This is a genomic window from Streptomyces sp. NPDC003284, from assembly GCF_053589675.1.
In genome coordinates, this window is sequence record NZ_JBSFSI010000012.1 from 1 (window position 1) to 56,665 (window position 56,665).

Consider the following 56,665-nt stretch of genomic DNA (forward strand, 5'->3'; position numbering starts at 1 on the left):
GCGCCGCTGGTGTCGCTGAACGACGGTGCGGGTGCGCGGATCCAGGAGGGTGTCTCGGCGCTGGCCGGGTACGGCGGGATCTTCCAGCGGAACACGAAGGCGTCGGGTGTCATCCCGCAGATCTCGGTGATGCTGGGCCCGTGCGCGGGCGGTGCGGCCTACAGCCCGGCGCTGACGGACTTCGTTTTCATGGTCCGTGAGACCTCGCAGATGTTCATCACCGGTCCGGACGTCGTCAAGGCGGTCACCGGCGAGGAGATCACGCAGAACGGGCTCGGTGGCGCGGATGTGCACGCCGAGACGTCGGGTGTGTGCCACTTCGCCTACGACGACGAGGAGACCTGCATCGCGGAGGTCCGCTACCTCCTCTCCCTCCTCCCGCAGAACAACCGCGAGAACCCGCCGCGGGCCGAGTCCTCCGACCCGGTCGAGCGCCGCTCCGACCTCCTCCTCGACCTGGTCCCGGCCGACGGCAACCGGCCGTACGACATGACGAAGGTCATCGAGGAGATCGTCGACGACGGCGAGTACCTGGAGGTCCACGAGCGCTGGGCGCGGAACATCATCTGCGCGCTCGCCCGGATGGACGGTCAGGTCATCGGCATCGTCGCCAACCAGCCCCAGGTGCTGGCCGGTGTGCTGGACATCGAGGCCAGTGAAAAAGCTGCGCGCTTCGTCCAGATGTGTGACGCTTTTAACATTCCGATCGTCACCCTGCTGGACGTTCCGGGCTTCCTGCCGGGTGTCGACCAGGAGCACGGCGGGATCATCCGGCACGGCGCGAAGCTGCTGTACGCCTACTGCAACGCCACGGTGCCGCGGATCTCGCTGATCCTGCGTAAGGCGTACGGAGGTGCGTACATCGTGATGGACTCCCAGTCGATCGGCGCCGACCTGACGTACGCCTGGCCGACCAACGAGATCGCGGTGATGGGCGCCGAGGGCGCGGCCAACGTCATCTTCCGCCGCCAGATCGCCGACGCGCCCGACCCCGAGGCCATGCGCGCACGCATGGTCAAGGAGTACAAGGCCGAGCTGATGCACCCGTACTACGCCGCCGAGCGCGGTCTCGTCGACGACGTCATCGACCCGGCCGAGACCCGGGAAGTGCTGGCCAAGTCCCTCGCGATGCTGCACACCAAGCACGCCGACCTGCCCTCCCGCAAGCACGGCAACCCGCCGCAGTAGGCGCGGCAACCGCCGTAACCCGGCGGACGCACCGCGGTCACCCCGCGGACCCCTCAGCCACGGAGACTGACACCCATGGACATGCCTGACATCCGCGTCGAGAAGGGCCACGCCGAGCCCGAGGAAGTCGCCGCCCTGACGGCCATACTCCTGGCCCGCGCGGCGGCCCGCCCCGCGGACACCTCCCTGACCCGGCACGACCGGCACAAGGCCCGCTGGCGGCGCCTGGAGCGCGAGAACGGCTTCCACGCCCCGCACAGCTGGCGCGGCTAGGACCGGCCGCCGGGCCGCCGGACAGCCGGACGGCCCGAACCCGCCGAAGATCGCCGAAGGGCCCCTCTCCTGTGCGGAGAGGGGCCCTTCGGCATGTCCGGGGCGGGCTACCGCAGGCGGGCCATCAGCGCGTGCTCGACCAGCGTGATCAGCGCCGACTTGGCGTCCGCGCGGTGACGGGCGTCGGTGGTGATGATCGGGGTGTCGGGACCGATCTGAAGGGCCTCGCGGACCTCGTCCGGGTTGTAGGGCTGCTGGCCGTCGAAGCCGTTGAGGGCGATGACGAACGGCAGTCCGCTGTTCTCGAAGTAGTCGACCGCCGGGAAGCAGTCGGCGAGCCTGCGGGTGTCGACCAGGACGACCGCGCCGATGGCGCCGCGCACCAGGTCGTCCCACATGAACCAGAACCGGTCCTGGCCGGGCGTGCCGAACAGGTAGAGGATCAGGTCCTGGTCCAGGGTGATGCGGCCGAAGTCCATGGCCACCGTCGTGGTGGTCTTGTCCCCGGTGTGGGTGAGGTCGTCGATGCCCGCCGACGCGGATGTCATGACGGCCTCTGTGCGCAGCGGGTTGATCTCCGAAACGGCGCCGACGAACGTGGTCTTGCCCACGCCGAAGCCGCCCGCCACCACGATCTTCGCGGAAGTGGTGGAGCGACTTGGAGAAACCGGCCCTCCGCTAGAGCTTGCGAAGTCCACTGAGCACCCTTTCGAGCAGTGTCACGTCTGGCTGGCCGCCGGCGTTCTCGTCGCCGCCGGGCTGATGGATGGCGACCAGGCCCGCCTCCGCCAAGTCGGCGACGAGAATCCTGGCCACGCCGAGAGGGATCGTCAGGAGGGCCGAGATCTCGGCCACCGACTTGATCTCGCGGCACAGATGGCAGATCCGCTGATGCTCGGGCAACTGGCCCTGCATCTGGTGCGGTTGCGCGGTGGTGTGCACCAGGGCCTCGATGGCGAGCTGGTAACGCGGCCTGGTGCGGCCGCCCGTCATGGCGTACGGGCGGACCAGAGGGTTGTTCTGCGACGCCGGTGCGGGCATCGGCTCGGGGGAGTACCGCTGCGGCTGCACCGGCTGGATGCGCGGCGCCGGCGGCTGGTCGTACGGCGAAGGGCCGGGGCCCTGCGGGGCGTAGGGCTGCCGGTGCTGCGGAGCGGAGGGGTAGGCGTACGGGTCGACCGGGCCGTTGCCGTGTCCCTGGGCGGGACCGTACGACCAGTTGCCCGAAGCCGAACCACCTGGGTGTGTTGCCACTCTTACTCCTCCTCCGACTGCGCCGGGCACCCCACAGAGGGGAAGCCGCGTCCCGAAACCTTACGGCCCCGGGACACCGATACGCACCGTACGTCCTTCAGTTGAGAAGGCTTCCCTGGAGCTCCGCACGGAGATCCGGGGTGAGGACCGTGCCCGCGCGGTCCACGAGAAGTGCCATTTCGTACCCGACGAGACCGATGTCCGCTTCCGGGTGGGCGAGGACGGCAAGGGACGATCCGTCGGAGATGGACATGATGAAGAGGAATCCCCGCTCCATCTCCACAACCGTCTGGTTCACGCTGCCGCCCTCGAAGATGCGCGAGGCACCGGCGGTCAGCGAGGTCAGACCGGAGGCGACGGCCGCGAGCTGGTCGGCACGGTCGCGGGGAAAGCCTTCGGACATCGCCAGAAGGAGTCCGTCGGCGGAGACCACCACGGTGTGGGACACCCCGGGGGTGTTGTCCACGAAGTTGGTGATCAACCAGTTCAGGTTCTGTGCCGCCTGGCTCATCGGGCTCACACTAACGCTCCTGGTTGTAGGTGCTGTCAGGACCACTGTGTTCATTCCTTGTGGCCTGGCCGTTCTTTTCACTGCCCGCGCTGCGTCCCCGCTGCACGCCCTGGCGCAGGTTGCTCAACCTGCCCCGGACGTCCTCGGGGGCGCGGGAGACCTGTGGGCCGCCCTGCGGGGTCGATTCCGCGGTGCCCTCGACCAGGTTGGCCTTGGGCACCCGCCGCGGCAGACCGGAGGAGGTGACCCCGCCCGCCTTGGGCTTCTTGAGCTGCGATGCCTGCTGCCACCGCTCGTCGTTCGCCGAACGCCAGCCGCTGCCACCGCCGTTGCCGTTGCTGTTGCCGTTGTTCTCCGCGTCCGGGGCCGGTGCCTGGGGCACGGGTCCCGAGCCGTTCACGGTGCCCGCGGTGGAACCGCGGCGCGGCAGTCCGGCGTCCGTCAGTGCGTGTCCCGCCCCCGCGTCCGGCTCCGGCAGGCCGAAGCCCGTGGACTCGGCCCCGGGCGCCTCGGCGGTCCGCGCGGCGTCCGGCTCCGCCTGTGGAGCGTACTGCTCCGGATAGCTGTTCGGGTAGCCGTCCGGCTGCGGCCAGTCGTCCTGGTAGGGCTGCTGCGGGTACGCCTGCTGCTCCTGGTACCCGGCGTACGCGTCGGCCGGGTAGCCGCCGTTCTGCGCCGGGGCGCCGTCGGGCGCGTAGTACGCCTGCTGCTCGTACGGCTGCTGCTGGTCGTACCCCTGCTGCTCGTACGTCTGCTGCCCGTACGGCTGCTGGTCCGGGGCGTACGCGGCGGGCTGGTCGTAGCCGGGCTGCTGCTGCGGGTACGGCGCCGGGCCGGTGCCGTACGGCTGCTGCTGCCCGGTGGACTCCTCCGGGTGGGCGGCGGGCGCCCCGGCGGTCGCCGGACCCTCCTGCGGCGGGGACTCCAGGGTGGCGCGGCGCTCCTCGCGCTTGAGCGAGCGGCCGACCGGGTCCAGTTCCCGGATGTCGTCGGGGACCTCGGCGTAGCGGCTGTCGTCGAAGCCGAGTTCGGCGGCCGTGCGCAGCGACGGCCGGCCGTCCGCGCCCTGGCCCTGCTGTCCCTGGAACTGCTGCTCGGGGATGATCTGCGGAACGGTGAACTCGTCGCCGCCCACGCCCTGTTCGGCGCTGCCGCCATGGGTGATGGCGTCCGGGAGCATGACCAGCGAGGTGGTGCCCGCCTGCTCGCCCGAGGGGCGCAGCTGGACCCGGACACCGTGCCGGTCCGCGAGCCGGCCGACCACGAACAGGCCCATGCGCTGGGAGATCGCGACGTCCACGGTGGGCGGGTTGGCGAGCTTGTGGTTGATGTCCGCGAAGTCCTCGGCGGTCAGGCCGATGCCCTTGTCGTGGATCTCCACCATGATCCGGCCGTCGGGCAGCCGGGTCGCGGTGACCCGGACCTTGGTCTGCGGCGAGGAGAAGGTGGTGGCGTTCTCCAGCAGCTCGGCCAGCAGGTGCACCAGGTCGGTGACCGCGCGGCCGTGGATCTCGGCCTCGGGGACGCCGGACATCTCGATGCGCTCGTACTGCTCCACCTCGGAGGAGGCGGCCCGCAGCACGTCGACCAGCGGGACCGGCTGGTCCCAGCGGCGGCCGGGCTCCTCGCCCGCGAGGACCAGCAGGTTCTCGCCGTTGCGGCGCATCCGGGTCGCCAGGTGGTCCAGCCGGAAGAGGTTCTCCAGCTGGTCCGGGTCGGCCTCGTTGTTCTCCAGGTCGGTGATCAGGGTCAGCTGGCCCTCGATCAGCGACTGGTTGCGGCGCGAGAGGTTGGTGAAGATCGCGTTGATGTTGCCCCGCAGCAGGGCCTGCTCGGCGGCGAGCCGGACCGCCTCGCGGTGCACCTGGTCGAAGGCGCGGGCGACCTCGCCGATCTCGTCGGTGGACGTGATCGGGATGGGCGCGACCCGGGTGTCGACCCGGCCCGGGTCGGTGCGCGAGAGCTGGTCGACCAGCATCGGCAGGCGCTGCTCGGCGATGCCGAAGGCCGCGTTGCGCAGCCGTCGCATCGACCGGCTCATCTGGCGGGCCACCAGACCGGCCAGCAGGAAGGCGGCGAGCAGCGCGACCACGACGACGGCGCCGGTGACGAACGCCGACCGCTTGGCGTCGGCGGCGATGCCGGACGCCTCGTCCACCGCGTTGTCGGCCATGTCCGACTCGATCTTGCGGTACGCGTCGAACTTGAGGGTGTTCACGGCCCACCAGTTCTGCGCGGTGATGCCCTTGCCCGCCAGCGCCTGGCGCTCGGACGCCTCGGTGCCCTTCAGCGTGGCGAGGGCCGTGACCATCTTCTGCGGGTCGGACGGCGGGGCCACGTAGTCGGGGTCCTTGGTCTTGGACTCCTCGGCCAGCGCCGCGGCCTTGGACCGGACCTCCTGGTTCTGCGCGTCGAGCTTGTCCGCGTCCGCCTGGGTGCCGCCGCCGAGGTACTCCTTGAGGGCGATGTTCTCCAGGTAGGCGTAGGAGGACAGGGCGATGCGCTGGCTGGCCAGGTTGCCGCCGTCCGGGCCGGGCGCGATCAGCAGGTGCATCCCGATGGAACGTTCCAGCGACAGCGCGGCCTGCGTCAGCGACATCGCGTAGACCGTGCGGCCGTAGGAGGTGATGTTGCCGGTGCCCAGGCCCAGCTCGTTGGCGAACTCCATCAGCGGGTGCGCGACCTGGACGTAGCCCTCCTCGGTCTGCACGCCGTTGAGCTTGGAGGTGTATGCGGCGGCGCGCAGCGACTCCAGCTGCGGCTCGGCCTCCCGGAACAGCTTCAGACGGCGCTCCAGACCGGCCTTGTGCGGCATGCTCTTCGCGGCCTGGTCGAAGGCGTCCGCCGCCCGGTCGGTGAGGCCGCGGGCCTGCACGACGGCCGTGTCCTTCTGGCCCTTGCCCTGGAGCAGCGGAGCGGCGGTGGTGTCCCGCTCGTTGTACAGGGCGTTGGCGTAGGTGAGGGAGGCCCGCACCAGGCGCGCGGTGTGCTCGGCGTCCTGGGCGTCCTGCCAGGTGTCGATCGAGCTCTTGACCTGGAAACCGCCCATGACCAGGCCGACCAGCACGGGGATGAGCAGGATCGCGTTCAGCCGGGCGGGCACCCGCCAGTTGCGGGGGGAGAGGCGGCCTCCGGCCGGCGCGGGTGCGGCGGCCGGCTCGGCCGCGGGCACATGCGTGGGCGCCGCGCCGCGCGGCGGCGGGGTGAAGTTGCCCCGGGCCGACGGCTCAGGACCGTTCTTGCTTCGCCTCACTCGACCAACAACCTCTCGGCGGTCGGCACCTACGTTGTGCCGCAGTGTCTCAGAGCCCTGTCCGCCGTGGACGGACATCACGACCACTCGGTACGGCTCAGCGCGTCCTCGCTGAGCGGTACGTCGTCGGTCATGGGGCAGTTCAGGCATTCCAGCACGCCGACATGCGCTCTTCCAAACAGTGGAAAGCACCGATTGAGAGTGATGTAAGTCCCAGATAAAACGGTCATAAAGAACGAGCCGCGCCAAAAAGCGGGGATCTCGTGCGCACAGCGACACCGAATGTGCGCGACGCGTTGCGTCACCACCCGATTCTTCTGCCGAAACGTTATGAACGCCGAGGCCGGCCGTGTCCCACGACACAGCCGGCTCCGGTACGTCTACGGCAACTGCCGTATGGCCTTGCCTACTTGGATGCTAGGCGAAAGCTGTCCCCGGTGTCACCGCAACCGGGCCATCAGCGCGTGCTCGACCAGCGTGATCAGCGTCGACTTGGCGTCGGTGCGGTGCCGGGCGTCGGTGGTGATGATCGGCGCGTCCGGGCCGATCTGGAGCGCCTCGCGGACCTCGTCCGGCGTGTACGGCTGCTGGCCGTCGAAGCCGTTGAGGGCGATGACGAACGGCAGCCCGCTGTTCTCGAAGTAGTCGACCGCCGGGAAGCAGTCGGCCAGACGCCGGGTGTCCACCAGCACCACCGCGCCGATGGCACCCCTGACCAGGTCGTCCCACATGAACCAGAACCGGTCCTGGCCGGGGGTGCCGAACAGGTACAGGATCAGGTCCTGGTCGAGCGTGATGCGGCCGAAGTCCATGGCCACCGTCGTGGTGGTCTTGTCCCCGGTGTGCGTGAGGTCGTCGATGCCCGCCGACGCGGACGTCATCACGGCCTCGGTACGCAGCGGGTTGATCTCCGAGACGGCACCGACGAAGGTCGTCTTGCCGACGCCGAAGCCGCCCGCCACCACGATCTTCGCGGAGGTGGTCGCCCGGCCGCCGTCAGAGCTTGCGAAGTCCACTGAGCACCCTTTCGAGCAGCGTCACATCCGGTGCGCCACCGTTGTTCTCGTCGCCGCCCGGCTGGTGGATGGCCACCAGCCCGGCTTCGGCCAGGTCCGCGACGAGGATCCGCGCGACGCCCAGCGGCATCGCCAGGAGCGCCGACACCTCGGCCACGGATTTCACCTCGCGGCACAGATGGCAGATCCGCTGGTGCTCCGGGAGCAGTCCCATCAGCGCTGCCGGGTCGGCCGTGGTGCTGATCAGCGCCTCGATGGCGAGCTGGTAGCGCGGCCGGGTCCGGCCGCCGGTCATCGCGTACGGACGAACCAGCGGCTGGTCGCCCTCGTCCCCGTACGGCTCGGCGTACGGATCATGATGGGCGGTGGGCGGGGTCATGAATCCTCCGGGCGGGACAGCAAGTCGGTCGGGCGAGCCGTCGGACGAGGCCGGTGGGGGGATTGTGTCGGCCGGACGGTGATGTGGTGACGCGGGTGGTGCCGGGGCCGGTCAGTGGAGCAGACTGCCCTGTAGTTCAGCGCGCAGGTCGGGCGTGAGGACGGCCCCCGCGCGGTCGACGAGCAGCGCCATCTCGTAGCCGACGAGGCCGATGTCGCACTCCGGGTGGGCCAGTACCGCGAGGGACGACCCGTCCGAGACGGACATGAGGAACAGGAAGCCGCGCTCCATCTCCACGACCGTCTGCGCCACGCTGCCGCCCTCGAAGATGCGCGAGGCACCGGCGGTCAGCGAGGTCAGACCGGAGGCGACGGCCGCGAGCTGGTCCGCGCGGTCCCGCGGAAAGCCTTCGGACATGGCCAGAAGGAGTCCGTCCGCGGACACCACGACGGTGTGGGACACCCCCGGGGTGTTGTCCACGAAGTTGGTGATCAACCAGTTGAGGTTCTGTGCCGCCTGGCTCATCGGGCTCAACTAACGCTCCTGCTGGTGAGTGGGGCTCGGGAAGCTGCCCGTCTGGCCGGTGCCGGCCTGACGACCCTGTGCGATGCCCCGACGGAGATTGGTCAGCCGGCCGCGTACGTCGTCGGGCGCACGCGAGACCTGCGGACCGCTCTGGTGCTGTTGCTGCTGAGCCGTGCCCGGGACGAGGTTCGCCCTGGGCACCCGGCGCGGCAGGCCGGAGGTGGTGACGCCGCCCGCCGCCGGCTGCCGGACGCGCTCGGCCTGCCGGACGAGTTCGTCGTTCGGCGAGGTGCGCCAGGCGGAGGTGGCGGGACGCTGGGGGCTGGCGGGAGCCGGGGCGGTGGGGGGCGCTTCCGGGGCCTGGGGCTGCTGGGGCTGCTGGGGCTGCTGGGGCGCGGCCTGCTGGCCCGCCTGCTGCTGCCGCTCACCGCGGAACCAGTTGGTCTCCAGGGTGTCGAACAGCGGCGTCCTGCCGTCGCCGGGACCCGAGGCCGGGGGCAGCGCCCACTCGTCGCCGGGCGCGCGGCCCGCCTCGGGCTGCTGCGGGGCCGGCGGACGCGGGGCGCCGAAGTCGGCGGGACCGGACGGCTGGGGCCGCTCGAACTGGCCGGTGGACGACGGGTCCTGACGGACCGGCAGCGCGTGCCCGCCCGTGGCGGAACCGTCGTGACCGGGCTGCGCGAACTGCCCCGTGGAGCCGTTGTCGTAGCCCTGCGGGGCGTGGAACTGGCCGGTGGAGCCGTTGTCGTAGCCCTGCGGGGCGGCGAACTGCCCCGTGGAGCCGTCGTCGTAGTGCTGCGGAGCGGCGAACTGGCCGGTGGAGCCGTTGTCGTAGCCCTGCGGGGCCGCGAACTGGCCGGTGTCCGCCGGGTTGCCCTGGCCGAAGCCGGGGCCGCCCTGCTGTACGGGGTTCTGCGGGGTCTGCGCCGGGCCGAAGATGTCCGAGCGGACGAACGCGCCCGGGTTCTGCCCGCCCTGGGCACCTTGGTCCGGGAACTGACCCGCGGACCGGCCGCCGTCGGCGTCCTGGCGCGGCGCCTCGAAGCCGGGGCGGCCGTAGGCGCCCGTGTCCGCCGGGCCGGGGCCCTGGCGGCTGTCGGGTCCGGGCAGCACCGGCATCTCGGCCGTGGCGGCCGGACCCCGGTGGTCCTCGATCCGCGGCATGCGGGAGGTCTGCGCCTGCTCCGCCTCGTCGTGGCCGCGCGGGGTGTCGGGCGCGCCGGGACCGGCGTTCTCGCTGCCCCAGCTCGGGGTGCGCGGCTGCGGGTTGCCGCCCGGCAGCTCCGCGCGCGGACCACCGCGCGACGGCAGCTGCGGCTGCCTGCCCTGCTCGCCGCCGTTCGGGCGGCGCGGCGGCAGCGCGCCGCGTCCGCCGCCGAAGGCGTCCGGCCGCTCACCGCCGAAGGCGTCCTGCCGGTTGCCGCTCTGCTGTCCCTCGCCGAAGCCCTGGCGGTTGCCGCCCTGACGGCCGTCGTCGAAGCCCTGCGGAGCGCCGGTGCGGGTGTCGTCGCCGAAGCCGCCCTGCCGGTTCCCCGGCTGCTGTCCGTCGCCGAAGCCCTGGCGGCCGCCGCCGAAGACGTCCTGCCGGGCGCCGCCCTGCTGTCCGTCGCCGAAGCCCTGCGGCGCGCCCGGCGCCCGGCCGCCGAAGCCGGACCCGGCACCCGCCGGTTCCGGACGGCCCTGCTGGGGCAGACCGGGACCCTGCTGGCCCTGGCCCTGCTGACCTGGCTGGCCCTGCGGTCCGCGTGCTCCGCCCGGAGCGCCGGGGCCGCCCTGGCGGCCACCCGTGCCGGGCAGCGCCGCCCGCGGACCCTGGCCCGCGCCGACCTGACCACGCTGGGCGCCGGGGCCGAGCCGGTTCGCACCGCCCGGCGCGCCCGCGCCGAGCGGACCGCCGCCCGCCTGACCGCTCTGGCGCCGCGCCGCAGCCGCGCCCGCGGCAGCGGCGGCAGCCGCCGGACCGCCCACGGACGGACCGCCGGCCTTGCCGGGGGCCGGCTTCTTGCCGCCCTGGGCGACGTCCACCGGCAGCATGACGAGGGCCGTCGTACCGCCCGAGTCGGACGGGCGCAGCTGGATGCGGATGCCGTGCCGCTGCGACAGCCGGCCGACCACGAAGAGGCCCATGCGGCGGGAGACGGAGACGTCCACGGTGGGCGGCGAGGCCAGCCGCTCGTTGATCGCGGCCAGGTCCTCGGGGGAGAGGCCGATGCCGGTGTCGTGGATCTCGATGAGGACCCGGCCGTCCGGCAGCGCGTGACCGGTGACCTTGACCTTGGTCTGCGGGGAGGAGAACGAGGTGGCGTTCTCCAGCAGCTCGGCGAGCAGGTGCACGAGGTCGTTGACGACGCGTCCGGCGACCTCGGTGGTCGGCACCGAGGCCAGCTCGATGCGCTCGTACTGCTCCACCTCGGAGGCGGCGGCGCGCAGCACGTCGACCAGCGGGACCGGGCGGGTCCAGCGGCGGCCCGGCTCCTCACCGGCGAGGACGAGGAGGTTCTCGCCGTTACGGCGCATACGGGTGGCGAGGTGGTCGAGCTTGAACAGCGAGGAGAGCTGGTCCGGGTCGGCCTCGCGGGACTCCAGTTCGGAGATCAGCGACAGCTGGCGCTGGATCAGGCCCTGGGAGCGGCGCGAGAGGTTGGTGAACATCGCGTTGACGTTGCCCCGCAGCAGGGCCTGCTCGGCGGCGAGCCGGACCGCCTCGCGGTGCACCTCGTCGAAGGCCGCGGCCACCTGGCCGATCTCGTCCCGGGAGTGCACACCGACCGACTCCACGGACGTGTCGACGTCCTGCGGGTCGGACTCGGAGAGCTGCTTGACCAGCTCGGGCAGGCGGTCCTGGGCGACCTTGGTCGCGGTCTCCTGGAGCCGGCGCAGCGAGCGGATCATGGAGCGGGCCACGACGAAGGCGCCGACCAGCGACACACCGAGGACGAGCAGGATCAGCGCACCGGAGATGATGGCGTCGCGCTCGGTGGCACTGCGCAGCGAGCGGGCCTTCTGCTCCATCTCCTCCAGCAGCGTGTGCTCGATCTTCTTCATCTGCTCGATCTTCGTCGAGCTGTCGTCCACCCAGTCGCGGTAGGAGCGCTTGCTCTGCTGGGCCAGACCGGTGGAGCTGTCCAGGGCGCGCTTGGCGTAGGTGTCCGCCGACTGGATCGTCGGGTTGCCCTCCTCCATGGGCTTGATCAGCTCTTCCGCGCCGTCGCCGTAGATGTTGCGGAAGCTGTTGATCTCGGAGGTCTGGCTGTCCAGCGCCGACTGGGCGTAGAGCCGGTCGTTCTCGGCGAGGTTGCCCGCGGAGGTGTTGTTCGCGGGCAGCGCGGCGGCGATGACGGCACGCTGGACGGAGGCGTACTCCTTGGCGGAGGAGAACGCGGACAGCGCGCGGGTGCGCTGGATCATCTCCGGGTTGCTGGTCGCCTCGGCCATGTCCTGGGAGAGGCTGAGCAGCTCGGTGATGAGCCGGTGGTACGCCTCGACGGTCTGGGTCGAGTTCCGGTCGTGCGCGTAGGCCGTCTTGCGGATGGAACCGAGGTGGTTCAGCTCGCTGGCGAGGCCGACCAGGGTCTCGCGCACGCCCTGGAGGTTGCCGCCCTTGCTGGCGCTGTCGATCTCCTCGGAGGCGGCCAGGAAGACCTCGGTGGCCCGGTCGGTCTTGTCCCGGAAGCCCTTGACGGTGATGGCGCTGGCGCTGGAGGGGTGCGAGAGCGGACCGGCGGACTGGTCGCGCTCCTCCTGGAGCGCGGCGGCCAGCTCGGTGGCCTGCTTGGTCATGTCCGTCAGCAGCTTCATGTTGTCGAGCTGCTGGATGTCGTCCAGGTTCTGGTCGATGCGCAGGGCGCCGAGGGTGGTCGCCGCGATCACGGGGAGGGCCAGCAGCGACACCAGGCGGGTGGAGATGCGCCAGTTGCGCAGGGCCACGCGCGAGCCGGGCCCGACGGGGGCCGGGGTCTTGGCGGACTTCTCGCTCTTCGCGGACTTCGCCGACTTGCCGGCCGGGGCGGGGCCGCCGGGGCTGGGCGCGGTCGGGGAGGCACCCGCGCCGGGGCGCGCGGAGCTGTCACCGGACGGGGCCGGGCCCTGGTTCTGGGCGTGCGGGGGCGTGGAACCGACGGCCTTGGGGCCAGTCCCGCCCTGCGGCTCCGGCTCCGCCGAAGCGCTGCCATCCCTCTTGAAACGTCCCTGCACTAGCGTCGCAACCTCTGGACCAGGCGCCCTCCCGCGCGAGCGGCAAGGCGGTGTCGGCGTCGTGGGAAGCGCCCTGAAAACGCTCCCCGGTGGTCGTGAGTGACCGGCGCTGGTTCCCCCTTCTCGCCGCCCACTCGGCGCTGCGTTGCGCCCCCTGCGCGCCGGCTCGATCCCGCGGCGGTCCGTGGCATTCCAGCACAGTGCAGGATCTCCAACAAGGCATGTGGGCCAGCCTGTGACCTCTGTGACAGCGCGTGAGGACCGAGTTACGAGATGTGGAAAGCGGTACCCCGCATACCGGGCATATCTCTACGAGCCGCTGGGTCGCCACAGGTGTCCCAGTCGCCATGATCGGGAGCGGAATGGTGGCTTCAGTGGTCTTATGCCCGATTCGGCGGAGCGTGATCCGGTCGGTAATTGTCCGGATTGTGGATCACGTCGTGAGCAAACTCACATGGAGATCACGGTCTCTTCCCGTCTTCGGCCGGGAATCGCGCGTTTAGCCTGACGCTTTACATAAGGCGTGCAACTGCCCACCCGCGCCCGCGCGGGGGTCCCGAGGCCCTCCAGGCGCCTGTCCACGACAAGGTCTGCTACCACCGTGAAGACGACGATGATGTTCCGCAACATAGCCAACCCCCGACGCACCACGCTGGCGCACCTGGAGGACGCCGAAGCGCTGGAGACGCCGGAGGCGCCGGAGCACCCCGTGACCCTCCCCGCGCAGACCGCCAACCCGCGCCGCACCGTCCTCATGGAGATGCCGGTGGCGGCCGCGGTCGCGGAGTAGACCCGGCGGGCACCGCCCGCGCCCGCTCGCACAGCCGTACGCCGAAGGGGCACCCCACGCCGAAGGGGGTGCCCCTTCGGCGTACCCGCGCCACCGGTGCGCGAGGCGCGGGCCGGTGGCCGCGTTAGCCTGGAGCGTCAGACTCCCGCCAGCTCAGTCAAGGGGCCAAGCAACCCGTGCGCATCGCCAGGTTCTCCATCGACGGGAACGTCGCCTTCGGCGCGGTCGAGGGCGACCAGCCGGACCAGCTCGTCCTCGACATCATCAAGGGCATCCCGTTCGCGGACTTCGAGCTCTCCGGCACCAAGGTGCCGCTGAGCAAGGTGCGACTGCTGCCCCCGGTGCTGCCCAGCAAGGTCGTCGCCTTCGGCCGCAACTACGCCGAGCACGCCCGCGAACTCGGCAACGAGGTGCCCGAGGCGCCGTTCGCCTTCTTCAAGCCGTCCACCTCCGTGACCGGCCCCGGCGACCCGGTCCCGTACCCCTCCTTCACGCAGGAACTGCACCACGAGGCGGAGCTCGCCGTCGTCATCGGCCGCATGTGCCGCGAGGTGCCGCGCGAGCGCGTCAAGGACGTGATCTTCGGCTACACCTGCGCCAACGACATCACCGCCCGCGACGTCCAGCGCCGCGAGAAGCAGTGGGCGCGCGCCAAGGGCTTCGACGGCTCCTGCCCGCTGGGCCCCTGGGTGGAGACCGGCATCGACCTGGAACGGGCGGGCGACCTGACCGTCCAGCTCACGGTCAACGGCGAACAGCGCCAGCTCGGCCGCACCAGCGAGATGATCCACCCCATCGCGGATCTGATCGTCAACATCTCCGAGGCCATGACGCTGCTCCCCGGCGACGTGATCCTCACGGGCACCCCCGCGGGGGTCGGCCCCCTCAGCGTCGGCGACGACGTCGCCGTCACCATCGAAGGCATCGGCACTCTCACCAACAAGGTTGTCCAGCGTGGCTAGCGCATCAGGCTCCCCCGTCCGCGTCCGTTTCTGCCCCTCGCCCACCGGTAACCCCCACGTGGGCCTGGTCCGCACCGCCCTGTTCAACTGGGCGTTCGCCCGGCACCACCAGGGCACCCTGGTCTTCCGCATCGAGGACACCGACGCGGCCCGCGACTCCGAGGAGTCCTACGAGCAGCTCCTCGACGCGATGCGCTGGCTGGGCTTCGACTGGGACGAGGGCCCCGAGGTCGGCGGCCCGCACGCGCCCTACCGCCAGTCGCAGCGCATGGACATCTACGCCGACGTCGCCGCCAGGCTCCTGGACGCCGGCCACGCCTACCGCTGCTACTGCTCCCAGGAGGAGCTGGACAGCCGCCGCGAGGCCGCCCGCGCCGCCGGCAAGCCCTCCGGCTACGACGGCCACTGCCGCGACCTGAGCGCCGGGCAGATCCAGGCGTACGAGGCCGAGGGCCGCGCCCCGATCGTCCGCTTCCGCATGCCCGACGAGCCGGTCACCTTCGACGACCTGGTCCGCGGCGAGATCACCTACCTGCCGGAGAACGTCCCGGACTACGGCATCGTCCGCGCCAACGGCGCCCCGCTCTACACGCTCGTCAACCCGGTCGACGACGCCCTCATGGAGATCACCCACGTCCTGCGCGGCGAGGACCTGCTCTCCTCCACCCCGCGCCAGATCGCCCTGTACAAGGCGCTCACCGAGCTGGGCATCGCGAAGACCACCCCCGAGTTCGGCCACCTGCCCTACGTCATGGGCGAGGGCAACAAGAAGCTCTCCAAGCGCGACCCGCAGTCCTCGCTGAACCTCTACCGCGAGCGCGGCTTCCTGCCCGAGGGCCTGCTCAACTACCTCTCCCTGCTGGGCTGGTCGCTCTCCGCCGACCAGGACATCTTCGGCATCGACGAGATGGTCGCCGCCTTCGACGTCAAGGACGTCAACCCCAACCCGGCGCGCTTCGACCTCAAGAAGTGCGAGGCGATCAACGCCGACCACATCCGCCTGCTCGACGTGAAGGACTTCACCGAGCGCTGCGCCCCCTGGCTGAAGGCCCCCGTCGCCCCCTGGGCGCCCGAGGACTTCGACGAGGCCAAGTGGCAGGCGATCGCGCCGCACGCGCAGACCCGGCTGAAGGTCCTCTCGGAGATCACCGACAACGTCGACTTCCTCTTCCTGTCCGAGCCGGTCCTCGACGAGGCGAGCTGGGCCAAGGCCATGAAGGAGGGCTCGGACGCCCTGCTGCGCACGGCCCGCGAGAAGCTGGACGCGGCCGACTGGTCCTCCGCCGAGTCCCTCAAGGAGGCCGTCCTGACCGCCGGCGAGGCGCACGGCCTCAAGCTCGGCAAGGCCCAGGCCCCCGTCCGCGTCGCCGTCACCGGCCGCACGGTCGGCCTGCCCCTCTTCGAGTCCCTCCAGGTCCTCGGCAAGGAGAAGACACTGGCCCGCGTCGACGCGGCGCTGGCGAAGCTCGCGGCGTAGGCCCGGACAGCGACAGGGGCGGCACCCGGAGCGACCGGGTGCCGCCCCTTCGTGCTGCCCTCCCGCGTGCCGCCCGGCGGCGGTACCGTCGGTCCCATGGCGATCAGAGCGGTCCTGTGGGACGTCGACGACACCCTCTTCGACTACACCTCGGCCGACCGGGCCGGGATGCGGGCGCACCTGGTCGCCGAACGGCTGCTGGACGGGTACGGCACCGTGGACGCGGCGCTGGCGCACTGGCGGCGGATCACCGACGCGCAGTGGGCTCGCTTCGCGGCGGGGGAGACGACCTTCGAGGGACAGCGCCGGGACCGGGTGCGGGTCTTCCTGGACCGCCCGGAGCTGACCGACCCCGAGGCCGAGGCGTGGTTCGCGCGCTACCTGGGGCACTACGAGGGCGCCTGGGCCCTCTTCCCGGACGTGCTGCCCGCCCTGGACGCCCTCGCCGCCAGCCACCGGCACGCGGTGCTCTCCAACTCCAGCCTGCACGTGCAGGAGCGCAAGCTGCGGGTCCTCGGGGTGCGCGACCGCTTCGAGGCGGTGCTGTGCGCGGCCGAGCTGGGGCTGTCCAAACCGGCCGCCGGTGCCTTCCACGCGGCCTGCGAGGCGCTGGACCTGCCGCCGCACCAGGTCGCCTACGTCGGCGACCACCCGGAGATCGACGCGCGGGGCGCCGCCGACGCCGGGCTGCTGGCCGTGTGGATCGACCGGGCCGGCGTTCCCGGCGGCGCCCCGGCGCGGCCGGACGCGCACCGGATCGCCTCCCTGTCCGAACTCCCCGCGGTGCTCGGCGCGGATACCCGTTTTGGAGCCCCGTCCACCTTCAGGTAATGTTCTTCCTGCGCCGCGGGAGCGGGCCGGAAGGCCGGAAGCCCGAGGCGCACTACTAGAACAAGAACCCCATCGGGGCTTGCGTTCCAGTGGCCTATGGTGTAATTGGCAGCACGACTGATTCTGGTTCAGTTAGTCTTGGTTCGAGTCCAGGTAGGCCAGCTCGCAGATGCTTCAATCTGCACCCGCGGATCTCATCCGCGAGCCCCCGTTGTGTAGCGGCCTAGCACGCTGCCCTCTCAAGGCAGTAGCGCCGGTTCGAATCCGGTCGGGGGTACAGATCCTTCCCGCGAGGACGGCCAGGGTAGCTCCCACCGACCTCGATGCAGGATCGCTAGGGCCCCCGTTGTGTAGCGGCCTAGCACGCCGCCCTCTCAAGGCGGTAGCGCCGGTTCGAATCCGGTCGGGGGTACTGACTGGTCTAAACCATCATTGGTCTATGGTGTAATTGGCAGCACGACTGATTCTGGTTCAGTTAGTCTTGGTTCGAGTCCAGGTAGACCAGCTCGGACCTGCGGCGGCTCAGTATGAAACGCTTGCAGTGTCCAGGCCCCCGTTGTGTAGCGGCCTAGCACGCCGCCCTCTCAAGGCGGTAGCGCCGGTTCGAATCCGGTCGGGGGTACAAGATCGGCAAGGGCCCTCCCTCGGGAGGGCCCTTCGTCGTGTCCGCTCCTCCTGCCCGCGCCGCCCCGCCCCGGCTCACTTGCCGTCGAAGCGGCGGCGCGACTCCTCGGACTCCGCCAGCCGCCGCAGGCTCAGCACCACCGGCTCGTACAGCACGGTCAGCGCCACCGCGGCCTCCACCTGCTCGTCCGGCGTCCCGTACCGCTCCACCAGATCCAGGTCCGCCACCGCGATCCGCTCCATCGAGCGGGCGTAGGGCTCCAAGTCGTCGGTGGCGCACGGGTAGCCGAGGCGGGAGAGCGTGGCGATGGCGGTGACCAGCATCGCGTACGCCGGGGCGGCCGGTGCCTCGGCGGGCGTCTGGCCGGACGCGTCGGCGTAGCCCCAGCCCATCCGCTCCATGAGCGCGCCGGCGGTCCGCCGGGCCGTCTCGGTGGCCGGGTCCTCCTCGTCGGGCGCCGGGCCGTGCGGCAGCGCCCACACGGCGGTGCCCAGGCGCTGGTTGCGGTCCAGGTCCTCGTCGGCCAGGACGGCGAGGACGTCGCGGGCCGACTTCACCGGGATCCGCCCCACCTGGATCAGGGCGCGCACCAGCCGCAGCTTGCGCAGGTGCTCCTCGTCGTACTCCGCCTCGGTGGCCGTGACCCGGCGGCCGGGGGGCAGCAGCCCCTCGCGCAGGTAGTACTTGATCGTCGCCCGGGAGACCCCGCTACGTGCGCTCAGCTCCGCCAGTCGCATGCGTGCCGTGACCTTCCCTGCTTGTCTTGCGTATTGGAGAGTGCCACGATCCAATCATAGATAGCATTGCTATCCAGTGGGTCGGTGGAAGGAAGTGGGGAACCGCTCATGAGCGACAAGCCGATCGAAGGGCGCATGACCGCCGAGAGCGAGAACGAGGTGGTGGTCTTCCTCATCGGGATGAGGATCAACGACTTCTCCGCGGTGCGCAGTTGGTGGCCGGTGGCCCGTGCCATGCGGCCGATGCTCCAGGAGCTGCGGGCGGACAAGGCGCGCGGGCTCCTCGGCAGCAAGACCATGATGGGCGGGCTGCGCGAGATCTACCTCGTGCAGTACTGGGAGTCCAAGGAGAAGCTCCTCGCCTACGCCGCGGCGCCGGACCGCAACCACCACCCGGCCTGGGCCGCCTTCAACCGGCGGCTGCGCGAGGGGAACGGCAAGGTCGGCTTCTGGCACGAGACCTTCGTCGTCCCGGCGGGCGCCCACGAGGCGATCTACATCAACATGCCCGCGTACGGCCTGGGCCGGGCCACCGGGGTCATCCCGGTCGGCCGCCGGGGCGAGCGCGCGGGCGACCGCCTGCGGACCGTCTGAGGCGTGCCCGGGGGGCGCTCGCGGGGTGCTCGCGGGACGCCCGGAGGATGCTCGCGGGGCGCTCGCGGGCGGGCCGCGGGGTGCCGGGGCCAGGGCCCGAGGGTGGGGCTGGTGCGGGAGGGGCCGGTGAGGCTGCCGTGACCGGTGGGACGGGGGTGGCCGGGCGGGGCGGCCGGGCGCGGGCGCGGACGGGGGCGCCGCCGGGTGCGGACAGCGAGAGGGCCGGTCGGCGAAGGGCCGACCGGCCCGTGGGCTGGTGGGGCTGGTGGGACTGGTGGGGCGTCCGGGTCCGCGGGGGCGGGCCCGGGAGCGGGTCGTACGGGGTCCGGGGGAGGGCCTGCCGCGGCGTTGAGGCTGGCCCTGCCCGGGGGACCCGGGGAGCGGGAGGTGTCAGCCGGTGCGGCGCAGCGCCTCGGAGAGGCGGCCGGCGGCGTCGATGACGGCCTGGGCGTGCATCCGGCCCGGGTGGCGCGTCAGGCGCTCGATGGGACCGGAGACGGAGACCGCGGCCACCACGCGGTTGGACGGGCCGCGCACCGGCGCGGAGACGGAGGCGACGCCCGGCTCGCGCTCGCCGATGGACTGGGCCCAGCCCCGGCGCCGTACGCCCGAGAGGGCGGTCGCGGTGAAGCGGGCCCCCTGGAGCCCGCGGTGCAGCCGCTCCGGCTCCTCCCAGGCCATCAGGACCTGGGCCGACGAGCCCGCCTTCATGGTGAGCGTGGAACCGACCGGGACCGTGTCCCGCAGTCCGGACAGCCGCTCGGCGGCCGCCACGCAGATCCGCATGTCGCCCTGGCGGCGGTAGAGCTGCGCGCTCTCGCCCGTGACGTCGCGCAGATGCGTGAGGACCGGGCCCGCGGTGGCGAGGAGGCGGTCCTCGCCGGCCGCCGCCGCCAGCTCCGCGAGGCGGGGGCCGAGAATGAAACGGCCCTGCATGTCACGGGCCACCATGCGGTGGTGCTCCAGGGCCACGGCCAGCCGGTGGGCCGTGGGTCGTGCCAGTCCGGTCGCCGCGACCAGACCCGCGAGGGTGGCCGGACCGGACTCCAGGGCGCCAAGGACAAGGGCTGCCTTGTCCAGGACGCCGACGCCGCTACTGTTGTCCATGAAACGATACTCCCGTCTCACTCTGTGAAACGCAAGTTCAATTTTCCGTGGAACACGCCACCCTGGAAGACACAGCGGCCCGTGGACCGGCGGGCCGGGCGGCGGCTGCCCTGAGGGGGAAAGCGGGGGCCGCCACCTCGGATCTCTAGTTGGGCCGGCGCCGTGCGCCAGGCCGAAGGGAAAGCGATGGGTAGGACACTCGCGGAGAAGGTCTGGGACGACCACGTCGTCCGGCGCGCCGAGGGCGAGCCCGACCTCCTCTTCATCGATCTGCACCTGCTGCACGAGGTGACCAGCCCGCAGGCCTTCGACGGCCTCCGCAAGAGCGGCCGCGGGGTGCGCCGGCTCGACCTGACCATCGCCACCGAGGACCACAACACCCCGACCCTCGACATCGACAAGCCCATCGCGGACCCGGTCTCCCGCGCCCAGCTGGAGACCCTGCGCAAGAACTGCGCCGACTTCGGCGTCCGCCTGCACCCGCTGGGCGACGTCGAGCAGGGCGTCGTGCACGTGGTCGGCCCCCAGCTCGGCCTGACCCAGCCCGGCACCACCGTGGTCTGCGGCGACTCGCACACCTCCACGCACGGCGCCTTCGGCGCCCTCGCGTTCGGCATCGGCACCTCCCAGGTGGAGCACGTGCTGGCCACCCAGACGCTGCCGCTGGCCCGTCCCAGGACCATGGCGATCACCGTCGACGGCGAACTGCCCGAGGGCGTCACCGCCAAGGACCTGATCCTGGCGATCATCGCCCGCATCGGCACCGGCGGCGGCCAGGGCTACATCCTGGAGTACCGCGGCTCCGCCATCGAGAAGCTCTCGATGGAGGCCCGCATGACCATCTGCAACATGTCGATCGAGGCCGGTGCCCGCGCGGGCATGATCGCCCCCGACGAGACCACCTTCGCCTACCTGGAGGGCCGCCCGCACGCCCCCGAGGGCGCGGACTGGGACGCGGCGGTCGCCTACTGGAGGACGCTGCGCACGGACGACGACGCCGAGTTCGACGCCGAGGTCGTCATCGACGCCGCCGAGCTGTCGCCGTTCGTCACCTGGGGCACCAACCCGGGCCAGGGCGCCCCGCTTTCGGCGGCCGTCCCCGACCCGGCCTCGTACGAAGACGCCTCGGAGCGCCTGGCCGCCGAAAAGGCCCTGGAGTACATGGGGTTGGACGCCGGGCAGCCGCTGCGCTCGATCGCCGTGGACACCGTCTTCGTAGGTTCCTGCACCAACGGCCGCATCGAGGACCTGCGCGCCGCCGCCGGTATCGTCCAGGGCCGCAAAGTCGCCGAGGGCGTACGGATGCTGGTCGTGCCGGGCTCGGCCCGGGTGGGCCTCCAGGCCGTCTCCGAGGGTCTGGACGTGGTCTTCAAGGAGGCCGGCGCCGAATGGCGGCACGCGGGCTGCTCCATGTGCCTGGGCATGAACCCGGACCAGCTGGCCCCCGGCGAGCGCTCCGCCTCCACCTCCAACCGCAACTTCGAGGGCAGGCAGGGCAAGGGCGGCCGCACCCATCTGGTGTCGCCGCAGGTCGCCGCCGCCACCGCGGTCCTGGGCCACCTGGCCTCCCCGGCCGACCTGTCCGACGCCGACGTCCGCACGCCCGCTGGAGTCTGATCAGCCATGGAAGCATTCACCACGCACACCGGCCGGGCCGTCCCGCTGCGCCGCGGCAACGTCGACACCGACCAGATCATCCCCGCCCACTGGCTCAAGAAGGTCACCCGGGACGGCTTCGAGGACGGGCTCTTCGAGGCCTGGCGCAAGGACCCCGAGTTCGTGCTCAACCGCCCCGAGCGGCAGGGCGCCACGGTCCTGGTCGCCGGTCCGGACTTCGGCACCGGCTCCTCCCGCGAGCACGCCGTCTGGGCGCTCCAGAACTACGGCTTCAAGACCGTGATCTCCTCCCGTTTCGCCGACATCTTCCGGGGCAACTCGCTGAAGAACGGGCTGCTCACCGTGGTCCTGGAGCAGCAGACCGTGGACGCGCTGTGGGAGCTCACGGAGCAGGACCCCACCGCCGAGGTCACCGTCGACCTCCAGGCCCGCGAGGTGCGCGCCGCGGGGATCACCGCCCCCTTCGAGCTGGACGAGAACTCCCGCTGGCGGCTGCTGAACGGCCTGGACGACATCTCGATCACCCTCCAGAACGAGGACGACATCGCCGCGTACGAGGCGAAGCGTCCGTCGTTCAAGCCGCGGACCCTCCAGGTGTGACCTGACAAGTCGAGTTTCGGCCACCGCGAAACGCCGCTGTACCCCCGATCGCCACGATCGGGGGTACAGCTGTTTCCGGATCCTTCCCGCCCGGCGCGCCGCCGTGCGCGAGGCCAACTTCCCAGGTTAGGACGGTTGTTGCCGGGGTACTCGTCAGTCACAAAGCCGACCGGCCGGCACGCCAGAAGGCCCTCCGGAGGCGGCAGTTGCCCCCTGCGCAGGCGACAACTCGCCCCAGATGGCACAATCTGTGCATGGACAACGACGGCCAACTCGAGCTCTATACGGCGGTCGCGGTCCGGCTCAAGGAAGCGCACGCAAGAGTGCGCGCACTGCAAGTCCCGGAGGGCGTACGGATGGCGCTGACCCGGAAGCTGCTGGTCATTACGGCCGCGGCCAAGCACGATCTCGCCGGTGCGGCAAGGCGTCTGGAGCGGTTCACCGCCGATCTCGACGAGGGCCGAATCCCCGGTGAGGAAGGCTGAACAGCCCGAGACCGCCGAGTCCGTTGCGGCACAAGGGTGATTAGCCCGTTTCGTGTTTGATTTGCGGTATATATCTGCCTAACGTGCGAAAAAGCTTGAACACTTTCGTTCCGGCCAGGTCTCCGAAGGGGAAGACGTGAACAAGGCGCAGCTCGTAGAAGCGATTGCCGACAAGATGGGTGGCCGGCAGCAGGCCGCCGACGCCGTCGACGCGGTACTGGACGCCATCGTCCGCGCGGTCGTCGCGGGAGACCGGGTCTCGGTCACCGGCTTCGGGTCCTTCGAGAAGGTGGACCGCCCGGCCCGCTACGCCCGCAACCCGCAGACGGGTGAGCGGGTGCGGGTCAAGAAGACCTCCGTGCCCCGCTTCCGGGCCGGTCAGGGCTTCAAGGACCTGGTGAGCGGCTCCAAGAAGCTGCCGAAGAACGACATCGCGGTGAAGAAGGCCCCCAAGGGCAGCCTGTCCGGCCCGCCCGCCACCATCGCCAAGGCGGTCGGCAAGAAGGCGGCGGCGAAGAAGACCACCACGGCGGCGAAGAAGGCCGCCGCGAAGAAGGCCACGACGGCGAAGAAGACCGCGGCGAAGAAGACGACGGCCGCCGCGGCGAAGAAGACCACGGCAGCGGCCAAGAAGGCCACGGCCGCGAGCGCCGCCAAGAAGACCGCCGCGAAGAAGGCCCCGGCGAAGAAGGCGACCGCGAAGAAGGCCCCGGCCAAGAAGTCGGCCGCCCGCAAGACCGCCGCGAAGAAGACCGCCCGCAGCAAGTAGGCACCACAGGCATCACAGGTACCGCAGGCATCACGGGCACCACGGGTATTCACGCGCCGGGCCGGACTCCCTCGGGAGCCCGGCCCGCGGCGTGTTGTCCGCCGTACGGCGAGGTCATTCACGCCTGCACGTACGGCGAGGTCAGAACGTCTGCAGCGTCACGAGGGTGATCCGGCGCGCGTCGCCCTCGCCCTCGGTCTCGATCCGCACCCGCTGCCCCGGGCGCAGCAGCCGCAGCCCGCCCGCGTCGAAGGCCGGGGCGCCGAACGGCACCGGTGTGCCGTCGTCCAGGAGCACCTGCCCGCTGCGGCTCGCGGGATCGTACGTGTATGCGGTGGCCTGCATGGGGAGCAGCCTACTGCCCGGTCCCGCCGCCCGCCCGGCGGTCTCACGGCCCGGGGATCAGCAGCCGGGCCGCCGCGAGAGCCGTCCGGGGGCCCACGCCGAGCGCCAGGGCCGCGCGCAGGTCGTCGCCGGTGTCCACGTCCTGGCGTACGGAATCCACCGCGTCCGGCCCGAGTTCCACCGCCCCGGATTCCCGGTGGCGCAGCCGCGAACCGGTACCGAAAGCCGGACGCAATTCCCGGCCGGCCCCGACCGCGAGCAGCGTGGTTCCGATACCGGCGGCGTCCGCGAGGAATGCGCGCGGGAATCGGGCCGCCGCACTCAGCACCCGGGCGAGTTCCGCCGGCCGCAGCGCCGGGAGATCCGCGTTCAGGGCCGCCACCGGACCGCCGCCCGCCGCCCGTACGGCCGCCGCACCGTGCGCCAGCGCGGCGTTCAGACCGGCCCGGGGGGTGTCGGGGACGATCCGCGCGCCCAGCGCGGCCAGCTCCCGCGCGGCCAGCGCGTCGTCCGTGACGACCGCCACACCCGCGACCTCGGCGCAGGCCAGCGCCGCGGCCACGGTGTCCTGGGCGAAGGCGAGGGCCAGCTGCGGGCGCACCCCGTCGTGGGCGGTGTCCGAGAGCCTGCTCTTGGCCCGCGCCAGGGGTTTCAGGGGGATCACCAAGGTCCACTGCACGGGCGTTCGTCCCTCTCTCGTCGCGGACATTCTCTCCGGCCCCTCGGGTGCCGCGCAGGCCGGGGCGTACGGTGTCCCTCGACAGACCGGCGGCCTGGGGCGACACTTGTGCGGCCCCCCGGCCCACATGTCAGCCCAAGAGGAACCAAGAGGAAGGTGTTCGTGTGCCCCGCCGCAGAATCGGCTTCTGGTACCGCTTCGCTGCGGTGATCTGCAAACCGCCGCTGATGGTTCTGGTCAAGCGGGACTGGCGCGGAATGGAGAACATGCCGGCCGAGGGTGGATTCATCACGGCGGTGAACCACAATTCGTACGTCGATCCCTTCGCCTACGCCCACTTCCAGTACAACACCGGGCGCGTCCCGCGATTCCTCGCCAAGAGCGGGCTTTTCAAGAAGGGATTCGTCGGCGCCGCCATGCGCGGCACCGGACAGATCCCCGTGTACCGGGAGAGCACGGACGCGCTGAGCGCCTTCCGCGCCGCGATCGACGCCGTGGAGCGCGGCGAGTGCGTCGCCTTCTACCCCGAGGGCACCCTCACCCGCGACCCCGACGGCTGGCCGATGACCGGCAAGACCGGCGCCGCCCGGGTCGCCCTCCAGACCAGGTGCCCGGTGATCCCCGTGGCCCAGTGGGGCGTGAACGAACTCCTGCCGCCCTACGCCAAGAAGCCGGACATCCTGCCGCGCAAGACGCACCGCGTGCTGGCCGGACCGCCGGTGGACCTCTCGGAGTTCTACGACCGGGAGATGACCCCGGAGGTGCTGAAGGAGGCGACCGCGGTCATCATGGCCGCCGTCACCCGCCAGCTGGAGCTGGTCCGCGGCGAGAAGGCCCCCGCCGTGCCCTACGACCCGCGCCGCGAGCGGATCGAGCAGCGCCGCAGGACCCAGCAGCAGACGCAGGACCGGACCCGCTCCCGCGGCGACCGTGGCGAACACGGCGACCGCGGCGAACACAGCGACCGGGACGACCGGAACGAGCGCAGCGGCCGGTCCGGCGAGGCGCACCGGCAGGTACAGGAAGAGGGGCAGGGCACGTGAGCAAGCCGGACCAGCGGGTCAGGGCGGCCGTCCTCGGCACCGGATCGTGGGGGACCGCCTTCGCCGTGGTCCTCGCCGACGCCGGCTGCGAGGTCACCCTGTGGGCCCGCCGCGCCGAGGTGGCCGAGGCGGTCAACTCCACCCGGACCAATCCGGACTACCTGCCCGGCATCGAACTCCCGGCCGCCGTACGGGCCACCACGGACCCCGCCGAGGCCGTCCGCGACGCCGACTTCACCGTGCTCGCCATCCCCTCCCAGACCCTGCGCGCCAATCTCGCCGAGTGGCTGCCGCTGCTCGCCCCGGACACCGTCCTGGTCTCCCTGATGAAGGGGATCGAACTGGGCTCGGCGATGCGCATGAGCGAGGTCGTCGAGGACGTCACCAAGGTCGGCCCGGACCGGATCGCCGTGGTCACCGGCCCCAACCTCGCCCGGGAGATCGCCGCCCGCAGGCCCGCCGCCGCCGTGGTGGCCTGCACCGACGACGCCGTCGCCCGGCGCCTCCAGGCCGCCTGCCACACGCCCTACTTCCGGCCGTACACCAACACCGACGTGATCGGCTGCGAACTGGGCGGTGCCGTCAAGAACGTGATCGGCCTGGCCGTGGGCATCGCGGACGGCATGGGGCTCGGCGACAACGCCAAGGGCTCGCTCATCACGCGCGGTCTCGCCGAGACCACCCGCCTGGGCATGGCCCTGGGCGCCGACCCGCTGACCTTCTCCGGTCTGGCCGGGCTCGGCGACCTGGTCGCCACCTGCTCCTCGCCGCTGTCGCGCAACCACACCTTCGGCACCAACCTCGGCAAGGGCATGACGCTCCAGGAGACCGTCGCGGTCACCCGGCAGACCGCCGAGGGCGTCAAGTCGTGCCGGTCGGTGCTCGATCTGGCCCGGCGGCACGGCGTCGACATGCCGCTCACCGAGACCGTCGTCGGCATCGTGCACGAAGGCAAATCCCCGCTGACCGCCCTCAAGGAGCTGATGTCGCGCAGCGCGAAGCCGGAACGACGCTGAGCGACCCGCGTTTCCCACGCTGCCCCGGGGCTCTGCCAGCGGGTACGCTCATCGCGATATGAGCACCGAGAACCTCCCCCAGAGCCCTGAGCAGCCGCCGCGCAAGCCGCGGGTGGCCGTCGTCTGCGGTGGTCGCAGCTCCGAACACGGGATCTCCGTGGTCACCGCCGGTGCGGTGCTGCGCGCCATCGACCGGAGCAAGTACGAGGTCCTGCCGATCGGCATCACCCGCGACGGCCGCTGGGCCCTGACCGCGGACGACCCGGACCGCATGGCGATCACCGAGCGGCGTACGCCCAGCGTCGACGACCTGGCCGAGTCCGGCGAGGGCGGTGTGGTGCTCCCGGTCGACCCCGGCAACCGCGAAGTCGTCTACAGCGAGCCCGGTTCGGTGCCCAAGGCGCTCGGCGAGGTCGACGTCGTCTTCCCGGTGCTGCACGGCCCCTACGGCGAGGACGGCACCCTCCAGGGACTGCTGGAGCTGTCCGGTGTGCCCTATGTCGGCTCGGGCGTGCTCGCCTCGGCCGTCGGCCAGGACAAGGAGTACATGAAGCGGGTGTTCACCTCGTTCGGGCTCAAGGTCGGCCCGTACGTGGTGATCCGGCCGCGCGAGTGGGAGCGGGACGCCCCGGCGGCCCGGAAGAAGATCGTGGACTTCGCGGGCGAGCACGGCTGGCCGCTGTTCGTGAAGCCCGCCCGCGCCGGTTCCTCCATCGGCATCACCAAGGTCGACGACCTCTCCGGCCTGGACGAGGCCGTCGAGGAGGCCCGGCGCCACGACCCGAAGGTGCTCGTGGAGGCCGCGGTGCGCGGCCGGGAGATCGAGTGCGGGGTGCTGGAGTTCGAGGACGGCCCGCGCGCCTCCGTGCCCGCCGAGATCCCGCCGCCGCAGGAGCACGCGTACTACGACTTCGAGGCGAAGTACATCGACTCCACGCCCGGTGTCGTACCGGCCCCGCTCACCGAGGAGCAGACCGCCGAGGTGCGGCGGCTCGCGGTCGAGGCGTTCGAGGCGGCCTCCTGCGAGGGACTGGTCCGCGCGGACTTCTTCCTCGGCGAGGACGGCGAGTTCGTGATCAACGAGATCAACACCATGCCCGGCTTCACGCCCATCTCGATGTACCCGAAGATGTGGCAGGCCACCGGCGTCTCCTACGAGGAGCTGGTGGACCGCCTGATCCAGGCGGCCCTGGACCGCTCCACCGGCCTGCGCTGAGCGCGGCGGGAGCATCCGGAAGCAGCGGCGGCACCTAGGACAGGTCCTAGTCGGCGATCCCTTCGGGGATCGCCTTCTTCACGGCCGGGGCGAGGTGCACCAGGGGCGCCGCCCCGTGGCCGGTGCGGCTCGCGGGCAGGCTGACCTCCACGTACGCCCTGCGCAGCGTGGTGGTGAAGCGGAAGGAGCCGTCGGCCAGCTTCTCCAGGAGCCAGCCGACCCCGTCGACCTCGGCGCCGTCGGCGTCGGGGTCGTTCATCGCGGCGGGCCGGGGCACCCCGCAGCGCAGTATGATCGCCGGGCTTCCCCAGCCCGCGGTGAGCGCCGACGCGGGCCGGGGGTCCGTGCGGCTCAGCCCGTCCACCTTCTGCGGCAGTGCTCTGTCCAGGTCCCCGCACAGCTTCGCGACCGCCGGGTCCGGGCTGGGAACCGCAGCGGTGGCACTGTCGTCGCTTGAAGAACAGCCCGCCGCGGTGATCAACGCGGCGAGGACGACGGGCAGACCGGCTCGCCGGTGGCGGAAGGAACTCACCGGCCCAGGGTAGACGGGGGCTACAGATGCACGACCGGGCAGGTCAGGGTGCGCGTGATGCCCTCCACTTGCTGCACCTTGGCGACCACCATGCGGCCCAGGGCGTCGACGGTGTCGGCCTGTGCGCGCACGATGACGTCGTACGGGCCGGTCACGTCCTCGGCCTGGATCACTCCGGGCAGCCGGCCGATCGTCTCGGCCACGGTCGACGCCTTGCCGACCTCGGTCTGGATCAGGATGTACGCCTGTACCACGGAACCTCCAGGGCGACCACGAGGATCATGTGGGGAAAAGGAACGCCACGGTATCGCGTCGCCGAACGCCGCGGGGAGACCCGGGACCGACGTGGCCCGCGCGCCGGGGTGCAGGTAGGACTGAGGTTGACGGTCACCTCGACCGTAGCGAGACCCGCGCGGACGCGCGAGCGGGGACGCGACCAGGAACGCACAGGGACAGAAGGGGCGTAAGGGCCATGAAGGGCACTGTTGGTGAGCTCGGGGAGTTCGGGCTCATCAGGGAGCTCACCTCCCGTCTCACCACCACCCCGGCGGTCCGGGTCGGACCCGGCGACGACGCCGCGGTGGTCGCCGCCCCCGACCGCAGGGTCGTGGCGAGCACCGACATACTCCTGGAGGGGCGGCACTTCCGCCGGGACTGGTCCACGGCCTACGACGTGGGCCGCAAGGCGGCCGCCCAGAACCTCGCCGACATCGCCGCCATGGGCGCCGTGCCGACCGCCCTGCTGCTCGGCCTGGTCGTCCCCGCCGAACTGCCGGTCACCTGGCCCACCGAGATGATGGACGGGCTGCGCGACGAGTGCCAGGTCGCGGGCGCCTCCGTGGTCGGCGGCGACGTGGTCCGCGGCGACACGATCATGGTGTCCATCACGGCCCTCGGCGATCTGCGCAACCACGAACCGGTGACCCGGGCGGGCGCCCAGCCCGGCGACCGCGTCGCCGTCACCGGCTGGCTGGGCTGGTCCGCCGCCGGATTCGCCGTGCTCTCCCGCGGCTTCCGCTCCCCGCGCGCCTTCGTCGAGGCCCACCGCAGGCCCGAACCGCCCTACCACGCGGGCCCCGCCGCCGCCGGGCTCGGCGCCACCGCGATGTGCGACGTCAGCGACGGACTCATCGCCGACCTCGGGCACATCGCGGAGGCCAGCAAGGTCCGCATCGACGTCCGGTCCGGCGCCATCGACATCCCCTCGCAGATGAACGACATCGGGCAGGCCGTCGGTGTCGACCCGCTCCAGTGGGTGCTGACCGGGGGAGAGGACCACGCGATCGTGGCGACCTTCCCCCCGGACGTGAAGCTGCCGGCCCGCTGGAAGGTGATCGGCGAAGTGCTCAACCCCTCGGCCCTGCCCCAGGTCACGGTCGACGGCGCCCCGTGGACCAGGAAGGGCGGCTGGGACCACTTCGGGGACATCGAGTCATGAGCACCGCACCCGTACCCGAACCCGGCTCCGTACCGGTACCCGCGCCCGGCCCGCGCCCCGCCCCGCCGCGCGTCCTCACCGTCGCCGGGTCCGACTCCGGCGGCGGCGCCGGCATCCAGGCCGACCTGAAGACGATGCTCGCCCTCGGCGTGCACGGCATGAGCGTGCTCACCGCGGTGACCGCGCAGAACTCGCTCGGTGTGCAGGGCGCCTGGGAACTGCCCGTGGAGGCGGTCCGCGCCCAGTACCGCAGCGTCGTCGACGACATCGGCGTCCAGGCCGTCAAGACCGGCATGCTGGCCTCCGCGGAACTGGTGGAGACGGTCGCCGCGTTGCTCGCCGGGACCGCTGCCCCGGTGGTCGTCGACCCGGTGGGCGTCTCCAAGCACGGCGACCCGCTGCTCGCCGCCTCCGCCCTGGAGTCGGTGCGCGCCGAACTGCTGCCCACCGCCACCGTCGCCACCCCCAACCTCGACGAGGTGGCCCAACTGACCGGCGTCGAGGTCACGTCCGAGGACGGTCTGCGCGAGGCCGCGCACGCCGTCCTGGAGTACGGCCCCGCCTGGGTGCTGATCAAGGGCGGCCACCTGGCCGGGGACGCCGTGGACCTGCTCACCGACGGCTCCGCCGAGCACTGGCTGCGCGCCCCGCGCCTCGACAACCGGCACACCCACGGCACCGGCTGCACCCTCGCCTCCGCCATCGCCTCGTACCTGGCGCTCGGCCGGTCCGTGCCCGAGTCGGTGACGGCCGCCAAGACCTATGTCACCGGGGCGATCGCCGCCGGGTTCGCGCTCGGCGGCGGGATCGGCCCGGTGGACCACGCCTGGACCTTCCGGGAGCCTCACGCCGCCGGGTAGCCGGGCAGGTCGATCGCGGTGGCCGCCTTCTCCGAGAGCCGCTTGAAGAAGCCGGCCAGCAGCCGCGAGCCGAGCAGCCGGTACATCCGGTCCCGGCTGCGGATGCGCCGCTCGGTCGGCGGGGCGAAGAACGGGCCCGCGTTGGCGGAGGTCTTCTGGCAGCCCTTGGCGAAGCCCTCGATCCGGCGCTCGTACGCGGGAAACGCCACCCGGTGGTCACCGCCCGCCAGGGCCAGTTCACCGGCCAGCACATACGCGCCGACCACCGCCACACCCGTCCCCATGCCGCCCATGGTGGCGCCGTACCCGGCGTCCCCGAGCAGCGCCACCCGCCCCCGGGTCAGCCGGTCCACGTGGATCTGCGCGATGGCGTCGAAGTACAGCTCGTCGGTGTCCTGGAGCGCCGCCAGCACCTGCGGAGTCCGCCAGCCCATGCCCGCGAACCGCTCGGCCAGGATCCGCTTCTGCGCGGCCACGTCCCGCCGGTCGTACGCCAGCTCCTCGGACCGGAAGACCAGCAGGGCACCGGCGCGCTCCGGGTCCCCGTCGTAGTTGCCGACGGCGACCGCGCGGCCCGGTTCGCTGTAGAGGAGGCCGCGGCGGCACAGCCCCAGGTCGTTGGGGACCGGGAAACCGGCCACGTAGTGGTCGTGGAAGCGCAGATGGCGCGACTCGTCGCCGAACACCAGCCGCCGGGTGCGCGAGTGCAGTCCGTCCGCGCCCACGACCAGGTCGAAGCGGCGCGGCGGGCCCTGCTCGAAGGCGGCCTCGACGCCGTCCGCGGTCTCGGTGAGCGCGGCGATCGAGTCGCCGAAGACGTACTCGGCGCGGTCCCGGGTGCGCTCGTACATGATCTGCGCCAGCTCGCCGCGGAAGATCTCCACGTCGCCGCTCATCATCTCGGCGGGCAGGTCCACGCGCGCGGTGCCGTCGGCGTCGACGACGGTCTGCCGGCCCATGTGCGTCTGGCGGGCGTGGATCTCGTCCCAGATGCCCATCTCGGTGAGCACCCGGCGGTGCACATGGCCGCGGAAGTCCACGGCGAAGCCGCCGCCGCGCAGGGCGGGCGCCTTCTCCACGACGGTGACCCGGGCGCCGTGGCGCAGCAGGTTCAGGGCGAGGGCCGGACCGGCGACGCTGGCACCGGAGACGAGCACGTGCAGGTGGGCGAGGGCGGGAGCGTTCTTCGGGTTCGTCATGGCCACAGCCTCGGCGGCGGCGCTGACCGTCCGCCTACCGTCCGCTGACCGCCGCCGCCCGCAGCCGTACGCCCCGCTCGAAGGCCGCCGCGTACGCCTCGGGCGTCAGCCGCTCCCGCACCGCCCGCGCGGTCCGTACGACATCGGGGTCCCCCTCGGGGCGGGCGCCCCGCAGCCCCGCCCCGGCGCCGAGCAGTTCGGCGGCCCGCTCCGGGCAGGGCGCGACCTGGGCCAGCGCCTCGGCGGCCTCGGCGAGTTCGAGGACGCCGGGACTGTCCGCAGCGGCGGAGGCGGCCTGCCGGAACCAGTCGCGGGCCTCCTCCTCCCGCCCCTCGGCGGCGGCCGTGCGCCCCAGCCCGATGAGGATCCGCACGGCCTCACCGACGCTGGACCAGGTCGCGGCGCACTCCTGGAGGGCCTGTTCGTAGTGCACGCGCGCGCGTGCGGTGTCCCCGGACAGCCGGGCCGCGTCACCCAGGCCGCGCCGCGCGCCCGCCACCTTGTCGGCGGCCCCGGCCCCGCGCGCCAGCTCCAGCGCCTGCCCGAACCCGGCCGCCGCCTCGTTCGCGCGGCCCGGATCCAGACCGAGCAGCACGGTGGCCCGGCTGCGCAGCAGATCGGAGGTCTCCTCCGGCGCGGCCAGCTCCCGTACGTGCGCGAGACCCTCGTCCAGCAGCTCCAGCGCGTGTGCGCCCTGCCCGCGCAGATGGGCGTGCAGGCCCAGCAGGTCCAGGCAGTTGGCCATGCCCCAGCGGTCGCCCGCCGCCCGGAACCCCTTCAGCGCCCGGGAGACCAGCTCCCGCGACCCGTCGGCCTCTCCCGCGAACTGCTTCTGGTAGGCGAGCCCCATGTCCAGCAGGGCGCGCGCCCACGGGTCCTCGCCCGCGTGGGCCAGAGCCCGCTCGTCGGCGCCCGGCCGGGGCCCGGCCACCACCGACCACAGGACGAGCAGGTACGGCAGCCTGAGCGGACCCGCGCAGCCGTCCAGAAGGCCATCCACGCGCGCGTGCAGCCGCTCGTCGGCCGCCGGGTCGCCGCCGTCACCGGAGAGCGCGTTCAGCGCGCAGAGGACGTACTCCTCCGTCAGGCCCGGCGGCGGCGCACCGCCCACCGCGGCCAGCAGCGCGCGGGCCGCCGGCACCTGCTCGCCGTGCAGCCCGCGCAGCCGCCAGAACCACGACAGCAGCGCCATCAGACGCAGCGCGCCCGCCGGGTCCCGGCCGGTCAGATGCCGCAGCGCCGCGTCCAGGTCGGCGTGCTCGGCCGCCAGCCGCTCCAGCCAGGGCAACTGCCCGGCCCCGCGCAGACCGGGCTCCGCCCGCTCGGCCAGCTCCAGGAAGTACGCGGCGTGCGCGTCCCGCAGCCCGCTCGGCCCGGTGCGCTCCCCGTCCGCCGCGGCGTGCTCGGCGGCGAACGCGCGGATCGTCTCCAGCATCCGGTAGCGCCCGCCGGACACGTCGAGGAACGACTTCTCCACCAGCGAGGCCAGCAGGTGCTGCGGGTGCGGCACCGCGCACACCGCCCGTACGGCCTCCTCCGTGGCGCCGCCGCAGAACACGCTGAGCCGCGCGGCCAGCTCTCGTTCCCCGGCGTCCAGCAGGTCCCAGCTCCACTCCACGACGGCCCGCAGCGTGCGGTGGCGCGGTGCCTTGGTGCGGTCGCCGCGGGAGAGCAGCCCGAACCGGTCGTCCAGGCGGTCGGCCAGCTCCTCCGGTTCCAGCGTCCGCAGCCGCGCCGCCGCCAGCTCGATGGCCAGCGGCAGCCCGTCCAGGGCGCGGCAGACGTCCGGCACGCGCGCGTGCCCGGTGAAGCCCGGCCGTACGGCGCGCGCCCGGTCCAGGAACAGGCGCTCGGCCGGTCCCGGCGGCAGCGCCGCCACCGTGATCAGCACCTCACCGGTGATGCCGAGCGCCTCCCGGCCGGTGGCGAGGATCCGCACACCCGGGCAGTGGCCCAGCAGCAGCCCGGCGATCCGGGCCGCGTCCTCCACCAGGTGCTCGCAGTTGTCCAGGACCAGCAGCAGTTCGCGGTCCTCCAGGGCGCTCAGCAGCCGGTCGGTGACATCGGCGGCCGGGGCGCGGAACCCCTCGCGTATCCCGAGGGCCGTCAGCACGGCGTACGGGATCCGGGCGCCGTCGGCCAGCGGCGCCAGCTCGACCAGACAGGCCCCGCCGTGGGTCCGGGCCGCCTCGACGGCGAGCCGGGTCTTGCCCGCCCCGCCGGGCCCGGTGAGCGTGACCAGGCGGGATCCGGGGTCGGCGAGGTGCGCGGCGATGGCGGCCAGTTCGGCGTCCCGGCCGACGAACCGGGTCAGCTGCGCGGGCAGCGCGGGCGGCCGGGAGCCCGGCTCCCGGCCCCGCAGCAGCTCCAGGTGGAGCGCGGCCAGCTCCGGCGACGGGTCGGCGCCCAGCTCGTCGGCGAGGGCGCGCCGGGCCTCCTCGTACACGGTGAGGGCCTCGGCGGGCCGCCCGGCCGCGTGCAGGGCCCGCATCAGCAGGGCGTGCAGCCGTTCGCTCAGCGGGTGCCGGGCCAGCAGCGCGCGCAGCTCGGGCACGAGCGCGGAGCCGCCGCCGAGCGCGAGCTCCGCCTCGATCCGGTCCTGGGCGGCGGCCGCCCGCAGCTCTTCGAGGCGGGCCGTCTCGGCGTGCGCGTCCGGCAGATCGGGCAGGGCCGGGCCGCGCCACAGGTCCAGCGCTTCGCGCAGCACGGCGGCGGCGTGAGCGGGATCACCCGCGGCGAGGGCCGCCCGGCCCTCCTCGGCCAGCCGCGCGAAGCGGTGCGCGTCGACGGAGTCGGGGTCGGCGGCGATCCGGTAACCGGCCGCCGTCGCCTCCACGGGCGGGTGCGGGCCCAGGCGCCTGCGCAGCCGCGAGATCTGCGACTGGAGGGCGTTGGCCGCCCCGGCGGGCGGCTCGGCGCCGTAGAGGCCGTCGGTCAGCCGGTCCGTGCCGACCGTGCGCCCGGCCGCCAGGAGCAGCAGGGTGAGCAGGGCCCGGGGGCGCGGGCCGCCGGGGTCGACAGGGGCGCCGTCGTCGGTGCGGATGTCCAGCGGACCCAGGATGCCGAAGCGCATTCCCCGGATTCTGGCAGGTGGCGGGCGCGCGGGGGACCGGCACCGGTGAACGGGTACGGCAAAAAGCCGGCCCACCAGAGGTGGACCGGCTCAGTGCAGCGAACCGGCAGTGGCCGCGCGCTCAGCTGAGCGTCAGCGCGAGACCTTGCCGGCCTTGATGCACGAGGTGCAAGCGTTCACGCGCTTCGGCGTCCCGCCGACCACGGTACGCACACGCTGGATGTTCGGGTTCCAGCGACGGGACGTACGGCGGTGCGAGTGCGAGATGTTGTTGCCGAAGCCCGGCCCCTTGCCGCAGACGTCGCAGTTGGCAGCCACGGGTCACTCCAAAGACTTCAGATGCACTTACGGTTGATCCCGGCATGCCGGGATCAGGTCCGGAGGCTCGACGAGCGCGCTGAATCTGAGTGGCGGTGCCAGGGGGAGAGCCCGACCAGGTCGGGCAACCGGAGCAGCATACAACGCCTGCTCCCGTACAACGAAACTACCATGGCTGCCCAGGGGCCCGGCCCGGCCCTCTTCCGGTGCACACCGCCCCTGGGTCTACGCTGCCGTCCGGTCCGGCAGCTCAGAGGAGGCGCAGGTGGCACAGGTGGCGCAGACGTTCGACGCGCCGGCGGTGCGCACCTGGTGCGGACTGGCGCTGCGCGCCCTGGGACGGGCGCGCGAGGAGATCGACGCGATCAACGTCTATCCCGTGGCGGACGGCGACACCGGCACCAACCTCTACCTGACCGTGGAGTCCGCCGCCGCCGCCGTCGAAGCCGTGTTCGCGGGCCACGAGGCGGGCGGCACCGGCCCCGGTGGCCCCTCCCTGGCCGAGGCCGCGCGGGCGATGGCGCACGGCGCGCTCATCGGCGCGCGCGGCAACTCCGGGACGATCCTCGCCCAGCTGCTGCGCGGCATGGCCGAGGTGCTGGCCGCCGACGGGGCGGAGGCCCGCGCCGACGGCCACGGACTGCGCCGCGCCCTGCGCCGCGCCGCCGACTCGGCCCGCCAGGCCGTGGCGCACCCCGTCGAGGGCACCGTCCTGACGGTCGCCTCGGCCGCCGCCGACGCGGCCGACGCGGCCTGCGGCACCGAGGGCGACTGCGGCGCGGTCGCGCGGGCCGCCCACGAGGGCGCGCGGACGGCCCTGGCGGCGACCCCGGGCCAGCTCGCCGCGCTGGAGCGCGCCGGGGTGGTCGACGCGGGCGGAAGCGGCCTGGTGGCCGTGCTGGCGGCCCTGGTCGAGACGTTCACCGGGCAGGCGCCCGCCGCCGCGCGGGGCCGGGGGACGGGGACGGGGACGGAGGCGGGCACGGGTCCGGCGGGTGCCCGGCGGCAGGCGCAGAGGGCCGGGGACCGTCCGGCCGTGCCGCACGCGCGCGTGTGCGGCCGTGATGAGCCGGACGCGGGCGGGCCGGACACGGCGGACACGGCCGATGCAGCGGACGCAGCAGACACGGCAGACACGGCGGACGTGGCGGACACGATGGACCGTGAGGCTCCCGCGACGCCCGCACCCGCTGCGGTCCCCGCGCCCGCCGCCCCGCCCCCGGCCTGCGCGCACACCCCGCCGGTGCCGTCCGCCGCGCCCGCCGCCGCACCGGGCCAGGGCCCCGCCTTCGAGGTGATCTACCTCCTGGAGGCCGACGACCCGTCCGTCGCCCGGCTGCGGCGGCGGCTCGACGCGCTCGGGGACTCCCTGGTGGTGGTCGGCGGCGACGGACTGTGGAACGTCCATGTGCACGTGGACGACGCCGGTGCCGCCGTGGAGGCGGGCGTCGAGGCCGGCCGCCCGCACCGGATCCGCATCACCCACTTCGGCGCCGGAGACGCGCACACCGGGGCCGCCGCGCGCCCGCCGCGCGAGCGCGCCCAGCGGGCCGTGGTGGCCGTCGTGCCCGGCGAGGGACTGGCCGCGCTGTGCACCGAGGCCGGGGCCACCACGGTCCTCGCCCGGCCGGGGGAGCCGCCCGCCAGCGGCGAACTGGTGGAGGCCGTACGGCGGGCGCACGCGCGCGAGGTGGTCCTGCTGCCCAACGACGCCGAACTGCGCGACACCGCCGCCGCCGCGGCCGAGCAGGCCCGCGGCGAGGGCGTGCGGGTCGCCCTCATCCCCACCCGCTCGGCGGTCCAGGGCATCGCCGCCCTCGCGGTGCACGAACCCGGGCGCCGCTTCGACGAGGACGTCGTCGCCATGACGTCGGCGGCCGGTGCCACCCGCCACGGCGAGGTCACCGTCGCCGAGCACCGCTCCTGGACCAGCGCCGGGATCTGCCAGGCCGGCGACGTCCTCGGCCTCATCGACGGCGACGTGGCCGTGATCGGCCCGGACGTCGCGGACACCGCGCGCGCGGTCCTGGACCGGATGCTCGCGGGCGGCGGCGAACTGGTCACCCTCGTCCTCGGCGAGGAACTGCCCGACTCCGTCGCCGACGGCCTGGAGACCCGCGTCCGCGAGTCCTACCTCGCCGTCGACACGGTCGTCCTGCGGGGCGGCAGGCAGGGCGCGCTGCTGCTCATCGGCGTGGAGTAGCCCGCCCGGCCACCCGCCGGTCCGTACCGCGTCCGCGGATTGTCAGTGCCGTGGTGTGCAATGGATCCCGTGCCCGCACTGCCAGAACCACTGCGCCAACCGCTCAAGTCGGTGCTCGGCCCCGCCACCGCGAAGGTGATGGCCGAGCACCTCGGCCTGCACACCGTCGGTGACCTCCTCCACCACTACCCCCGCAGATACGAGGAGCGCGGCCAGCTCACCCACCTCGCCGACCTCCCGATGGACGAGCACGTCACGGTGGTCGCCCAGGTCGCCGACGCCCGCCTGCACTCCTTCGCCTCCTCCCGGGCGCCGCGCGGCAAGGGCCAGCGCCTGGAGGTGACGATCACCGACGGCAGCGGCCGCCTCCAGCTCGTCTTCTTCGGCAACGGCGTGCACAAGCCGCACAAGGAGCTGCTGCCGGGCACGCGCGCGCTGTTCGCGGGCAAGGTCTCCGTCTTCAACCGGCGGCTCCAGCTCGCCCACCCCGCCTACGAATTGCTCACCGGCGACACCGACGACCCCGAGGAGACCGTCGAGTCCTGGGCGGGCGCCCTCATCCCGATCTACCCGGCCACCGCCAAGCTGGAGTCCTGGAAGATCGGCAAGGCCGTCCAGACCGTCCTGCCCACCGCCCGGGAGGCCGTCGACCCGCTGCCCGACACCCTGCGCGCGGGCCGCGGCCTGGTCACCCTTCCCGAGGCCCTGCTCAAGATCCACCGCCCGCACACCAAGGCGGACATCGCCGACGCCCGCGCCCGCCTGAAGTGGGACGAGGCGTTCGTCCTCCAGGTCGCCCTGGCCCGCCGCCGCCACGCCGACGCCCAGTTGCCGGCCGTCGCCCGCCGCCCGCGCCCCGGCGGCATCCTCGACGCCTTCGACGACCGGCTGCCCTTCACCCTCACCGAGGGCCAGCGCAAGGTCTCCGGGGAGATCTTCGCCGACCTGGCCACCGAGCACCCGATGCACCGCCTGCTCCAGGGCGAGGTGGGCTCCGGCAAGACCATGGTGGCGCTGCGCGCCATGCTCGCCGTGGTCGACGCGGGCGGGCAGGCCGCCATGCTCGCCCCCACCGAGGTGCTGGCCCAGCAGCACCACCGGTCGATCACCGAGATGATGGGCGAGCTGGCCGAGGGCGGCACCCTGGCCGGACCCGAGCACGCCACCAAGGTGGTGCTGCTCACCGGCTCCATGGGCGCCGCCGCCCGCCGCCGGGCCCTGCTGGACCTGGCCACCGGCGAGGCCGGCGTCGTCATCGGCACCCATGCGCTGATCGAGGACAAGGTGCGCTTCCACGACCTCGGACTCGTGGTCGTCGACGAGCAGCACCGCTTCGGCGTCGAGCAGCGCGACGCCCTGCGCGGCAAGGGCAAGCAGCCGCCGCACCTGCTGGTGATGACCGCCACCCCCATTCCGCGCACGGTCGCGATGACGGTCTTCGGCGACCTGGAGACCTCCGTCCTGGACCAGCTCCCGGCCGGCCGCTCGCCCATCGCCAGCCATGTCGTCCCGGCCGCCGACAAACCGCACTTCCTCGCGCGCGCCTGGGAGCGGGTGCGCGAGGAAGCGGCCGAGGGCCATCAGGCGTACGTCGTCTGCCCGCGCATCGGCGACGAGGAGGACGACCCGAAGAAGGCGTCCGGGAAGAGGTCCGCGAAGGCCGGGAAGACGGCGGAGGGCTCGGAGGGCGCGGCGGGCGCGGAACCCCCGGAGGGCGCCGACAAGCGCCCGCCGCTCGCCGTCCTGGACGTGGCCGCCACGCTCGCCGAGGGCCCCCTGAAGGGGCTGCGGGTGGAGGTGCTGCACGGCAGGATGCAGCCCGACGACAAGGACGCGGTGATGCGCCGCTTCGCCGCGGGCGACACCGACGTCCTGGTCGCCACCACCGTCATCGAGGTCGGGGTCAACGTCCCCAACGCCACCGTGATGGTGATCACCGACGCCGACCGCTTCGGCGTCTCCCAGCTGCACCAGCTGCGCGGCCGGGTCGGCCGCGGCACGGCCCCGGGCCTGTGCCTGCTGGTCACCGAGATGCCCGAGGCGAGCCCCGCCCGCCAGCGGCTGAACGCGGTCGCCGCCACCCTGGACGGCTTCGAGCTCTCCCGCATCGACCTCGAACAGCGCCGCGAGGGCGACGTCCTCGGCCAGGCCCAGTCCGGGGCCCGCACCAGCCTGCGGGTGCTCGCCGTCATCGAGGACGAGGAGATCATCGCCGAGGCCCGCGAGGAGGCCGCCGCCCTGGTCGCCGCCGACCCCGCCCTGGAGTCGCTGCCCGGACTGCGCACGGCCCTGGACGCCCTGCTGGACGACGAGCGGGAGCAGTACCTGGAGAAGGGCTGACAGACTGGGTACGGCCCGCGTCCGAGCCGTACCCCCGGGCAGCAAGCAGCACCCGGCACGGCACCGCCGGGCCCCTCCCGCACCGCCGAGCACCGACAAGGACCCAAGGACATGACCCGCGTGATCGCCGGCCGGGCCGGTGGACGCCGTCTCGCCGTACCCCCGGGCCAGGGCACCCGGCCCACCTCGGACCGCGCGCGCGAGGGCCTCTTCTCGACCTGGCAGTCCCTCCTGGGCGGCCCGCTCGACGGCGAGCGGGTCCTCGACCTGTACGCCGGCTCGGGCGCCGTCGGCCTGGAGGCGCTGTCCCGGGGCGCCGGGCACACCCTCCTCGTCGAGGCCGACGCCCGCGCCGTGCGCACCGTCCGGGAGAACGCCAAGTCCCTGGGCCTGCCCGGCGCCGAGGTGCGCGCGGGCCGGGCGGAGCAGATCGTCCAGGCACCGCCCGCCGCCGGACCGTACGACCTGGTCTTCCTCGACCCGCCGTACGCCGTCTCCGACGACGATCTTCGCGAGATCCTGCTCACACTCCGTTCGCAGGGGTGGCTCGCCGAGCGGGCCCTCGTCACCGTGGAGCGCAGCACCAGGGGCGGCGAGTTCGGCTGGCCGCCCGGCTTCGACGCGATCCGGGCCCGCCGTTACGGCGAGGGAACGTTTTGGTACGGTCGCGCCGCCGCTACGTGCGAAGACGCACGATGACCGGACCGGAGAGCGAGGGATCTCAAGTGCGCCGCGCCGTCTGTCCCGGGTCGTTCGACCCGATCACCAACGGACATCTCGACATCATTGCCCGCGCCTCCCGCCTGTACGACGAGGTCTACGTGGCGGTGATGATCAACCAGTCCAAGAAGGGCCTGTTCGAGATCGAGGAGCGCATCGACCTCATCCGCCAGGTCACCGCCGACTACGGCAACGTCCGCGTCGAGTCCTTCCACGGCCTCCTCGTCGACTTCTGCAAGCAGCGCGACATCCCGGCCATCGTCAAGGGCCTGCGCGCGGTCAGCGACTTCGACTACGAACTCCAGATGGCCCAGATGAACAACGGCCTCTCCGGTGTCGAGACCCTCTTCGTGCCCACCAACCCGACGTACAGCTTCCTGTCGTCCTCCCTGGTGAAGGAGGTCGCGGCCTGGGGCGGCGACGTCGCCCACCTGGTGCCCGACGTGGTCCTGGAGCAGCTCACCGCACGGCTGCGGCGCGACTGAGCGCCTGACGTCCCGTCACCCGGTGTCCGGCGGCTGCCGCATGGTCGTACAGTCGTCCCGTCCGTTACCCGCACATCGGTAGAGAGTGGCGAGCACACCGTGGACGTGCAGAAGAAGCTCGACGAGATCGTGAGCACGGTCTCCGGCGCCCGGTCCATGCCCATGTCGGCGTCCTGCGTGGTCAACCGCGCCGCCCTGCTCGCCCTGCTCGAAGAGGTGCGCCAGGCCCTGCCCGGCTCGCTCGCGCAGGCCCAGGAGCTGATCGGCGACCGGGACCAGATGGTCGAGGAGGCGCGGCGCGAGGCCGAGCGGATCATCGAGACCGCGCACGCCGAGCGCGGCTCGCTGATCTCCGACACCGAGGTGGCCCGCCGCTCCCAGGCCGAGGCCGACCGGATCCTCACCGAGGCCCGCCAGGAGGCCGAGGAGGTGCGCGCCGAGGCCGACGACTACGTCGACTCCAAGCTCGCCAACTTCGAGGTGGTCCTCACCAAGACCCTCGGCTCGGTCGGCCGCGGCCGGGAGAAGTTGCTCGGCACCGGTCCCGGACTGACCGAGGACGGCTACGAGGACGAGGACGCCCCCGAGCGCAGCCCCGACCCGGAGACCCTGCGCCGGGACGCCGACGCCTACGTCGATCTCAAGCTGGGCGCCTTCGAGGCCGTGCTCGCCAAGACGCTGGAGGCCGTCGGCCGCGGCCGGCAGAAGCTGCACGGCCGGATCGCCACCGACGACCTCGGCGCCCTCGCCGACGACACCGGCACCGTGCAGCACTCCAGCGACGCCGACTACCTGGCCGGTCTCGCGGAGATCAGCCCCGCCCCCGCCCCGGCCGCCGCCCTCGCCGAGGCCCCGGCCGCGCCGCAGCAGCCGGTCTACGAGCCGCAGCCGGACTACGGCTACCCCCAGACCGCGCAGACCGCGCAGCCCGACCCGTACGGCGGCTACCAGCCGGCCTACGCCGCCCAGCAGGACCCGTACGGCTACCAGCAGCAGGCCGACCCCTACGGCTACCAGGGCTACGACGCGCAGCAGGCAGGCGGCTACGACCCGAACCAGCCCCAGCAGCCGCACGAGCCCCACCAGACCCAGCAGCCTCACCAGAACCAGCAGCCGCAGCAGGGCCACGCGCAGCAGGGCTACGCGCTCGACGAGACCAGCCTCTTCGACACCGGCATGATCAGCGCCGAGCAGTTGCGGGCGTACGAGCAGGGCCGCGGCCTCTGAGGGAGCGGCCGGTCCGCGGGCCGGTCAGGAGGCCGGATTGGGCCGTGAGCGAAAGGTCCAGTATCCTGGCTCTTCGGTCGCGCGTAAGTGCGCGGTCAGCGCTGCCCGGGAGCACCACCGGGGCGGCGACCCTCCGAGTTCGGAAACCGAAAGCAGGAATGGCTCACAACGCCCGCCTCGACCACCGCAACCCTCTAGTGTTCGACACACATGAGCTGGGGCGGCGTCCTGGTGCGCTGCAACGCCAGACCCGCGAGATCCCGGCCCCCCGGGACCTCGGTATCCACGGAGTGATCGGAGTGCCGGAAGGCGCCCCGGTCGCCCTCGAACTCCGCCTCGAGTCGGTCATGGAAGGTGTGCTTGTCACAGGCACCGCCCGTGCACAGGCCGAGGGGGAGTGCGTAAGGTGTCTGGAGCCGGTCGGGCTGGAGCTCGAAGCGGACTTCCAGGAGATGTTCTCGTACCCTGACGCCGACGACCGGGGCCGCGTGATCGCGGAACCGGGCGACGACGCCGAGGACGACGAGGACAGGCTCCTTCTCGAGGACGGACTCTTCGACCTCGAACCTCTGCTGCGCGATGCGGTGGTGCTCGCACTGCCGATGCAGCCGGTGTGCCAGGAAGACTGCCCGGGTCTGTGCTCCCAGTGCGGAGCGCGGCTCGCGGACGACCCGGACCACCACCACGACGCCGTCGACATCCGTTGGGCGGCTTTGCAGGGACTCGCCGGCACCACGTCGGACGGCGAGAAGGACGAGATGAGCGGCGGCGCGCCTCAGTCAGCACGCGCCGACGAGAAGCAGGAGAAGTAGCCGTGGCTGTTCCGAAGCGGAAGATGTCGCGCAGCAACACGCGCCACCGCCGGTCGCAGTGGAAGGCTGCGGTCCCCACCCTGGTTGCGTGCGAGCGCTGCCACGAGCCCAAGCAGCAGCACATCGCGTGCCCGTCTTGCGGCACCTACAACAAGCGCCAGGTCCTCGAGGTCTGAGCGGCTGGTGAGAGGCACCGTGTCCACGGCTAAGAAGAACGCTTCCCGCGCAGGCGGGAGTGGCCCATCGGACAACACCGCCTCGTCCCACACGCTTCTGGAAGGGCGGCTCGGCTACCGGCTCGAGTCCGCCCTTCTGGTGCGCGCGCTGACCCACCGTTCCTACGCGTACGAGAACGGCGGCCTGCCGACGAACGAGCGGCTGGAGTTCCTCGGTGACTCCGTCCTCGGTCTCGTCGTCACGGACACGCTGTACCGCACCCACCCCGACCTGCCCGAAGGCCAGCTGGCCAAGTTGCGGGCCGCGGTGGTCAACTCGCGTGCGCTGGCGGAAGTGGGCCGCGGGCTCGACCTGGGTTCCTTCATCCGGCTCGGCCGCGGTGAAGAGGGCACGGGCGGCCGGGACAAGGCGTCGATCCTCGCCGACACCCTCGAAGCGGTGATCGGCGCGGTCTATCTCGACCAGGGCCTCGAAGCGGCCTCCGAACTGGTGCACCGCCTGTTCGACCCGCTGATCGAGAAGTCCTCCAATCTGGGCGCAGGCCTGGACTGGAAGACGTCGCTCCAGGAGCTGACCGCGACCGAAGGGCTCGGTGTCCCCGAGTACCTGGTCACGGAGACCGGCCCCGACCACGAGAAGACCTTCACTGCTGCCGCCCGCGTCGGAGGCGTCTCGTACGGCACCGGCACCGGCCGCAGCAAGAAGGAGGCGGAGCAGCAGGCCGCCGAGTCCGCCTGGCGGTCCATCCGGGCCGCGGCGGACGAGCGCGCCAAGGCGGCCGAGGAGGCCGCCGCCGCACAGGACGCCGACGCGTCCTCCGCCTCCGCCTGACAGAGCACAGCACCCGAGCGCCCGCCCCCACCGGTTCCCCGGCGGGGGCGGGCGCTCGGACCGTCCACCGGAGCGGACCGTACGGTCCCCACGGTCCTTCACGGGGGTCCCGATGCCCGAGTTGCCCGAGGTCGAGGTCGTCCGCCGCGGACTGGAGCGCTGGGTCGCCCACCGCACCGCGGCCGACGTCGAGGTGCTGCACCCGCGCGCCGTACGCCGCCATCTCGCGGGCGCCGACGACTTCGCGCACCGGCTCAAGGGCCACCACATCGCCGTGCCCCGCCGACGCGGCAAGTATCTGTGGCTGCCGCTGGAGGAGACCAACCAGTCCGTCCTCGCCCACCTCGGCATGAGCGGCCAACTGCTCGTACAGCCGCAGGAGGCGCCCGACGAGAAGCACCTGCGCGTCCGGGTCCGGTTCGCCGACTCCCTCGGCACCGAACTGCGCTTCGTGGACCAGCGCACCTTCGGCGGCCTCTCGCTGCACGACAACACGAGCGACGGACTGCCCGACGTCATCGCGCACATCGCCCGCGACCCCCTCGACCCGCTGTTCGACGACGAGGCGTTCCACCAGGCGCTGCGCCGCAAGCGCACCACCATCAAGCGCGCCCTGCTCGACCAGTCGCTGATCAGCGGAGTCGGCAACATCTACGCCGACGAGGCGCTCTGGCGGGCGCGCATCCACTACGAGCGCCCCACCGCCGCCTTCACCCGCCCCCGCACAGCGGAACTCCTCGCCCACATCCGGGACGTGATGAACGCGGCCCTCTCCGTCGGCGGCACCAGCTTCGACAGCCTGTACGTCAACGTCAACGGCGAGTCCGGCTACTTCGACCGCTCCCTGGACGCCTACGGGCGCGAGGGCCTGCCCTGCCGTCGCTGCGCCACCCCGATGCGCCGGCGCCCCTGGATGAACCGCTCCAGCTACTACTGCCCCAAGTGCCAGCCCGCGCCCCGGAGCCGGGCCTGAGCCGCACCTGATCCCGGCCGGTCAGGCGCCGCGGGAGTCGTAGGCGGCGCGCGCCGCGAGCACCTCGTCCATCCGGTCCTCCACGCAGTGGATGAGGGCGAGCAGCCGCCCCGCGACCTCCCGGCCGAGCGGGGTCAGTTCGTAGTCCACGCGCGGCGGGCTCGTCGGCTGCGCCTCCCGGTGCACCAGTCCGTCCCGCTCCAGCGCGTGCAGCGTCTGCGACAGCATCTTCTCGCTCACGCCGTCCACCCGGCGGCGCAACTCGTTGAACCGCAGCGACCCCTCGTACAGCGCCCCCACGGTGAGCGCCCCCCACCGCCCCGTCACATGCTCCAGCGTGCCGCGCGAGGGGCACGCCTTGGCGAACACGTCGTACGGCAGGTCCTGCTCCGCGGTGCGCTCCTGCGTGATGCCCATGACACGAGCGTACGCGACCGGCCCGGACGTCCAGGGGCCACGGATCACGTCTGGGCCTCCTGGATCCGCGCGGCGAGGCCGTCCCCCGCGCGGCGAAGCCGTCCGCCAGGATCACCAGGACCAGGTACGTCCTCGAAGACCCGTTGAGCAGTGTCAGACCGCGCTCCAGAATCGCGGCCAGCACGACGAACACCCCGAGTACCGTCGCCAGACTGGGCTCTCGCTCCGCCACCGCCGCGCCGCCGCGCTTCTCCGCCAACGGAGCCCCCGCCCTTCGGACACGGACGGCCCGGCCGTCTCTCGCGCGCAGGGTAGCGCTCAGTACCCGAAGTCCTGCGTCCACCAAGGGCCGCCCGCGCCGAAGTGCGCGCCGACGCCCAGGGTGGTGAAGCGGCAGTTCAGGATGTTGGCGCGGTGCTCGGGGCTGTTCATCCAGGCGGACATGACGGCCGCCGGGCCGGACTGGCCGCGGGCTATGTTCTCGGCGCCGAGCCCGGTGATCCCGGCCTTCGCCGCGCGGTCCCACGGGGTCGCGCCGCCGGGGTCGGTGTGGGCGAAGAAGCCCTGGTCGGCCATGGCCCTGCTGTATTTCTCGGCCAGTGAGGTCAGCGCGCTGTTCGCGGCCACCGCGCCGCATCCCGCCTTCGCCCGCTCCAGGTTGACCAGGCGCACCACCTCGGCCTCGGCCGCCGCCTCGGCGGACACCGTCACCGGAGCCCCGGTGGGGCGCGGTGCCGGGGCCGCCGCGTGCGGCGGGGCGCTCGGGCGCGGGACGGGGGCGGTGGCGGTCCCGGCGGGCGTGGGGGTGCTCGGCGGGGCGGTGGCGGGCGGTGCGGCGGCCCTCTGCGGCGGGGTCGCCCGCGAAGGGGCGGCCGCCGTGTCCGGGGCCGAGACGGAGGGGGAGGCGGGGGCGGTAGCGGGAGCTGAAGAGGGCGCGGCAGGCGTGGCGGGGGAGGAAGGTGCGGCAGCGGACGGGGACGGCGGGGGCGTGTCATCGGTGCCGCGGCTCGGGGCCGGACCCGGATCCGGAACCGGACCCGGTCCGGGGGCCGCCGGGCGGGTGCCGGGGAGGGCGCCGCCCCAGGTGCCGCCCTGCTCGCTCGCGCCGTTGGACGGGGCTCCCGCCGCGGGCGTCCTGTCCGCGCCGGAGGTGCTGCCGCCGCCGAGCCGGTACTCGTGCAGTCCGGGCACCACACCCGCGGCGACCGCGACCGTGCCCAGGGCGAGGGCCGCCGTGACCCCGAGCAGCCCGGCCCGCACCGGGACCCCGGCCCGCCCGCGACGGCGGCGGCCGCGCCGAGGGTCCGGCGCCGGGGCGGGGGCCGTGCCTTCGAGGCCGGGCGGCAGCGGCACGGTGCCCGTGGCTCGTGCGTAGTCGTCGTCCGTCGCGTAGAGGTACCGCTCGGCCCTGGCGTCGACGGCGGCGTACGGGTCCGGGACCGGAGGCCGCTCGGGGCGGCCGGGCGTGCCGCCGGTCCCCGCCGCGCCCCCGGCCCGCGCGGCGCGGCGCGTGGCGGAGCGGCCGGCGTCCGGGTGTCGGTGCCGTCCCATGGTGCTGGCCTTCCTCGTCCCTGCGGCCGCCGCGCGTGCTGAGCCGTCGCGGTCAACCCATGTCACTCGATCGAGTGAGTTTCATATGAAATGCATCGGGTCGGGACGGTACCTCATGGGTCCGGGGGCCCGGCATGCCCGGGGGGACGGCACCCGGCTAGGTTGCAGGCATGAGTGAGGAAGCACGGCTGGTCGCCTGGGTGCGCGGCCATGTCCAGGGTGTCGGGTTCCGCTGGTTCACCCGGGCCGCGGCCCTGGAGATCGGCGGACTGAGTGGTTTTGCTCTCAATCTCGCCGACGGGCGGGTGCAGGTGGTCGCCGAGGGGCCCCGTACCGCCTGCCAGAAGCTCCTCGACTGGCTGGAGGGCAGCGACACGCCCGGCCGCGTCGACGGTGTCACCGAGATCTGGGACACACCGCGCGGCGGCTACGACGGCTTCGCGATCCGCTGAGCCGGTCCGCCCGGTCCCGCACCGCGGCCCGGCCCGCACCTGCCACCGGCATCTGCCCGCGCGGAAAAGGGCAGGTGACTGCCGAGAGAGGCTTGCCGTGACCTGCCGCGCAGGGGCAGGATGACCGCCATGCCCCCCGGGGCCCGCAGGAGCCGCAGCGCCACCGGTCCCCGGTCGCGCGCCCCCGGGACGCCCGTCGATACGGGGTGTGATCGTGTTGACCGTCAAACTTTTTGGTGAGACGCTGAAAGCCCGCGCACCTCAGCTGTTTGGCATGGAAGAACGGCAGTGAAAACTCAACAGTGCCAAGCACCACGGGTGCGAATCCCTCACGACCCACACCGATTCGGTCGGTCACTCAGTGTGGAGGACCATCCATCATGGCAAAGGCGCTTCTCGGTTACGTCGGCGGCTCCGACCCTCGACTCCTCGCCGAGATGCGACGGCTCCAGCAGCGCGTCCAGGACCTGGAATCCGAGCTCGTAAGGATCCAGGCGGAGAACGACGCGCTGGCGGCTGCCGCTTCTCACGACAGGATCATGGAGCGCGTCGACGCACACCAGGCGGAGCCTGCGCTCACCTGATCACTGCATCGACACCGCGACACAGTGGTTGGGCTGCCCGTGTCAACCGCTCAGTTGTCAGAAGTTTGCAAGGGACGCTTCGGCGTCCCTTCTTTCTTTCCGGCCCCGCCCTTCCCCCCGGGCCCCCGCTCCGAGCCCCCGCTTTCGTTGCCCCCACACACCCTTTCAGGCTCTTCAACGTCTGGTGTGCCCTTGATGTACAGAGGCGAAACCGCGCGGTTGCGAGGGTTCACGAAGTGAGATAGCGGCGGCGGGTAGAGTGCGACGGCGTGCACCTCAAAGCCCTGACCCTGCGAGGCTTCAAGTCGTTCGCCTCGGCGACCACGCTCCGGTTCGAACCGGGCATCACCTGCGTCGTCGGTCCGAACGGCTCGGGCAAGTCCAATGTCGTGGACGCGCTCAGCTGGGTCATGGGCGAGCAGGGCGCCAAGTCGCTGCGCGGCGGCAAGATGGAGGACGTCATCTTCGCCGGCACCACCGGCCGCCCCCCGCTGGGCCGCGCCGAGGTGTCCCTGACCATCGACAACTCCGACGGCGCCCTGCCCATCGAGTACGCCGAGGTCACCATCACGCGGATCATGTTCCGCAACGGCGGCAGCGAGTACCAGATCAACGGCGACACCTGCCGCCTGCTGGACATCCAGGAACTGCTGTCCGACTCCGGCATCGGCCGCGAGATGCACGTCATCGTCGGCCAGGGCCAGCTCGACTCCGTCCTGCACGCCGACCCGATGGGCCGCCGGGCCTTCATCGAGGAGGCGGCGGGCGTCCTCAAGCACCGCAAGCGCAAGGAGAAGGCGCTGCGGAAACTGGACGCGATGCAGGCCAACCTCGCCCGCGTCCAGGACCTCACCGACGAACTGCGCCGCCAGCTCAAACCGCTGGGCCGCCAGGCGGCCGTCGCCCGCCGCGCCGCCGTCATCCAGGCCGACCTGCGCGACGCCCGCCTGCGCCTGCTCGCCGACGACCTCGTACGCCTCCAGGAGGCGCTGAAGGCCGAGGTCGCCGACGAGGCCGCGCTCAAGCAGCGCAAGGAGCACGCCGAGGCCGAACTCCGCCGGGCCCTCCAGCGCGAAGCGCACCTGGAGGACGAGGTCCGCCGCCTCACCCCGCGGCTGACCCGCGCCCAGCAGACCTGGTACGAGCTGTCCCAGCTCGCCGAACGCGTCCGCGGCACCGTCTCCCTCGCCGACGCCCGGGTCAAGAGCGCGACCTCCGCGCCCGTCGAGGAACGGCGCGGACGCGACCCCGAGGACCTGGAGCGCGAGGCCGCCCGCGTCCGCGAGCAGGAAGCCGAACTGGAAGCGGCCCTGGAGGCCGCCGAACGGGCCCTCGACGACACCGTCGCCCACCGCTCAGAGCTGGAACGCGAACTCGCCGCCGAGGAACGCCGCCTGAAGGACGCCGCCCGCGCCATCGCCGACCGCCGCGAGGGCCTGGCCCGGCTCAGCGGCCAGGTGAACGCCGCCCGCTCCCGCGTCGCCTCCGCCCAGGCCGAGATCGACCGCCTGGCCACCGCCCGCGACGAGGCCAGGGAACGCGCCGTGCACGCCCAGGAGGAGTACGAGGCGCTCAAGGCCGAGGTGGACGGCCTCGACGCCGAGGACCACGAACTCGCCGACCGCCACGAGAGCGCGAAGGCCGCGCTGGCCGACGCCGACGCCGCGCTCACCGCCGCCCGCCGGGCCGCCACCGCCGCCGAACGCGAACGGGCCGCGACCCGCGCCCGGCACGACGCCCTCGCCCTCGGCCTGCGCCGCAAGGACGGCACCGGTGCCCTGCTCGACGCGAGCGACCGGCTCACCGGACTGCTCGGCCCGGCCGCGGAACTCCTCACCATCACCCCCGGCCACGAGATCCCGCTCGCGGCGGCCCTCGGCGCCGCAGCCGACGCCCTGGCGGTCACGCACCCCGCCGCCGCGGCGGAAGCCCTGCGCCTGCTGCGCAAACAGGACGCGGGCCGCGCCGCCCTCCTGCTCACCGGCGCCCCCGAGGAGCCCGGCACCGCCCCCGACCCCGGCACGGAGGGCCTGCCCGCCGGGCAGCGCCGCGCCGCCGACCTCGTGCGCGGCCCCGCCGACCTCATGCCCGCCGTCCGCAGGCTGCTGCGCGGCGTCGTCGTGGTCGGCACCCTGGAGGACGCCGAGGACCTCGTCCACGCCCGCCCCCACCTCACCGCCGTCACCGCCGAGGGCGATCTGCTCGGGGCGCACTTCGCGCAGGGCGGCTCGGCCGGAGCGCCCAGCCTGCTCGAGGTCCAGGCGTCCGTGGACGAGGCCGCGGCCGACCTCGCCGACCTCGACCTGCGCTGCGCCGGGTCGGCCGAGGCCGAGCGGCTGGCCGGTGAGCGGCGCGAGGAGTGCGCCGCGCTCGTCGAGGAACTGGGCGAGCGCCGCCGCGCCGCCGACCGCGAGAAGTCCGCCGTCGCCCAGCAGCTCGGCCGGCTCGCCGGCCAGGCACGCGGAGCCGCCGGGGAGGCCGAGCGGTCCACGGCCGCCGCCGCCCGCGCCCAGGAGGCCCTGGACCGGGCCCGCCAGGAGGCGGAGGAACTCGCCGAACGGCTCGCCGTCGCCGAGGAGAGCCCGGTCGAGGAGGAACCCGACACCTACACCCGTGACCGCCTCGCCGCGGACGGCGCCAACGCCCGGCAGACCGAGATGGAGGCCCGCCTCCAGGTCCGTACGCACGAGGAACGCGTCAAGTCCCTGTCCGGCCGGGCCGACTCCCTGGACCGGGCCGCCCGCGCCGAACGCGAGGCACGCGCGCGTGCCGAGCAGCGGCAGGCCCGGCTGCGCCACGAGGCGGCCGTCGCCGCCGCCGTCGCGGCCGGTGCCCGCCAGTTGCTGGCGCACGTCGAGGTCTCGCTGACCCGCGCGGAGCGGGAGCGGAGCGCGGCCGAGGCCGCCAAGGCGCTGCGGGAGCAGGAGCTGACCGCGGCCCGCGCCGCCGGGCGCGATCTGAAGGCCGAACTCGACAAGCTGACCGACTCGGTCCACCGCGGCGAGGTGCTCGGCGCCGAGAAGCGGCTGCGTATCGAGCAGCTGGAGGCCAGGGCGCTGGAGGAGCTGGGCGTGGAACCGGCGGGCCTGGCGGCGGAGTACGGACCGCACCAGCCGGTGCCGCCCTCGCCGCCCGCCGAGGGGGAGGAGCTGCCCGAGGACCCCGGCCACCCGCGCAACCGGCCCCGCCCCTTCGTCCGCGCCGAGCAGGAGAAGCGGCTGCGCGCGGCGGAGCGCGCCTACCAGCAGCTCGGCAAGGTCAATCCGCTGGCCCTGGAGGAGTTCGCGGCGCTGGAGGAGCGGCACAAGTTCCTCAGCGAGCAGCTGGAGGACCTGAAGAAGACCCGCGCCGACCTGCTCCAGGTGGTCAAGGAGGTCGACGAGCGGGTCGAGCAGGTCTTCACCGAGGCGTACCGGGACACCGCACGCGAGTTCGAGGGCGTCTTCGGGCGGCTCTTCCCGGGCGGCGAGGGCCGGCTCGTGCTGACCGACCCGGACAACATGCTCACCACGGGGGTGGACGTCGAGGCGCGCCCGCCGGGCAAGAAGGTCAAGCGGCTCTCCCTGCTCTCCGGCGGCGAGCGGTCGCTGACGGCGGTGGCGCTGCTGGTGTCCATCTTCAAGGCCCGGCCCAGCCCCTTCTATGTGATGGACGAGGTCGAGGCGGCCCTCGACGACACCAACCTCCAGCGGCTCATCCGCATCATGCAGGAGCTCCAGGAGGCGTCCCAGCTCATCGTGATCACACACCAGAAGCGCACGATGGAGGTGGCCGACGCCCTGTACGGCGTCTCCATGCAGGGCGACGGCGTCTCCAAGGTGATCAGCCAGCGGCTGCGCTAGGGACTCAGCCGGCGGCTGCGCTAGGGACACGGTCCGGCCCCGAACGGGCGCCGCGTGCCGCCGCGACTTCGGGGTATTCGGAGCATGTCCCGCCAGTTGATTTCAACACTTGAACACAACTCACCTCGGCGGGTCGGTCAATTTCACAATGGACCGACTATGACTTCGAGAGTTGAAGACATAGTCTCTGCAACGTTGCTTTCACCTTCAGGTCTCAAGACCTGGAGGGGCTGACCCCACCCCGGCAGCGTTGCCGGTGTGCCCGAGGAGTACACGTGACCAGCACAGCGCAGGCGCCGACGCCAGGAGCCCCCACGGCCCATCCCGATCATCTCGGGCATGTCATCTTCATCGCGGCGGCGGCCGCCATGGGAGGGTTCCTGTTCGGCTACGACAGCTCCGTGATCAACGGCGCCGTCGAGGCCATCCGGGACCGCTACGACATCGGCTCCGCCGCGCTGGCCCAGGTCATCGCCATCGCGCTGATCGGCTGCGCCATCGGCGCCGCCACCGCGGGCCGGATCGCCGACCGCATCGGCCGTATCCGCTGCATGCAGATCGCCGCGGGCCTCTTCACCGTCAGCGCCGTCGGTTCGGCGCTGCCCTTCGCCCTGTGGGACCTGGCCCTGTGGCGCATCATCGGCGGCTTCGCCATCGGCATGGCCTCCGTCATCGGCCCCGCCTACATCGCCGAGGTCGCCCCGCCCGCCTACCGCGGCCGGCTCGGCTCCTTCCAGCAGGCCGCGATCGTCGTCGGTATCGCCATCTCGCAGCTGGTCAACTGGGGCCTGCTGAACGCCGCCGGCGGCGACCAGCGCGGCAAGCTGATGGGCCTGGAGGCATGGCAGGTCATGCTCGGCGTGATGGTGATCCCGGCCGTCCTGTACGGCCTGCTCTCCTTCGCCATCCCCGAGTCCCCGCGCTTCCTGGTCTCCGTGGGCAAGCGCGAGCGCGCCAAGGAGATCCTCGAAGAGGTCGAGGGCAAGGACGTGGACTTCGACGCGCGCATCGCCGAGATCGAGCACGCCATGCACCGCGAGGAGAAGTCGTCCTTCAAGGACCTGCTCGGCGGCAGCTTCTTCTTCAAGCCGATCGTCTGGATCGGCATCGGCCTGTCGGTCTTCCAGCAGTTCGTCGGCATCAACGTCGCGTTCTACTACTCCTCGACGCTGTGGCAGTCGGTCGGTGTCGACCCGACGCAGTCGTTCTTCTACTCCTTCACCACGTCGATCATCAACATCATCGGCACCGTGATCGCGATGATCTTCGTCGACCGCATCGGCCGCAAGCCGCTCGCGCTCATCGGCTCGGCCGGCATGGTCGTCGGACTCGCCCTGGAGGCATGGGCCTTCTCGTCCCCGCTGGTGGACGGCAAGCTGCCCGCCACCCAGGGCTGGGTGGCCCTGGTCGCCGCCCACATCTTCGTCCTCTTCTTCGCCCTGTCCTGGGGCGTGGTCGTGTGGGTCTTCCTCGGCGAGATGTTCCCGAACCGGATCCGCGCCGCCGCCCTGGGCGTGGCCGCCTCCGCCCAGTGGATCGCCAACTGGGCCATCACCGCGAGCTTCCCGTCGCTGGCCGACTGGAACCTCTCCGGTACGTACGTGATCTACGCGGTCTTCGCGGCGCTCTCCATCCCGTTCGTCCTGAAGTTCGTCAAGGAGACGAAGGGCAAGTCCCTGGAGGAGATGGGCTGAGCCGCCCGGCAGCCGCCCCCCCCCGATCCCGAGGAGACGGGCCACGTCCCCGCTGCCGTCTCCTCGCACCGTCCGCCGCCCCCGCCCGGTCAGCACCCGGGCGGGGCGGCGGTGCCGTACGGCGCGGCGCGGCGCGGGTGCGCGACCCGGGTCAGGCGTCCGGACCGGGTCCGGTGGCGCCCGGGTCCGGTCCGGCGAGATGGGCGTCCATGGTGGCGTTGAGGTCGCTGAGGAAGGACTCGAACCGCGCCAGCAGCTCCGGTGGGTAATGGGCCATGGCGGCGTCCATCCGGCGCGCCAGCGGACCGAAGAAGTCGTCGGCCCGCTGTTGGACGCGGTCGCCGCCGCGCAGGGTGACGACGCGCCGGTCGGTGTGTTCGCGGGTGCGGGTGATGTGGCCCGCCGCTTCCAGCCGGTTCAGCAGCGCGGTGGTGGCGCCCGTGGACAGGGCGATGCGCTCGCTCAGGCGGGCCGGTGAGAGCGGAGTACCCCGCTCCTCGGCGGCGGCGATCTCCAGCAGGGCGGTCGCGTCGGTGGAGTGCAGGCCCAGCCGGGCGGCGAAGCGCCGGCCCAGTTCGGCGTGGTGCCCGCCGTAGACCCGCAGTTCTTCCATCAGCCGCTCGCGCCGTGCCGCCACGTCGTCGCGCACCGGTTCCGCCATGGAGGCCCGCCACCTTTCTGCTGCCGCTCGCCTGCTGCCGCTCGGTCCGCGTCGGCGGCTCGCTTTGACAACCTACAGCGTCCCTTTTACCTTCATGGTGGAATTACTTCACGATGGAGGTATTAGGCATGGGCGACCCGTCCGCCGCCGGTGAGACCACCGCTCCCCACCGCTGGCGCTGGCTGATCCTGGTGGTGATGCTCGTGGCGGAGATCATGGATCTCCTGGACGCCTCGATCGTCAACGTCGCCGGCCCCGACCTGGAGAGGTCCCTGTCGACCGGATCCGTGGGCCTGCAATGGGTGATCGGCGGCTACGCCCTCACCCTGGGCGCCGGACTGGTGCTCGGCGGACGGCTCGGCGACCGCTACGGACGCCGCCGTATGTTCCTGCTCGGCCTGGCCGCCTTCACGGTCTGTTCCCTGCTGTGCGCGCTGGCGCCCGGCACCGGGTGGCTGATCGCCTTCCGGCTGCTCCAGGGCAGCGCCGGGGCGCTGCTCCTGCCCCAGGGGCTCGGCCTGCTGCGGGAGAACTTCTCGGGGCCCGAACTCGCCAGGGTCTTCGGGATCTTCGGCCCCGTCCTCGGACTGGGCGGCATCGTCGGCCCGGTCCTGGGTGGCTTCCTGGTCGAGGGCGACTTCTTCGGCCTGGGCTGGCGGTCGGTGTTCCTGGTCAACCTGCCCCTCGGCCTCGCCGCGCTGATCACCGCGGCGAAGTTCGTGCCCGGGAGGCCGGGCGGCCGTGCGGTGCGGATCGACCTGGCGGGCGCGGCGCTGGTCGCGGTGTCCTGCGCCCTGCTGGTGCTGCCGCTGAACCAGGGCCAGGAGGACGGCTGGCCGCTGTGGACCTGGCTGTCCATGGCCGCCTCCGTCCTCGGGTTCGCCCTGTTCGCGCTGCGGCAGCGGAGCGAAGCCGCGGCCGGCCGGGAACCGCTGGTGGCCCCGGCGCTGCTGCGCAGGCCCGCCTTCGCGGTCGGGCTCGGCGGTATCGCCCTGTTCTTCGCCGGGCTCGTCGGCACCCAGCTCGTACTGACCCTCTACCTCCAGATCGGCCGCCACTTCACCGCGGGCGACGCGGGCCTGGGCAATCTGCCGCTCGCCGTCGGCACCGCGATCGGCGGCGCGGTGAGCGGCGCCTTCCTCGCCGACAGGATCGGCCGCAAGGTGCTCCAGACCGGTCCGCTCGTCCAGATCGCCGGCGCCGCCCTGCTCTGGTACGAACTCGGCGGTCTCGACAGCGCCTCGTTCTCGGTCCGGGACATCGCCCCGGGAGTGGCCGTCTGCGGCATCGGGGCGGGCATGGTCATCGCCGCCCTGTTCAGCTTCGTCCTCGCCGCCGTCGACGACGACGAGATCGGCTCGGCCTCCGGTGTCCTGTCCGCCGTGCAGTCCCTCGGAGGCTCCCTCGGTGTCGCGGTCTGCGGCTCGGTGTTCTTCTCCCGCGCCGGGTCCGGCGACGTCACCGGCGGCTTCCGGCACGCCCTCGTCGTCCAGGCGTGCCTGCTGGCCGTGTTCCTCGCCGTCACCTTCCTGCTGCCCAGGAAGGGCCGGCCGGAGGACGACCCGCACACCACGGCCGACGAGGGCGCCGGCACCGCCCGGCGCGCGGCGGCGTGAGCCCCGGGGGACGGGCGGGCGGCCGGCGCCGGGACCTCAGGCGGACAGTGTCTTCGACCGCTCGGCAGACCCGGCGCCCGCCGGGGCCGGGGCCGCCGGGAGCACCGCCGGTTTGGGCAGGGCCAGGTACAGCAGACCGGAGATCACGATGGTGGCGACCCAGCCGAGGCCGTACTCGCCGACGACGTTGTTGTGGGCCAGCGGGCCGGTGAACCAGTCGGAGGTGGTGAACAGCAGACCGGCGGCCAGGCCGATCGCCCAGGAGGCGACGGCGGCGGGGGAGAAGCCGCCCTTGTACCAGTAGGCGCTGGTGCGCGTGGTGTCGGCCAGGGCCGCGCCGTCGTACTCGGTGCGCCGCAGCATGTCCGCGCCGAAGACGCCCACCCAGGCGGAGAAGGCCACCGCGAGCAGCGACAGGAAGGCGATGAAGGAGCCCATGAAGCTCGTCGCCACCAGCATCAGCACCCCGCCGAAGGCCAGCGAGATCACGGCGTTGACCGAGACCGCCCAGTGCCGCGGCACCTTGAAGCCGAGGGTCTGCGCGGTGAAGCCCGCCGAGTACATCGACATCGAGTTGATCAGCAGCATGCCGATCAGCGCGATCAGCAGGTACGGCACCGCGATCCAGGTCGGCAGGATCTCGCCGAGGAAGGACACCGGGTCGGAGGCCGAGGCCAGATCGGGGGTGGAGACCGCCATCACCGCGCCCATCAGCACCATCGGCAGGACGACGATCCCGGCGCCGCCCACTGAGGTGCCGACGATCGCCCTGGAGGAGGCGGTGCGCGGCAGGTAGCGGGTGAAGTCCGGCGCGGTCGGGATCCAGCTGACGCCGCCCGCCGCGATCATGCCGATGCCGGTGATCACCGCGGCCGTGGAGCCCGCGGAGTGCGCGAACACCTTCGACCAGTCGGTGTCCACGATCAGATAGACCAGCACCAGCACGGAGAAGAGGCCGAAGAGGTAGGTCGCGTACTTGTTGCACTTCTGCACGGCGCCGATGCCGAGCCCGGAGATCGCGAAGGTGGCGACCACGAAGGCCAGCAGCGTCACCAGGTCCAGCACGCTGTCGGCCGTCAGGCCGAACACGATGTCCAGGATGCTGAGCATCGCGTAGGCGCCGGTCACCGCGTTGATCGTCTCCCAGCCCCAGCGGGCGACCCAGATCAGCGAG

51 protein-coding genes and 5 tRNA genes (1 of these 56 cut by a window edge) are annotated in these 56,665 nt (G+C 72.7%); 35 read left to right on the plus strand and 21 right to left on the minus strand.

Annotation, left to right across the window (positions count from 1 at the left end; genetic code table 11):
* Positions 1-1,188 (plus strand): acyl-CoA carboxylase subunit beta (locus ACWDYF_RS23830; RefSeq protein WP_389470260.1); only part of this gene is annotated, 1,188 nt, incomplete at its 5' end.
* 75 nt (positions 1,189-1,263) lie between these two features.
* Positions 1,264-1,461, plus strand: a complete 198-nt coding sequence (locus ACWDYF_RS23835; protein WP_018567890.1) for an acyl-CoA carboxylase epsilon subunit — start codon at positions 1,264-1,266, stop codon at positions 1,459-1,461.
* 107 nt (positions 1,462-1,568) lie between these two features.
* Here the strand turns inward: ACWDYF_RS23835 and ACWDYF_RS23840 are convergent, their stop codons facing one another.
* From ACWDYF_RS23840 to ACWDYF_RS23875, 8 genes are all read right to left on the minus strand, one after another.
* Positions 1,569-2,159, minus strand: coding sequence for a GTP-binding protein (locus ACWDYF_RS23840; protein ID WP_026252548.1), 591 nt, complete (start codon positions 2,157-2,159; stop codon positions 1,569-1,571).
* Positions 2,140-2,715: a DUF742 domain-containing protein gene (locus tag ACWDYF_RS23845; RefSeq protein ID WP_018567892.1), complete on the minus strand. Its 576-nt coding sequence runs from the start codon at positions 2,713-2,715 to the stop codon at positions 2,140-2,142. Before ACWDYF_RS23845 ends, ACWDYF_RS23840 begins: the two co-directional genes overlap by 20 nt.
* Before the next feature lie 97 nt (positions 2,716-2,812).
* On the minus strand, positions 2,813-3,226 hold the full coding sequence (locus ACWDYF_RS23850; protein ID WP_033321188.1) for a roadblock/LC7 domain-containing protein: 414 nt from the start codon (positions 3,224-3,226) through the stop codon (positions 2,813-2,815).
* 10 nt (positions 3,227-3,236) lie between these two features.
* On the minus strand, positions 3,237-6,479 hold the full coding sequence (locus ACWDYF_RS23855; RefSeq protein WP_389470265.1) for a nitrate- and nitrite sensing domain-containing protein: 3,243 nt from the start codon (positions 6,477-6,479) through the stop codon (positions 3,237-3,239).
* Positions 6,480-6,919: 440 nt separating this feature from the next.
* A complete protein-coding gene (locus tag ACWDYF_RS23860) occupies positions 6,920-7,495 on the minus strand; it encodes a GTP-binding protein (protein ID WP_018567895.1) in 576 nt (191 codons plus the stop codon).
* Positions 7,476-7,874 carry a DUF742 domain-containing protein gene (locus ACWDYF_RS23865; protein ID WP_009190816.1) on the minus strand — a complete coding sequence of 133 codons (399 nt, stop codon included), beginning with the start codon at positions 7,872-7,874 and terminating at the stop codon, positions 7,476-7,478. The genes ACWDYF_RS23860 and ACWDYF_RS23865 overlap by 20 nt, the downstream gene beginning before the upstream one ends.
* A gap of 111 nt (positions 7,875-7,985) precedes the next feature.
* Positions 7,986-8,399 carry a roadblock/LC7 domain-containing protein gene (locus tag ACWDYF_RS23870; RefSeq protein ID WP_003993189.1) on the minus strand — a complete coding sequence of 138 codons (414 nt, stop codon included), beginning with the start codon at positions 8,397-8,399 and terminating at the stop codon, positions 7,986-7,988.
* 9 nt (positions 8,400-8,408) lie between these two features.
* Positions 8,409-12,593 (minus strand): sensor histidine kinase, encoded by a 4,185-nt coding sequence (locus ACWDYF_RS23875; RefSeq protein WP_389470268.1) that lies wholly within the window; start codon positions 12,591-12,593, stop codon positions 8,409-8,411.
* A gap of 601 nt (positions 12,594-13,194) precedes the next feature.
* Here ACWDYF_RS23875 and ACWDYF_RS23880 point away from each other — a divergent pair.
* The 9 genes from ACWDYF_RS23880 (at position 13,195) to ACWDYF_RS23920 (ending at position 17,275) form a co-directional block, all read left to right on the plus strand.
* On the plus strand, positions 13,195-13,383 hold the full coding sequence (locus ACWDYF_RS23880) for a hypothetical protein (RefSeq protein WP_037888769.1): 189 nt from the start codon (positions 13,195-13,197) through the stop codon (positions 13,381-13,383).
* 176 nt (positions 13,384-13,559) lie between these two features.
* Complete coding sequence (locus ACWDYF_RS23885; RefSeq protein ID WP_018567898.1) at positions 13,560-14,345, plus strand: fumarylacetoacetate hydrolase family protein; 786 nt, start codon at positions 13,560-13,562, stop codon at positions 14,343-14,345.
* Entirely contained in the window at positions 14,338-15,822 is a 1,485-nt protein-coding gene (gene gltX / locus ACWDYF_RS23890; RefSeq protein ID WP_389470271.1) for a glutamate--tRNA ligase, read from the plus strand. The genes ACWDYF_RS23885 and gltX overlap by 8 nt, the downstream gene beginning before the upstream one ends.
* 96 nt (positions 15,823-15,918) lie before the next feature.
* Positions 15,919-16,653: an HAD family hydrolase gene (locus ACWDYF_RS23895; RefSeq protein ID WP_389470273.1), complete on the plus strand. Its 735-nt coding sequence runs from the start codon at positions 15,919-15,921 to the stop codon at positions 16,651-16,653.
* 90 nt (positions 16,654-16,743) lie between these two features.
* Positions 16,744-16,815: transfer RNA gene (locus ACWDYF_RS23900), tRNA-Gln, on the plus strand.
* Positions 16,816-16,857: 42 nt separating this feature from the next.
* A tRNA-Glu gene (locus ACWDYF_RS23905) sits at positions 16,858-16,930 on the plus strand.
* A 62-nt stretch (positions 16,931-16,992) separates the two neighbouring features.
* Positions 16,993-17,065, plus strand: a tRNA-Glu gene (locus ACWDYF_RS23910).
* A 21-nt stretch (positions 17,066-17,086) separates the two neighbouring features.
* Positions 17,087-17,158: transfer RNA gene (locus tag ACWDYF_RS23915), tRNA-Gln, on the plus strand.
* A gap of 44 nt (positions 17,159-17,202) precedes the next feature.
* Positions 17,203-17,275: transfer RNA gene (locus ACWDYF_RS23920), tRNA-Glu, on the plus strand.
* A 77-nt stretch (positions 17,276-17,352) separates the two neighbouring features.
* On the opposite strand, the gene ACWDYF_RS23925 is transcribed toward ACWDYF_RS23920, so the two are convergent.
* Positions 17,353-18,015: a MerR family transcriptional regulator gene (locus tag ACWDYF_RS23925; RefSeq protein ID WP_381741132.1), complete on the minus strand. Its 663-nt coding sequence runs from the start codon at positions 18,013-18,015 to the stop codon at positions 17,353-17,355.
* A gap of 108 nt (positions 18,016-18,123) precedes the next feature.
* Here ACWDYF_RS23925 and ACWDYF_RS23930 point away from each other — a divergent pair, with 108 nt between their 5' ends.
* Positions 18,124-18,609: a DUF4188 domain-containing protein gene (locus ACWDYF_RS23930; RefSeq protein ID WP_018567902.1), complete on the plus strand. Its 486-nt coding sequence runs from the start codon at positions 18,124-18,126 to the stop codon at positions 18,607-18,609.
* A gap of 390 nt (positions 18,610-18,999) precedes the next feature.
* On the opposite strand, the gene ndgR is transcribed toward ACWDYF_RS23930, so the two are convergent.
* A complete protein-coding gene (ndgR, locus tag ACWDYF_RS23935; protein WP_018567903.1) occupies positions 19,000-19,716 on the minus strand; it encodes an IclR family transcriptional regulator NdgR in 717 nt (238 codons plus the stop codon).
* Positions 19,717-19,902: 186 nt separating this feature from the next.
* Here ndgR and leuC point away from each other — a divergent pair, with 186 nt between their 5' ends.
* The 4 genes from leuC (at position 19,903) to ACWDYF_RS23955 (ending at position 23,187) form a co-directional block, all read left to right on the plus strand.
* Complete coding sequence (gene leuC, locus ACWDYF_RS23940) at positions 19,903-21,333, plus strand: 3-isopropylmalate dehydratase large subunit (protein WP_018567904.1); 1,431 nt, start codon at positions 19,903-19,905, stop codon at positions 21,331-21,333.
* A gap of 6 nt (positions 21,334-21,339) precedes the next feature.
* Entirely contained in the window at positions 21,340-21,933 is a 594-nt protein-coding gene (gene leuD / locus ACWDYF_RS23945; RefSeq protein WP_381741135.1) for a 3-isopropylmalate dehydratase small subunit, read from the plus strand.
* A 254-nt stretch (positions 21,934-22,187) separates the two neighbouring features.
* On the plus strand, positions 22,188-22,418 hold the full coding sequence (locus tag ACWDYF_RS23950; protein ID WP_381741137.1) for an SCO5555 family protein: 231 nt from the start codon (positions 22,188-22,190) through the stop codon (positions 22,416-22,418).
* A gap of 136 nt (positions 22,419-22,554) precedes the next feature.
* Positions 22,555-23,187: an HU family DNA-binding protein gene (locus tag ACWDYF_RS23955; protein WP_381741139.1), complete on the plus strand. Its 633-nt coding sequence runs from the start codon at positions 22,555-22,557 to the stop codon at positions 23,185-23,187.
* Between the two features lie 141 nt (positions 23,188-23,328).
* Here ACWDYF_RS23955 and ACWDYF_RS23960 read toward each other — a convergent pair whose 3' ends face one another.
* Together ACWDYF_RS23960 and cofC are read right to left on the minus strand one after the other, a co-directional pair.
* Complete coding sequence (locus ACWDYF_RS23960; protein WP_037888775.1) at positions 23,329-23,532, minus strand: hypothetical protein; 204 nt, start codon at positions 23,530-23,532, stop codon at positions 23,329-23,331.
* 43 nt (positions 23,533-23,575) lie between these two features.
* Positions 23,576-24,211 carry a 2-phospho-L-lactate guanylyltransferase gene (gene cofC / locus ACWDYF_RS23965; protein WP_018567909.1) on the minus strand — a complete coding sequence of 212 codons (636 nt, stop codon included), beginning with the start codon at positions 24,209-24,211 and terminating at the stop codon, positions 23,576-23,578.
* Between the two features lie 164 nt (positions 24,212-24,375).
* Between cofC and ACWDYF_RS23970 the strand changes: the two genes are divergently transcribed.
* From ACWDYF_RS23970 to ACWDYF_RS23980, 3 genes are read left to right on the plus strand one after another with little or no spacing between them, the layout of a single operon-like run.
* Complete coding sequence (locus tag ACWDYF_RS23970; RefSeq protein ID WP_389470280.1) at positions 24,376-25,254, plus strand: lysophospholipid acyltransferase family protein; 879 nt, start codon at positions 24,376-24,378, stop codon at positions 25,252-25,254.
* A complete protein-coding gene (locus ACWDYF_RS23975) occupies positions 25,251-26,270 on the plus strand; it encodes an NAD(P)H-dependent glycerol-3-phosphate dehydrogenase (RefSeq protein WP_381741145.1) in 1,020 nt (339 codons plus the stop codon). Before ACWDYF_RS23970 ends, ACWDYF_RS23975 begins: the two co-directional genes overlap by 4 nt.
* 58 nt (positions 26,271-26,328) lie before the next feature.
* Entirely contained in the window at positions 26,329-27,486 is a 1,158-nt protein-coding gene (locus ACWDYF_RS23980) for a D-alanine--D-alanine ligase family protein (RefSeq protein WP_064535445.1), read from the plus strand.
* Positions 27,487-27,532: 46 nt separating this feature from the next.
* Here ACWDYF_RS23980 and ACWDYF_RS23985 read toward each other — a convergent pair whose 3' ends face one another.
* Complete coding sequence (locus ACWDYF_RS23985; RefSeq protein WP_381741147.1) at positions 27,533-28,018, minus strand: DUF3515 domain-containing protein; 486 nt, start codon at positions 28,016-28,018, stop codon at positions 27,533-27,535.
* A 20-nt stretch (positions 28,019-28,038) separates the two neighbouring features.
* Complete coding sequence (locus tag ACWDYF_RS23990) at positions 28,039-28,272, minus strand: Lrp/AsnC family transcriptional regulator (protein WP_018567914.1); 234 nt, start codon at positions 28,270-28,272, stop codon at positions 28,039-28,041.
* Between the two features lie 218 nt (positions 28,273-28,490).
* Here ACWDYF_RS23990 and ACWDYF_RS23995 point away from each other — a divergent pair, with 218 nt between their 5' ends.
* Both ACWDYF_RS23995 and thiD read left to right on the plus strand, forming a co-directional pair.
* Positions 28,491-29,456 carry a thiamine-phosphate kinase gene (locus ACWDYF_RS23995; protein ID WP_018567915.1) on the plus strand — a complete coding sequence of 322 codons (966 nt, stop codon included), beginning with the start codon at positions 28,491-28,493 and terminating at the stop codon, positions 29,454-29,456.
* Positions 29,453-30,316: a bifunctional hydroxymethylpyrimidine kinase/phosphomethylpyrimidine kinase gene (gene thiD, locus ACWDYF_RS24000; protein ID WP_389470285.1), complete on the plus strand. Its 864-nt coding sequence runs from the start codon at positions 29,453-29,455 to the stop codon at positions 30,314-30,316. Before ACWDYF_RS23995 ends, thiD begins: the two co-directional genes overlap by 4 nt.
* Here the strand turns inward: thiD and ACWDYF_RS24005 are convergent.
* From ACWDYF_RS24005 to rpmB, 3 genes are all read right to left on the minus strand, one after another.
* Positions 30,301-31,515 carry an FAD-dependent monooxygenase gene (locus ACWDYF_RS24005; protein ID WP_389470288.1) on the minus strand — a complete coding sequence of 405 codons (1,215 nt, stop codon included), beginning with the start codon at positions 31,513-31,515 and terminating at the stop codon, positions 30,301-30,303. The two genes, thiD and ACWDYF_RS24005, sit on opposite strands and share 16 nt — an antisense overlap.
* A gap of 34 nt (positions 31,516-31,549) precedes the next feature.
* On the minus strand, positions 31,550-34,588 hold the full coding sequence (locus ACWDYF_RS24010) for a BTAD domain-containing putative transcriptional regulator (RefSeq protein ID WP_389470291.1): 3,039 nt from the start codon (positions 34,586-34,588) through the stop codon (positions 31,550-31,552).
* Positions 34,589-34,720: 132 nt separating this feature from the next.
* The gene (rpmB, locus tag ACWDYF_RS24015) at positions 34,721-34,906 is read right to left on the minus strand and encodes a 50S ribosomal protein L28 (RefSeq protein ID WP_003993230.1); all 186 of its coding nucleotides are present in this window, start codon (positions 34,904-34,906) and stop codon (positions 34,721-34,723) included.
* 265 nt (positions 34,907-35,171) lie between these two features.
* On the opposite strand from rpmB, the gene ACWDYF_RS24020 reads away from it, so the two are divergent.
* The 9 genes from ACWDYF_RS24020 (at position 35,172) to mutM (ending at position 44,674) form a co-directional block, all read left to right on the plus strand.
* Complete coding sequence (locus ACWDYF_RS24020; RefSeq protein WP_389470294.1) at positions 35,172-37,109, plus strand: DAK2 domain-containing protein; 1,938 nt, start codon at positions 35,172-35,174, stop codon at positions 37,107-37,109.
* A 60-nt stretch (positions 37,110-37,169) separates the two neighbouring features.
* Positions 37,170-39,449: an ATP-dependent DNA helicase RecG gene (gene recG / locus ACWDYF_RS24025; protein ID WP_389470297.1), complete on the plus strand. Its 2,280-nt coding sequence runs from the start codon at positions 37,170-37,172 to the stop codon at positions 39,447-39,449.
* Between the two features lie 111 nt (positions 39,450-39,560).
* On the plus strand, positions 39,561-40,148 hold the full coding sequence (gene rsmD, locus ACWDYF_RS24030) for a 16S rRNA (guanine(966)-N(2))-methyltransferase RsmD (protein WP_018567922.1): 588 nt from the start codon (positions 39,561-39,563) through the stop codon (positions 40,146-40,148).
* A 26-nt stretch (positions 40,149-40,174) separates the two neighbouring features.
* Entirely contained in the window at positions 40,175-40,654 is a 480-nt protein-coding gene (gene coaD / locus ACWDYF_RS24035) for a pantetheine-phosphate adenylyltransferase (protein ID WP_018567923.1), read from the plus strand.
* Positions 40,655-40,753: 99 nt separating this feature from the next.
* Complete coding sequence (locus ACWDYF_RS24040) at positions 40,754-41,881, plus strand: ATP synthase F0 subunit B (RefSeq protein ID WP_389470300.1); 1,128 nt, start codon at positions 40,754-40,756, stop codon at positions 41,879-41,881.
* Between the two features lie 158 nt (positions 41,882-42,039).
* The gene (locus ACWDYF_RS24045; RefSeq protein ID WP_381741160.1) at positions 42,040-42,693 is read left to right on the plus strand and encodes a YceD family protein; all 654 of its coding nucleotides are present in this window, start codon (positions 42,040-42,042) and stop codon (positions 42,691-42,693) included.
* Between the two features lie 2 nt (positions 42,694-42,695).
* The gene (rpmF, locus tag ACWDYF_RS24050) at positions 42,696-42,869 is read left to right on the plus strand and encodes a 50S ribosomal protein L32 (protein WP_003951102.1); all 174 of its coding nucleotides are present in this window, start codon (positions 42,696-42,698) and stop codon (positions 42,867-42,869) included.
* Between the two features lie 7 nt (positions 42,870-42,876).
* Positions 42,877-43,701 (plus strand): ribonuclease III, encoded by an 825-nt coding sequence (gene rnc / locus ACWDYF_RS24055; protein ID WP_107440688.1) that lies wholly within the window; start codon positions 42,877-42,879, stop codon positions 43,699-43,701.
* Positions 43,702-43,813: 112 nt separating this feature from the next.
* Positions 43,814-44,674, plus strand: coding sequence for a bifunctional DNA-formamidopyrimidine glycosylase/DNA-(apurinic or apyrimidinic site) lyase (gene mutM / locus ACWDYF_RS24060; protein ID WP_389470304.1), 861 nt, complete (start codon positions 43,814-43,816; stop codon positions 44,672-44,674).
* A 21-nt stretch (positions 44,675-44,695) separates the two neighbouring features.
* Here mutM and ACWDYF_RS24065 read toward each other — a convergent pair whose 3' ends face one another.
* Both ACWDYF_RS24065 and ACWDYF_RS24070 read right to left on the minus strand, forming a co-directional pair.
* A complete protein-coding gene (locus ACWDYF_RS24065; RefSeq protein ID WP_018567928.1) occupies positions 44,696-45,091 on the minus strand; it encodes a winged helix-turn-helix transcriptional regulator in 396 nt (131 codons plus the stop codon).
* Positions 45,092-45,409: 318 nt separating this feature from the next.
* Positions 45,410-46,642: a CAP domain-containing protein gene (locus ACWDYF_RS24070; protein WP_389470308.1), complete on the minus strand. Its 1,233-nt coding sequence runs from the start codon at positions 46,640-46,642 to the stop codon at positions 45,410-45,412.
* Positions 46,643-46,812: 170 nt separating this feature from the next.
* On the opposite strand from ACWDYF_RS24070, the gene ACWDYF_RS24075 reads away from it, so the two are divergent.
* From ACWDYF_RS24075 to ACWDYF_RS24090, 4 genes are all read left to right on the plus strand, one after another.
* Positions 46,813-47,094, plus strand: coding sequence for an acylphosphatase (locus ACWDYF_RS24075; RefSeq protein ID WP_037888800.1), 282 nt, complete (start codon positions 46,813-46,815; stop codon positions 47,092-47,094).
* A 380-nt stretch (positions 47,095-47,474) separates the two neighbouring features.
* Positions 47,475-47,678 (plus strand): hypothetical protein, encoded by a 204-nt coding sequence (locus ACWDYF_RS24080; RefSeq protein WP_018567931.1) that lies wholly within the window; start codon positions 47,475-47,477, stop codon positions 47,676-47,678.
* Between the two features lie 269 nt (positions 47,679-47,947).
* A complete protein-coding gene (smc, locus tag ACWDYF_RS24085; RefSeq protein ID WP_389470313.1) occupies positions 47,948-51,520 on the plus strand; it encodes a chromosome segregation protein SMC in 3,573 nt (1,190 codons plus the stop codon).
* A gap of 275 nt (positions 51,521-51,795) precedes the next feature.
* Positions 51,796-53,214 carry a sugar porter family MFS transporter gene (locus ACWDYF_RS24090; RefSeq protein ID WP_381741170.1) on the plus strand — a complete coding sequence of 473 codons (1,419 nt, stop codon included), beginning with the start codon at positions 51,796-51,798 and terminating at the stop codon, positions 53,212-53,214.
* A gap of 151 nt (positions 53,215-53,365) precedes the next feature.
* Here ACWDYF_RS24090 and ACWDYF_RS24095 read toward each other — a convergent pair whose 3' ends face one another.
* Entirely contained in the window at positions 53,366-53,875 is a 510-nt protein-coding gene (locus ACWDYF_RS24095; protein WP_389470317.1) for a MarR family winged helix-turn-helix transcriptional regulator, read from the minus strand.
* A 128-nt stretch (positions 53,876-54,003) separates the two neighbouring features.
* Here ACWDYF_RS24095 and ACWDYF_RS24100 point away from each other — a divergent pair, with 128 nt between their 5' ends.
* On the plus strand, positions 54,004-55,491 hold the full coding sequence (locus ACWDYF_RS24100; RefSeq protein WP_389470320.1) for an MFS transporter: 1,488 nt from the start codon (positions 54,004-54,006) through the stop codon (positions 55,489-55,491).
* Positions 55,492-55,527: 36 nt separating this feature from the next.
* On the opposite strand, the gene ACWDYF_RS24105 is transcribed toward ACWDYF_RS24100, so the two are convergent.
* Positions 55,528-56,665, minus strand: partial view of a cytosine permease gene (locus tag ACWDYF_RS24105; RefSeq protein WP_389470323.1) — the 3' portion only. It continues 323 nt past the right edge of the window; 1,138 of the gene's 1,461 nt are visible here — the last part of the coding sequence; the start codon falls outside the window, past its right edge; it ends in the stop codon at positions 55,528-55,530.

Excerpts from the sequence above, each read along its gene's own strand:
- ACWDYF_RS23865 (WP_009190816.1), bottom strand. The coding sequence starts at position 7,874 with ATGACCCCGCCCACCGCCCATCATGATCCGTACGCCGAGCCGTACGGG.
- ACWDYF_RS24005 (WP_389470288.1), bottom strand. The coding sequence starts at position 31,515 with ATGACGAACCCGAAGAACGCTCCCGCCCTCGCCCACCTGCACGTGCTC.
- ACWDYF_RS23980 (WP_064535445.1), top strand. The coding sequence starts at position 26,329 with ATGAGCACCGAGAACCTCCCCCAGAGCCCTGAGCAGCCGCCGCGCAAG.
- ACWDYF_RS24080 (WP_018567931.1), top strand. The coding sequence starts at position 47,475 with ATGGCAAAGGCGCTTCTCGGTTACGTCGGCGGCTCCGACCCTCGACTC.
- ACWDYF_RS24045 (WP_381741160.1), top strand. The coding sequence starts at position 42,040 with ATGGCTCACAACGCCCGCCTCGACCACCGCAACCCTCTAGTGTTCGAC.
- ACWDYF_RS23895 (WP_389470273.1), top strand. The coding sequence starts at position 15,919 with ATGGCGATCAGAGCGGTCCTGTGGGACGTCGACGACACCCTCTTCGAC.
- ACWDYF_RS24070 (WP_389470308.1), bottom strand. The coding sequence starts at position 46,642 with ATGGGACGGCACCGACACCCGGACGCCGGCCGCTCCGCCACGCGCCGC.
- ndgR (WP_018567903.1), bottom strand. The coding sequence starts at position 19,716 with ATGGACAACAGTAGCGGCGTCGGCGTCCTGGACAAGGCAGCCCTTGTC.
- thiD (WP_389470285.1), top strand. The coding sequence starts at position 29,453 with ATGAGCACCGCACCCGTACCCGAACCCGGCTCCGTACCGGTACCCGCG.
- ACWDYF_RS23950 (WP_381741137.1), top strand. The coding sequence starts at position 22,188 with ATGGACAACGACGGCCAACTCGAGCTCTATACGGCGGTCGCGGTCCGG.
- ACWDYF_RS23930 (WP_018567902.1), top strand. The coding sequence starts at position 18,124 with ATGAGCGACAAGCCGATCGAAGGGCGCATGACCGCCGAGAGCGAGAAC.
- ACWDYF_RS24100 (WP_389470320.1), top strand. The coding sequence starts at position 54,004 with ATGGGCGACCCGTCCGCCGCCGGTGAGACCACCGCTCCCCACCGCTGG.
- rsmD (WP_018567922.1), top strand. The coding sequence starts at position 39,561 with ATGACCCGCGTGATCGCCGGCCGGGCCGGTGGACGCCGTCTCGCCGTA.
- ACWDYF_RS23870 (WP_003993189.1), bottom strand. The coding sequence starts at position 8,399 with ATGAGCCAGGCGGCACAGAACCTCAACTGGTTGATCACCAACTTCGTG.
- mutM (WP_389470304.1), top strand. The coding sequence starts at position 43,814 with ATGCCCGAGTTGCCCGAGGTCGAGGTCGTCCGCCGCGGACTGGAGCGC.
- leuC (WP_018567904.1), top strand. The coding sequence starts at position 19,903 with ATGGGTAGGACACTCGCGGAGAAGGTCTGGGACGACCACGTCGTCCGG.
- ACWDYF_RS24095 (WP_389470317.1), bottom strand. The coding sequence starts at position 53,875 with ATGGCGGAACCGGTGCGCGACGACGTGGCGGCACGGCGCGAGCGGCTG.
- ACWDYF_RS23925 (WP_381741132.1), bottom strand. The coding sequence starts at position 18,015 with ATGCGACTGGCGGAGCTGAGCGCACGTAGCGGGGTCTCCCGGGCGACG.
- ACWDYF_RS23835 (WP_018567890.1), top strand. The coding sequence starts at position 1,264 with ATGGACATGCCTGACATCCGCGTCGAGAAGGGCCACGCCGAGCCCGAG.
- ACWDYF_RS23995 (WP_018567915.1), top strand. The coding sequence starts at position 28,491 with ATGAAGGGCACTGTTGGTGAGCTCGGGGAGTTCGGGCTCATCAGGGAG.
- recG (WP_389470297.1), top strand. The coding sequence starts at position 37,170 with ATGGATCCCGTGCCCGCACTGCCAGAACCACTGCGCCAACCGCTCAAG.
- ACWDYF_RS24065 (WP_018567928.1), bottom strand. The coding sequence starts at position 45,091 with ATGGGCATCACGCAGGAGCGCACCGCGGAGCAGGACCTGCCGTACGAC.
- ACWDYF_RS23960 (WP_037888775.1), bottom strand. The coding sequence starts at position 23,532 with ATGCAGGCCACCGCATACACGTACGATCCCGCGAGCCGCAGCGGGCAG.
- ACWDYF_RS24075 (WP_037888800.1), top strand. The coding sequence starts at position 46,813 with ATGAGTGAGGAAGCACGGCTGGTCGCCTGGGTGCGCGGCCATGTCCAG.
- ACWDYF_RS23850 (WP_033321188.1), bottom strand. The coding sequence starts at position 3,226 with ATGAGCCAGGCGGCACAGAACCTGAACTGGTTGATCACCAACTTCGTG.
- ACWDYF_RS24010 (WP_389470291.1), bottom strand. The coding sequence starts at position 34,588 with ATGCGCTTCGGCATCCTGGGTCCGCTGGACATCCGCACCGACGACGGC.
- leuD (WP_381741135.1), top strand. The coding sequence starts at position 21,340 with ATGGAAGCATTCACCACGCACACCGGCCGGGCCGTCCCGCTGCGCCGC.